52 protein-coding genes, 3 tRNA genes, 1 other RNA gene and 3 pseudogenes (1 of these 59 only partly in view) are annotated in these 57,671 nt (G+C 40.5%); 52 read left to right on the plus strand and 7 right to left on the minus strand.

Translation table 11 applies throughout. From position 1 onward, the window contains the following. Positions 1-108: 108 nt before the first annotated feature. The 5 genes and pseudogenes from HT715_RS05355 (at position 109) to deoD (ending at position 4,328) form a co-directional block, all read left to right on the plus strand. Positions 109-513 (plus strand): YSIRK-type signal peptide-containing protein, encoded by a 405-nt coding sequence (locus HT715_RS05355; protein ID WP_172922852.1) that lies wholly within the window; start codon positions 109-111, stop codon positions 511-513. Between the two features lie 498 nt (positions 514-1,011). Then, a pseudogene (locus tag HT715_RS12265) lies at positions 1,012-1,281 on the plus strand (topology modulation protein); the annotation flags it as partial. A gap of 99 nt (positions 1,282-1,380) precedes the next feature. Further along, a pseudogene (locus tag HT715_RS12415) lies at positions 1,381-2,037 on the plus strand (discoidin domain-containing protein); the annotation flags it as partial. Positions 2,038-2,046: 9 nt separating this feature from the next. Next, the gene (locus tag HT715_RS11880) at positions 2,047-2,856 is read left to right on the plus strand and encodes a thiol-activated cytolysin C-terminal domain-containing protein (protein WP_345789786.1); all 810 of its coding nucleotides are present in this window, start codon (positions 2,047-2,049) and stop codon (positions 2,854-2,856) included. A 761-nt stretch (positions 2,857-3,617) separates the two neighbouring features. Continuing rightward, positions 3,618-4,328, plus strand: coding sequence for a purine-nucleoside phosphorylase (deoD, locus tag HT715_RS05365; RefSeq protein WP_000022090.1), 711 nt, complete (start codon positions 3,618-3,620; stop codon positions 4,326-4,328). Between the two features lie 94 nt (positions 4,329-4,422). Here deoD and HT715_RS05370 read toward each other — a convergent pair whose 3' ends face one another. The 3 genes from HT715_RS05370 to coaA form a co-directional block, all read right to left on the minus strand. After that, a complete protein-coding gene (locus HT715_RS05370; protein ID WP_138701231.1) occupies positions 4,423-4,935 on the minus strand; it encodes a DNA topology modulation protein in 513 nt (170 codons plus the stop codon). Between the two features lie 52 nt (positions 4,936-4,987). Next, a complete protein-coding gene (rpsT, locus tag HT715_RS05375; protein WP_001274000.1) occupies positions 4,988-5,224 on the minus strand; it encodes a 30S ribosomal protein S20 in 237 nt (78 codons plus the stop codon). 67 nt (positions 5,225-5,291) lie between these two features. Next, entirely contained in the window at positions 5,292-6,212 is a 921-nt protein-coding gene (coaA, locus tag HT715_RS05380; protein WP_138707228.1) for a type I pantothenate kinase, read from the minus strand. Positions 6,213-6,411: 199 nt separating this feature from the next. On the opposite strand from coaA, the pseudogene HT715_RS05385 reads away from it, so the two are divergent. From HT715_RS05385 to HT715_RS05425, 9 genes and pseudogenes are all read left to right on the plus strand, one after another. After that, positions 6,412-6,816: pseudogene (locus HT715_RS05385) on the plus strand (hypothetical protein). A 208-nt stretch (positions 6,817-7,024) separates the two neighbouring features. Further along, positions 7,025-7,615 (plus strand): class I SAM-dependent methyltransferase, encoded by a 591-nt coding sequence (locus HT715_RS05390; RefSeq protein ID WP_001038611.1) that lies wholly within the window; start codon positions 7,025-7,027, stop codon positions 7,613-7,615. Next, the gene (locus HT715_RS05395; protein WP_138707229.1) at positions 7,612-8,889 is read left to right on the plus strand and encodes a pyrimidine-nucleoside phosphorylase; all 1,278 of its coding nucleotides are present in this window, start codon (positions 7,612-7,614) and stop codon (positions 8,887-8,889) included. The genes HT715_RS05390 and HT715_RS05395 overlap by 4 nt, the downstream gene beginning before the upstream one ends. Before the next feature lie 19 nt (positions 8,890-8,908). Beyond that, positions 8,909-9,571, plus strand: coding sequence for a deoxyribose-phosphate aldolase (gene deoC, locus HT715_RS05400; protein WP_023936658.1), 663 nt, complete (start codon positions 8,909-8,911; stop codon positions 9,569-9,571). Beyond that, entirely contained in the window at positions 9,558-9,947 is a 390-nt protein-coding gene (locus HT715_RS05405; protein ID WP_000246089.1) for a cytidine deaminase, read from the plus strand. The genes deoC and HT715_RS05405 overlap by 14 nt, the downstream gene beginning before the upstream one ends. An 89-nt stretch (positions 9,948-10,036) precedes the next feature. Then, complete coding sequence (locus HT715_RS05410; protein WP_023936660.1) at positions 10,037-11,089, plus strand: BMP family protein; 1,053 nt, start codon at positions 10,037-10,039, stop codon at positions 11,087-11,089. A 142-nt stretch (positions 11,090-11,231) separates the two neighbouring features. Continuing rightward, on the plus strand, positions 11,232-12,767 hold the full coding sequence (locus HT715_RS05415) for an ABC transporter ATP-binding protein (RefSeq protein WP_023936662.1): 1,536 nt from the start codon (positions 11,232-11,234) through the stop codon (positions 12,765-12,767). Further along, complete coding sequence (locus tag HT715_RS05420; protein WP_054388252.1) at positions 12,760-13,818, plus strand: ABC transporter permease; 1,059 nt, start codon at positions 12,760-12,762, stop codon at positions 13,816-13,818. The genes HT715_RS05415 and HT715_RS05420 overlap by 8 nt, the downstream gene beginning before the upstream one ends. Before the next feature lie 2 nt (positions 13,819-13,820). Beyond that, positions 13,821-14,777: an ABC transporter permease gene (locus tag HT715_RS05425; RefSeq protein WP_054388253.1), complete on the plus strand. Its 957-nt coding sequence runs from the start codon at positions 13,821-13,823 to the stop codon at positions 14,775-14,777. Positions 14,778-14,815: 38 nt separating this feature from the next. On the opposite strand, the gene plsY is transcribed toward HT715_RS05425, so the two are convergent. Then, positions 14,816-15,457 carry a glycerol-3-phosphate 1-O-acyltransferase PlsY gene (gene plsY, locus HT715_RS05430; protein ID WP_138699558.1) on the minus strand — a complete coding sequence of 214 codons (642 nt, stop codon included), beginning with the start codon at positions 15,455-15,457 and terminating at the stop codon, positions 14,816-14,818. A 135-nt stretch (positions 15,458-15,592) separates the two neighbouring features. On the opposite strand from plsY, the gene parE reads away from it, so the two are divergent. The 25 genes from parE (at position 15,593) to sufB (ending at position 40,294) form a co-directional block, all read left to right on the plus strand. After that, positions 15,593-17,536 (plus strand): DNA topoisomerase IV subunit B, encoded by a 1,944-nt coding sequence (gene parE / locus HT715_RS05435; protein ID WP_138707230.1) that lies wholly within the window; start codon positions 15,593-15,595, stop codon positions 17,534-17,536. 14 nt (positions 17,537-17,550) lie between these two features. Beyond that, the gene (locus tag HT715_RS05440; protein WP_042758490.1) at positions 17,551-19,578 is read left to right on the plus strand and encodes an N-6 DNA methylase; all 2,028 of its coding nucleotides are present in this window, start codon (positions 17,551-17,553) and stop codon (positions 19,576-19,578) included. Between the two features lie 17 nt (positions 19,579-19,595). Continuing rightward, on the plus strand, positions 19,596-20,717 hold the full coding sequence (locus HT715_RS11885) for a restriction endonuclease subunit S (RefSeq protein ID WP_119919814.1): 1,122 nt from the start codon (positions 19,596-19,598) through the stop codon (positions 20,715-20,717). Between the two features lie 149 nt (positions 20,718-20,866). Beyond that, complete coding sequence (locus HT715_RS05450; protein ID WP_000428283.1) at positions 20,867-21,208, plus strand: hypothetical protein; 342 nt, start codon at positions 20,867-20,869, stop codon at positions 21,206-21,208. 12 nt (positions 21,209-21,220) lie between these two features. Further along, positions 21,221-21,823: a Fic family protein gene (locus HT715_RS05455; RefSeq protein ID WP_050261457.1), complete on the plus strand. Its 603-nt coding sequence runs from the start codon at positions 21,221-21,223 to the stop codon at positions 21,821-21,823. A gap of 64 nt (positions 21,824-21,887) precedes the next feature. Further along, positions 21,888-22,748, plus strand: coding sequence for an aminoglycoside 6-adenylyltransferase (locus HT715_RS05460; RefSeq protein WP_138707039.1), 861 nt, complete (start codon positions 21,888-21,890; stop codon positions 22,746-22,748). Beyond that, positions 22,745-23,305 carry a GTP pyrophosphokinase gene (locus tag HT715_RS05465; RefSeq protein ID WP_138704867.1) on the plus strand — a complete coding sequence of 187 codons (561 nt, stop codon included), beginning with the start codon at positions 22,745-22,747 and terminating at the stop codon, positions 23,303-23,305. Before HT715_RS05460 ends, HT715_RS05465 begins: the two co-directional genes overlap by 4 nt. A gap of 378 nt (positions 23,306-23,683) precedes the next feature. Further along, positions 23,684-26,155, plus strand: a complete 2,472-nt coding sequence (gene parC / locus HT715_RS05470) for a DNA topoisomerase IV subunit A (protein ID WP_138704866.1) — start codon at positions 23,684-23,686, stop codon at positions 26,153-26,155. 129 nt (positions 26,156-26,284) lie between these two features. Beyond that, on the plus strand, positions 26,285-27,307 hold the full coding sequence (locus tag HT715_RS05475) for a branched-chain amino acid aminotransferase (RefSeq protein ID WP_138707232.1): 1,023 nt from the start codon (positions 26,285-26,287) through the stop codon (positions 27,305-27,307). Between the two features lie 55 nt (positions 27,308-27,362). Then, positions 27,363-28,067, plus strand: a complete 705-nt coding sequence (locus HT715_RS05480; protein WP_050197944.1) for a peptide ABC transporter substrate-binding protein — start codon at positions 27,363-27,365, stop codon at positions 28,065-28,067. Between the two features lie 64 nt (positions 28,068-28,131). After that, positions 28,132-28,821 carry a DUF969 domain-containing protein gene (locus HT715_RS05485; protein WP_000454773.1) on the plus strand — a complete coding sequence of 230 codons (690 nt, stop codon included), beginning with the start codon at positions 28,132-28,134 and terminating at the stop codon, positions 28,819-28,821. Beyond that, a complete protein-coding gene (locus HT715_RS05490) occupies positions 28,818-29,741 on the plus strand; it encodes a DUF979 domain-containing protein (RefSeq protein ID WP_138702952.1) in 924 nt (307 codons plus the stop codon). The genes HT715_RS05485 and HT715_RS05490 overlap by 4 nt, the downstream gene beginning before the upstream one ends. Positions 29,742-29,755: 14 nt before the next feature. After that, positions 29,756-30,400, plus strand: coding sequence for a pyroglutamyl-peptidase I (gene pcp / locus HT715_RS05495; RefSeq protein WP_000699369.1), 645 nt, complete (start codon positions 29,756-29,758; stop codon positions 30,398-30,400). A gap of 167 nt (positions 30,401-30,567) precedes the next feature. After that, positions 30,568-30,798, plus strand: coding sequence for a DUF2969 domain-containing protein (locus tag HT715_RS05500; RefSeq protein WP_000037111.1), 231 nt, complete (start codon positions 30,568-30,570; stop codon positions 30,796-30,798). A 49-nt stretch (positions 30,799-30,847) separates the two neighbouring features. After that, a tRNA-Tyr gene (locus HT715_RS05505) sits at positions 30,848-30,928 on the plus strand. A 9-nt stretch (positions 30,929-30,937) separates the two neighbouring features. Continuing rightward, positions 30,938-31,009, plus strand: a tRNA-Gln gene (locus HT715_RS05510). A gap of 162 nt (positions 31,010-31,171) precedes the next feature. Then, on the plus strand, positions 31,172-32,374 hold the full coding sequence (gene rpsA, locus HT715_RS05515) for a 30S ribosomal protein S1 (RefSeq protein WP_001001629.1): 1,203 nt from the start codon (positions 31,172-31,174) through the stop codon (positions 32,372-32,374). Between the two features lie 86 nt (positions 32,375-32,460). After that, positions 32,461-32,958 carry a GAF domain-containing protein gene (locus HT715_RS05520; RefSeq protein WP_000920156.1) on the plus strand — a complete coding sequence of 166 codons (498 nt, stop codon included), beginning with the start codon at positions 32,461-32,463 and terminating at the stop codon, positions 32,956-32,958. Further along, the gene (dnaX, locus tag HT715_RS05525; protein WP_138707237.1) at positions 32,958-34,613 is read left to right on the plus strand and encodes a DNA polymerase III subunit gamma/tau; all 1,656 of its coding nucleotides are present in this window, start codon (positions 32,958-32,960) and stop codon (positions 34,611-34,613) included. Before HT715_RS05520 ends, dnaX begins: the two co-directional genes overlap by 1 nt. A 27-nt stretch (positions 34,614-34,640) precedes the next feature. Next, positions 34,641-34,835 (plus strand): DUF3272 domain-containing protein, encoded by a 195-nt coding sequence (locus HT715_RS05530; RefSeq protein ID WP_001041547.1) that lies wholly within the window; start codon positions 34,641-34,643, stop codon positions 34,833-34,835. A gap of 264 nt (positions 34,836-35,099) precedes the next feature. Continuing rightward, on the plus strand, positions 35,100-35,870 hold the full coding sequence (gene sufC, locus HT715_RS05535) for a Fe-S cluster assembly ATPase SufC (RefSeq protein WP_172922854.1): 771 nt from the start codon (positions 35,100-35,102) through the stop codon (positions 35,868-35,870). Positions 35,871-35,897: 27 nt separating this feature from the next. Continuing rightward, entirely contained in the window at positions 35,898-37,160 is a 1,263-nt protein-coding gene (sufD, locus tag HT715_RS05540; RefSeq protein ID WP_138707233.1) for a Fe-S cluster assembly protein SufD, read from the plus strand. A gap of 10 nt (positions 37,161-37,170) precedes the next feature. Then, positions 37,171-38,397: a cysteine desulfurase gene (locus tag HT715_RS05545; protein WP_138707047.1), complete on the plus strand. Its 1,227-nt coding sequence runs from the start codon at positions 37,171-37,173 to the stop codon at positions 38,395-38,397. After that, positions 38,384-38,824: a Fe-S cluster assembly sulfur transfer protein SufU gene (sufU, locus tag HT715_RS05550; protein WP_138704864.1), complete on the plus strand. Its 441-nt coding sequence runs from the start codon at positions 38,384-38,386 to the stop codon at positions 38,822-38,824. Before HT715_RS05545 ends, sufU begins: the two co-directional genes overlap by 14 nt. A 57-nt stretch (positions 38,825-38,881) precedes the next feature. After that, positions 38,882-40,294 (plus strand): Fe-S cluster assembly protein SufB, encoded by a 1,413-nt coding sequence (gene sufB, locus HT715_RS05555; RefSeq protein WP_000797052.1) that lies wholly within the window; start codon positions 38,882-38,884, stop codon positions 40,292-40,294. A gap of 226 nt (positions 40,295-40,520) precedes the next feature. On the opposite strand, the gene pbp3 is transcribed toward sufB, so the two are convergent. Further along, positions 40,521-41,762, minus strand: a complete 1,242-nt coding sequence (pbp3, locus tag HT715_RS05560; protein WP_138707048.1) for a D-alanyl-D-alanine carboxypeptidase PBP3 — start codon at positions 41,760-41,762, stop codon at positions 40,521-40,523. Between the two features lie 102 nt (positions 41,763-41,864). Between pbp3 and cozE the strand changes: the two genes are divergently transcribed. Both cozE and ssrA read left to right on the plus strand, forming a co-directional pair. Then, a complete protein-coding gene (gene cozE, locus HT715_RS05565) occupies positions 41,865-42,974 on the plus strand; it encodes a cell elongation protein CozE (protein ID WP_050276847.1) in 1,110 nt (369 codons plus the stop codon). A 645-nt stretch (positions 42,975-43,619) separates the two neighbouring features. Then, positions 43,620-43,967: a transfer-messenger RNA gene (ssrA, locus tag HT715_RS05570) on the plus strand. Positions 43,968-44,138: 171 nt separating this feature from the next. On the opposite strand, the gene HT715_RS05575 is transcribed toward ssrA, so the two are convergent. Next, positions 44,139-44,226 (minus strand) — tRNA-Ser (locus tag HT715_RS05575). A gap of 161 nt (positions 44,227-44,387) precedes the next feature. Here HT715_RS05575 and HT715_RS05580 point away from each other — a divergent pair. The 5 genes from HT715_RS05580 (at position 44,388) to HT715_RS05600 (ending at position 51,338) form a co-directional block, all read left to right on the plus strand. After that, the gene (locus HT715_RS05580) at positions 44,388-45,128 is read left to right on the plus strand and encodes a DeoR/GlpR family DNA-binding transcription regulator (protein WP_000920625.1); all 741 of its coding nucleotides are present in this window, start codon (positions 44,388-44,390) and stop codon (positions 45,126-45,128) included. After that, a complete protein-coding gene (gene pfkB, locus HT715_RS05585) occupies positions 45,125-46,036 on the plus strand; it encodes a 1-phosphofructokinase (protein WP_138704279.1) in 912 nt (303 codons plus the stop codon). Before HT715_RS05580 ends, pfkB begins: the two co-directional genes overlap by 4 nt. Then, a complete protein-coding gene (locus HT715_RS05590) occupies positions 46,033-47,985 on the plus strand; it encodes a fructose-specific PTS transporter subunit EIIC (RefSeq protein WP_138704278.1) in 1,953 nt (650 codons plus the stop codon). The genes pfkB and HT715_RS05590 overlap by 4 nt, the downstream gene beginning before the upstream one ends. A 131-nt stretch (positions 47,986-48,116) precedes the next feature. Continuing rightward, positions 48,117-48,896, plus strand: coding sequence for a hypothetical protein (locus HT715_RS05595; RefSeq protein ID WP_138707234.1), 780 nt, complete (start codon positions 48,117-48,119; stop codon positions 48,894-48,896). Between the two features lie 138 nt (positions 48,897-49,034). Next, positions 49,035-51,338: a DNA translocase FtsK gene (locus tag HT715_RS05600; RefSeq protein WP_138706747.1), complete on the plus strand. Its 2,304-nt coding sequence runs from the start codon at positions 49,035-49,037 to the stop codon at positions 51,336-51,338. Positions 51,339-51,535: 197 nt separating this feature from the next. On the opposite strand, the gene HT715_RS05605 is transcribed toward HT715_RS05600, so the two are convergent. Then, the gene (locus HT715_RS05605) at positions 51,536-51,961 is read right to left on the minus strand and encodes a DUF6556 family protein (RefSeq protein ID WP_031222983.1); all 426 of its coding nucleotides are present in this window, start codon (positions 51,959-51,961) and stop codon (positions 51,536-51,538) included. Positions 51,962-52,100: 139 nt separating this feature from the next. Between HT715_RS05605 and HT715_RS05610 the strand changes: the two genes are divergently transcribed. From HT715_RS05610 to HT715_RS05635, 6 genes are all read left to right on the plus strand, one after another. Next, positions 52,101-53,243 (plus strand): cysteine desulfurase family protein, encoded by a 1,143-nt coding sequence (locus HT715_RS05610; protein WP_119919827.1) that lies wholly within the window; start codon positions 52,101-52,103, stop codon positions 53,241-53,243. Positions 53,244-53,251: 8 nt separating this feature from the next. Next, positions 53,252-54,466 carry a tRNA uracil 4-sulfurtransferase ThiI gene (thiI, locus tag HT715_RS05615; protein WP_138706748.1) on the plus strand — a complete coding sequence of 405 codons (1,215 nt, stop codon included), beginning with the start codon at positions 53,252-53,254 and terminating at the stop codon, positions 54,464-54,466. Positions 54,467-54,602: 136 nt separating this feature from the next. Next, on the plus strand, positions 54,603-55,427 hold the full coding sequence (locus HT715_RS05620; RefSeq protein ID WP_172922855.1) for an alpha/beta hydrolase: 825 nt from the start codon (positions 54,603-54,605) through the stop codon (positions 55,425-55,427). 20 nt (positions 55,428-55,447) lie between these two features. Continuing rightward, positions 55,448-56,188, plus strand: coding sequence for an esterase family protein (locus HT715_RS05625; RefSeq protein WP_000546809.1), 741 nt, complete (start codon positions 55,448-55,450; stop codon positions 56,186-56,188). A gap of 12 nt (positions 56,189-56,200) precedes the next feature. Further along, positions 56,201-57,367: an ATP-grasp domain-containing protein gene (locus tag HT715_RS05630; RefSeq protein WP_001108623.1), complete on the plus strand. Its 1,167-nt coding sequence runs from the start codon at positions 56,201-56,203 to the stop codon at positions 57,365-57,367. Positions 57,368-57,627: 260 nt separating this feature from the next. Further along, positions 57,628-57,671: part of a hypothetical protein coding region (locus HT715_RS05635; RefSeq protein ID WP_345789785.1), annotated on the plus strand (this coding region is incomplete at its 3' end). The annotated region continues 151 nt past the right edge of the window; the window shows 44 of its 195 annotated nt.

Genomic DNA, 57,671 nt, shown 5'->3' on the forward strand with positions numbered 1-57,671 from the left:
TTTTCGAAGAGTATTACTTTCTGAATTTCTTAGCCCTGTCCTATATATAGCACAAGGAGATTTAGTTTGAGTCTGCTTATAAATAAACGAAAAGAAAGATAAGAAATAATGAAAATTGGTCAACGAATGATGCGTTTTGGCATAAAAAAATTAAGTATCGGAGTTGTATCTGTTGCAGTCGGCTTCGCATTTCTAGCTCCAGCTGGAATTTCAGCCAATGAACTAAAGCAAGATGTAACATCTGAAGTGGCAACAAGAGTGCTAGATTCTAAGGAGGAATTGAGAGAGCCAGAAAATGTTGCTCCAAAACTAGAAACTCCTCTTAGAGAGGAGTCAAGACTAGCTCCTCAAACGCTTCCGGAAGCAAGTGAAGTTCTTGAAAACAAAAGGGAAGAGTCAAAAGTAGAGATAACCGAGCCAGCTCAATACTTACCTATTCTTGCTCCTGTAGAAGAAACTAAAGAAGAAGCTGTGACAGAAAAACCAACAAATACTCGTTCTCTAACAGCATAAGATTTGGTGAAGATTTCCAAAGGGGAATTGCATTTAGAAAATGATTTGATTGATGAATCTCTCTACGGTGAAAAAGTTCTTGATTTGGAAGGGGATGATGACCAAGATGGCATCAAAAACAAAGATGAACTTTATGTTTACAACAAAGATGGTAAGGATTATCTAGGATATAACAGTCATCCCTTGCTAGCAGACAGTGATGGGGATGGTTTGGCAGATGGAGAAGATGACAATAAGAAAGAATGGTATGTCACAGACCGTGATTCTCTTCTCTTTATGGAGTTAGCCTATCGAGACGATGATTATATTGAGAAAATTTTAGATCATAAGAATCCTTTCCCTAGTCTCTATCTTGACCGTCAAGAATACAAACTCATGCACAATGAATTGGCTTCTTTCTGGAAGATGAAAAAAGCCTACCATACAGATAGTGGCTTGGATGCTTTCTTATTTGAGACCAAGAGCGACCTTCCTTATCTCAAAGATGGAACGGTGCACATGTTGGCTATACGTGGAACAAGACGGAATGATGCGAAAGATTTAAGTGCAGATTTTGTTTTGTTAGGAGGAAATAAACCAGCGCAAGCGGATGATATCCGCAAGGTTGTTGGGGAATTAGCCAAGGATACAAGTATTACCAAGTTGTATATGACAGGCCATTCTCTTGGAGGCTACCTAGCTCAGATTGCAGCGGTTGAAGCTTACCAAAAATATCCTGATTTTTATAACCATGTATTGCGAAAAGTGACGACTTTCAGTGCGCCTAAAGTGATTACTTCCAGAGCGGTTTGGAATGCTGAGAATGATTTCTGGGATGTTGGTTTGGAAAGCCGTAAATTAGCTGTTAGTGGAAAAATTAAGCATTATGTGGTTGATAATGATAATGTTGTGACTCCCTTGATTCATAACGATCGTGATATTGTTACATTTACAGGTAATTCACGCTTTAAACACCGTTCTCGTGGCTATTTTGAAAGTCGAATGAATGATATTCCTAACTTTAATATTGGTAAACGAACTACCTTGGATAAACATGGTTATCGTGATCCAAAATTGGATAAAGTGCGATTCTTTAAGAAACAGGCTCTGCCCCAATCTTCTAGTCAACCAAGCGCGGAACCAATGGAAAATATTACCTTAGGGAAACAGGTTACTCAAAGTTCGACAGCTTTCGGAGGAGATGCTAGAAGAGCTGTGGATGGCAAAGTTGATGGTAACTATGGTCACAATTCTGTCACTCATACCAACTTCCAATCTAAGCCTTGGTGGCAAGTAGATTTGGCTAAAGAAGAAACCATTCGCCAAATCAATATTTACAACCGCACAGACACTGCCCAGGATAGATTGGCAAACTTTGATGTCATTCTTTTAGACAGTTCTGGTAAAGAAATTGAGAGAAAACGCATAACATCTCTTAAAGATGTGTCAGCACAAATTGCGATTAACCATAAAAAAGCGCGCTATGTTCGAATTGAGCTAGAAGGCTATAATGCCCTCAGTCTTGCAGAAGTCCAAGTATATCGTGCTGAGAATATCGCTTGGAAAAAACAAGCTAAGCAAAGTTCTACTGATTTTGGTGGAGATGCTAGTCGTGCCTTGGATGGCAATACCAATAGTAGTTATAGCCAGCAATCAATTACCCATACAAAATTTGAAAACCAGCCTTGGTGGGAAGTTGATTTAGGTCGTACAGAACAGGTAGGACTTGTCCGACTTCATAACCGTGGGGATGGAGAACTTTCTAAACGTCTGTCAGACTTTGATGTGATTTTGTATGATGAAAAAGGAACAGAAGTTGCTAGACAGTATGTTTCTAAACTTGACGGAACGAGCTTGGATGTTCAATTAAATGGGAAATTGGGACGCCGTGTTCGTGTGCAACTACGTAAGAACAATCAAGCCCTCAGTCTTGCAGAAGTAGAAGTTTTCCGCTTTATCGCTACGAATGGTGAGACGGCGACACAAGTTTCTAAGCCAGTTCAACCAATCAGTCAGACTCCTGCCAAAGAAAAAACATTGACAATTCAACATAGTGGAGCTTACATTGCCCGCTACTCTATAACTTGGGAAGAAGTTACAGTAGATAAAGATGGAAACCAAGTTGTTCGTAGTCGTTCTTGGGAAGGAAACGGTCGCAACCAGACTGCAGGTTTTGTCCTCAACTTCCCAATCAAAGAAAATATGAGGAATCTGCGAATTAAGATTGAGAAAAAGACAGGTCTACTATGGAATAGATGGCAAACAATCTATGAAAATAGACCAATTTTAGCTCAACCCCACCGTAAAATTACCCATTGGGGAACAACATTAAATTCTAAGATTTCTGATGACGATGTCTTGTAAAAAATCCTACTATTCAAGAATGAGATGATTTAGTCTATAATAGAAGAACTACCTGAGCTTGAAGAGAACTCAGGTAGCTCTCTGTGAAAGAACAAAATTAAACAGAAAGGTATAGTGAGGTGTTCTAATTTGAACATGAGCGGAAAAACTTTTCTAAAAACTTAGAAAGGAAGGGGAGTTCGGGTTTGAATTGAATCCGATCTACTCTTCTCAATATTATCAAAATTAAGAAAGAAAGGAATTGAACCCATCATAAAAGCAGTGGGAAAAAGATAGTTGGTCTAGCGAGCATCGCTCACTGCGCCCCACTCCTATTTTCCCTTTGGCTTTTTAACGGGTTTGGTATCTTTCTCAATATAAAATATAAAAAAGAAAGGTAGAGCGCGTGTTTTGATTTGAACACGAGCGGAAAACTTTTCTAAAAACTCAGAAGAGAAGGGGAGTTCGGGTTTGAATTGAAGCCGTTCTAATCTTCTCAATATCATCAAAATTAAGAAAGGAATTGACCCCACCCTAAAAGCAGTGGGAAAAAGATAGTTGGTCTAGCGAGCATCGCTCACTGCGCCCAACTCCTATTTTCCCTTTGCTTTTTGACGGGTTTGGTATCTTTCTCAATATAAAATAAAGAAAGGTAGAGCGTGTGTTCTGATTTGAACACGAGCGGAAAACTTGGAAAATAGATAATCTGACTGAAAAATCAGGATTTCTCGTCAGATTCCTAATTTTCAGTCGTTTTCTTGTCGCTCTTTGTATCATAAATTATGTCTATCCATATTGCTGCTCAGCAGGGTGAAATTGCTGATAAAATTCTTCTTCCAGGGGATCCTCTTCGTGCGAAATTTATTGCGGAGAATTTCCTTGAAGATGCTGTTTGTTTTAACGAAGTGCGTAACATGTTTGGTTACACTGGTACTTACAAGGGTCACCGTGTATCTGTTATGGGAACTGGGATGGGAATGCCATCTATTTCGATTTATGCGCGTGAGTTAATTGTTGACTACGGAGTGAAAAAATTGATTCGTGTGGGAACTGCAGGATCTTTGAATGCAGATGTCCACGTACGTGAATTGGTTTTGGCGCAGGCAGCTGCAACCAACTCTAACATCATCCGCAATGACTGGCCACAGTACGATTTCCCACAAATCGCTAGCTTTGATTTGCTAGATAAGGCTTATCATATTGCCAAAAATCTCGGTATGACAACCCACGTTGGGAACGTTTTGTCATCTGATGTCTTTTATTCAAACTACTTTGAAAAGAACATCGAGCTTGGTAAATGGGGAGTCAAGGCTGTGGAAATGGAAGCAGCAGCACTTTACTATCTGGCAGCCCAACACCATGTTGACGCGCTAGCTATTATGACAATCTCTGATAGCTTGGTTAATCCAGATGAGGACACGACTGCAGAAGAACGTCAAAATACCTTCACCGATATGATGAAGGTTGGATTAGAAACCTTGATTGCTGAATAAAAGAGAACACAAAAGGAAGACTTTCTGGATGAAAATCTTCCTTTTTTAGTCATTCAGTCCATACTGTGACCTTAATGAAATGTTGCTCTACCGTCTATTTTTTAAGAGATTGCAAAAAACAATCAATCTCTGCTTGAGAATGGAGAATACGCATCTTTTCTGGGTAAGTATTGTTTAAATATTGGTATCTATCCTTAGCATTTTTTGTTCGACCATCCCAGAGAATCCAACGAATAAATTCCCAGTTGAATTGCTCGGGGCATCCCTTAGCCATACTTTCTCTGACTTTTCCCCGGTATTTAAGATAACGCTTAAAAGCTCGAAAGAGACAGGTAAATGGAGAAAAATTGAGAAAGATGATTTGGTCAGCTTCCTGCATTCTTTCCTCATAGAAACACCAAGAATAATTACCATCGATGACCCAAGCTTCATGCTTGGTGAGAAAGTTTTTCATCTCTGTCAACATCCATTCGCGATCACTGTCTTGCCAACCGGGTTGAAATTGGAGTGTGTCCATGTGTAGTTTTGGGATGGAGTAGCAGTGAGACAACTTTTCGGCTAGAGTTGACTTACCAGCACCAGAATATCCGATAATAGCGATTTTCATTTTCTACCTTTTCCTATTTGAGGACAAAAAAACAGCCTCTATGGACTGTTTCTTATTTAGCAAGTTTAGCTGAAAGACGAGCTTTGTCGCGGCTTGCTTTGTTTTTGTGAATCAAACCTTTAGTTTCTGCTTTATCGATAGCTGAGCTAGCAGCACGGAAAAGTTCTTCAGATGGGTTTGCTTCGAAAGCTTTGATAGCAGTACGCATAGCTGATTTTTGAGCTGAGTTCTTTTCGTTTTGTTTAACGTTCAATTCAGCGCGTTTGATAGCTGATTTAATGTTTGCCAATGTTCTTACCTCCATATTTACTAACTATACCATTATATCTGAAAACTTACGTTTTGACAAGGGAAAATTATTTTTTTAAGTAAATTTCATCGATTTCATGGTTCTTTGTTTTATGAAGAATCACTTCCGCACGATTTCTAGTTGGTTCAATATAATTTTGTAGATTTGTGAGATTGATACTGGTCCAGACCTGATGGGCAAAGGACTCCACTTCCCCAATCGGCATTTGTGTAAAACGATAATAGTAGCTATCAGGGTCGTTTCGGGCTAGGCTCAGCATTTTCAAGAAACGGTCTAGATACCAACTCTCAATGTCATCGACTGCAGCATCAACATAGATGGAAAAGTCAAAGAAGTCAGTGATATAGAGACGATTGTTTTGTGGATTTTGAAAGACATTGATTCCCTCAACAATTACAAAATCAGCAGCTTTGACACTTTGCTTTTCCTCAGGTACGATGTCGTAGACTTCATGAGAATAGACAGGAATATCCACATCTTGTCCATTTTTGATGCAGTCTAAGAAGTTGAGAAGAGCTTCCATATCATAGCTTTCAGGAAATCCCTTACGATTTAAAATCCCTTGTTCAATCAAGGTCTGGTTGGGATAGAGAAAGCCGTCAGTTGTTACCAACTCAACCGTAGCATCTGTAAGTGTACGGGACAGTAGGATTTGAAGTAGGCGACTGGTTGTGGATTTTCCAACGGCAACACTCCCAGAAACCCCAATGATAAAAGGCTGGGATTTGCTTTCACGTTGAAGGAAAATCCCTTTTGAAAAGGCCAAATCATCCTTGGTACGCTTGTAAATCTGGATGAGATGGGCTAGGGGGAGATAGACATCGGTAACATCCTGCAAGCTAATCTGGTCATTAAAACTCTTGATGGATTCTAATTCCTCTTCTGTCAAAGGAGGTGTCGTCTTTCGATGTAAAGATTGCCAAGTCTGGCGACTGATTTTTTCAAAATGTAAAAATTCGTTGGTCATTTGTTTTCCCCTAGATATTTTGTCTATCATACCATAAAAAGTTAAAAAAATAAAGCGGTTTCTTGAATGTGGTAAGTCAATAGTATATAATATAAGTAGATAGAGGATGAATAATTTATTGATGAAGTAGGAGCTGCTTTCTACTGACTTATCAGCTATAAAGGGGGCTTTGGGGTTTATAACTTATAGGAGGTGTACTATGAAAATCTTGAAACGTTACCTATTGGAACTCTGTTTTATTTTAAGTTTTGCCTTACCTTTTATAAAAGGAGTCAATGCGGATAATGGTAGACGCTTTGTGGAAATCTATTACGGTTTTACTTTTTTGATGGAACATGCCATTGTAACAGCTGTCTTTATCTGTTCGCTTTTGATTGCTTTCTTCCTAAAAAAACGGTGAACGAAATGGCTTGCTGCTGGTAGTTATTTCTTTTTAGTTCTATGGATTGCGACAGAGGGTTATTTCTTCCGCATGTCACTAGAAGATTTGATACGACTTTGGACAAGTTTGGAAATCCTGACACAAACTTATCAATTGGGCTTTTATCTAAATATTTTGTTGGGAATTTTGTTGATAATTAAGTATCTGAAGGTTAAGCAATAGTAATAAAAATGCGCTTGATTATAGACAATAAATTTGTTGTTTTATCATGGCAATGATAGCTGTAGTCCTAGATGAAATACAAGTTGCTTATAAAAGTTGAAAGAGATTGAAGGGGAGTTATTGTAACGCAACTTCCTTCAATCTTTTTGTCTCATTCTGGATATGTAAACGATTTACAATTCGATCCAAAATATGATAGAATAGGGTTATGAATAAAATGTACTATGCAGAAAATCCTGACGCTGCTCACGACATACATGAGTTGCGAGTAGAATTGTTGGGAGAAAAAATGACCTTTCTGACGGATGCAGGTGTTTTTAGCAAGAAGATGGTTGACTTTGGAAGTCAACTCTTGCTCAAGTGTCTGGAGGTCAACCAAGGAGAAACTGTCCTTGATGTAGGCTGTGGTTACGGACCTTTGGGCTTGTCTTTAGCTAAGGCTTATGGCGTTCAGGCTACCATGGTCGATATCAATAATCGTGCCTTGGATTTGGCGCGACAAAATGCTGAAAAAAATAATGTAAAAGCGACGATATTTCAATCTAATATTTATGCAAGAGTTCAAGGGCGATTTGACCATGTCATTTCCAATCCTCCTATCCGTGCGGGCAAGCAAGTCGTTCATGAAATCATCGAGAAAAGTAAAGATTTCTTGGAAACTGGTGGGGATTTGACCATCGTCATCCAGAAAAAACAAGGGGCTCCAAGTGCTAAGTCCAAGATGGAGGATGTGTTTGGTAATTGTGAAATCGTCAAAAAAGATAAGGGATACTATATCCTTAGAAGTGTGAAAGAATGAGAGTAGTTGATTTAATCCAAAAGAAACGAGATGGTCAAGAATTGACTTCAAGTGAAATTGAATGGCTGGTAGAAGGCTATGTGTCAGGAACTGTCCCTGATTATCAAATGTCTGCCTTTGCTATGGCTGTCTATTTCAAAGGAATGACGACACGAGAAATCTCAGATTTGACTATGAAGATGGTCAAGACTGGGCAAGAGTTTGACCTGTCTGCCATTGATGGTGTGAAAGTTGACAAGCATTCTACTGGTGGTGTCGGCGATAAGGTAACCTTGATTTTAGCTCCTCTTGTTGCTAGCTTTGGTGTGCCTGTGGCAAAAATGAGTGGTCGTGGTCTCGGCCATACTGGTGGGACAATTGATAAATTGGAATCCATTAAGGGCTATCAAGTCGAGCGCAGTCAAGAAGATTTCATTCGTCAGGTTCAGGATATTGGTGTATCTGTCATTGGGCAATCAGACCAGCTGGTTAAAGCAGATAAACTTCTCTACGCCCTCCGTGATGTGACCGCAACTGTCGACACGATTCCTTTGATTGCGAGTTCGGTGATGAGCAAGAAAATCGCGGCAGGAGCGGATGCTATTTTGCTAGACGTAACTGTCGGTGAGGGCGCCTTCATGAAGACGGTTGATGAGGCGCGTGAGTTGGCTCAAACCATGGTGGAACTTGGTAAGGCTGTTGGCCGGAAGACAGTAGCGGTGATTACGGATATGAGCCAGCCTTTAGGGCGTGCGATTGGAAATCGTCTGGAAATCCTTGAAGCATTGGAGATTTTACAAGGTCAAGGCCGTCAGGATATTACCCACTTCATATGTGAGTTGGCTCAAATTATGCTTGGTTTGGCAAATGTTAACAAGACAGTTGAAGAAGTTCGCCAACATCTTGAGAATGGTCAAGCACTGACTAAGTTTGAGGAGATGGTCCAAGCCCAAGGTGGAGACTTGGAAGACCTCTATCGTCCTGTAAATGTAGCCCATGTGGTGGAAATCCCTGCTCAGGAAACGGGTGTCATTTCAGCTCTTCCAGCAATGGAATTTGGACTTTATGCTATGAGACTGGGTGCTGGTCGTGCAGTTAAGTCTGATGCCTTGGACTATGAAACAGGAATTGTTTTTGAAAAGAAAGTTGGAGATTCCGTTCAAAAGGGAGAAATTGTTGCAAAAGTATACACAAATGGAAAAATTTCTCCTCAGCTAGTTACAGATTTTCAAAAATATGTTAAAATAAATGATAGGGTGCAAAGTTTACGAGAAATTATAGAAATCATCTCATAAACCGCAGGAGAATCCGAATATGAAATTAAATAAATATATCGATCATACGCTTTTAAAACAAGATGCAACAGAAAATCAAATTGATTGTTTGTTGTCTGAGGCTAGGGAGTATGATTTTGCCAGTGTTTGCGTCAATCCGACCTGGGTTGAACATGCTAAAAAAGGGCTTGAAGACTCAAATGTCAAGGTCTGTACAGTAGTAGGTTTCCCTTTGGGAGCAACAACTTCAGCTGTGAAAGCTTTTGAAACCAAAGAAGCTATTCAAAATGGTGCAGACGAGATTGATATGGTGATCAATGTTGGGGCTCTCAAAACAGGTAATCTTGATTTGGTTGAGTCAGATATTCGCGCAGTCGTGGAAGCAAGTGGTGACAAGTTAGTGAAAGTCATTATTGAAGCTTGCCTGCTGACCGACCAAGAAAAAGTTGTGGCTTGCCAATTAGCTCAAAAAGCTGGAGCTGATTTTGTTAAAACATCTACTGGCTTTTCAACTGGTGGTGCGACGGTGGCAGATGTTCAATTAATGCGTGAAACAGTTGGTCCTGAAATGGGGGTCAAGGCCGCTGGTGGAGCTCGTTCTTATGCAGATGCTCTTGCCTTTGTGGAAGCAGGGGCGACCCGTATCGGAACGTCAGCTGGGGTAGCCATTTTAAAAGGAGAATTGGCAGATGGCGACTACTGAGTTGATTGAACTGGCAATTGAAACCAGCAAACATGCCTATGTCCCCTATTCTCACTTTCCTATCGGAGCAGTTTTAGTAGCCAAAGACGGAAGTGTTTACACGGGAGTGAATATCGAAAATGCTAGCTATCCTTTGACCAATTGCGGTGAGAGAACAGCCATTTTTAAGGCTGTATCTGAAGGGCAAAGAGAATTTTCAGAATTGATTGTCTATGGTCAAACTGAAAAACCGATTTCACCATGTGGTGCTTGTCGCCAAGTAATGGTCGAATTTTTTGAACAAGATCTAAAAGTGACCTTAGTCGCAAAAGATAAATCGACGGTCGAGATGACGGTCGGGGAGTTACTTCCATATTCTTTTACAGACTTAAACTAGTCTGAGTCGCTCTCTGAGTGGCACGGTCCTTGTGGCCAACCAATCCATACTTGCAACATCGTTGCACATCTTATTTAGGAGGTTCAGTAATGAACAAGAAACAATGGCTAGGCCTTGGTCTAGTTGCAGTGGCAGCAGTTGGACTTGCTGCATGTGGTAACCGCTCTTCTCGTAAGGCAGCTTCATCTTCTGATGTGAAGACAAAAGCAGCAATCGTCACTGATACTGGTGGTGTTGATGATAAATCATTCAACCAATCAGCTTGGGAAGGTTTGCAGGCTTGGGGTAAAGAACACAATCTTGCAAAAGATAAAGGTTTCACTTACTTCCAATCAACAAGTGAAGCTGACTATGCTAACAACTTGCAACAAGCTGCTGGAAGCTACAACCTAATCTTCGGTGTTGGTTTTGCCCTTCACAATGCAGTTAAAGATGCAGCAGAAGAGCACACTGATTTGAACTATGTTTTGATTGATGATGTGATTAAAGATAAAAAGAATGTTGCTAGTGTAACATTTGCTGATAATGAGTCAGGTTACCTCGCTGGTGTGGCCGCAGCCAAAACAACTAAAACAAAACAAGTTGGTTTTGTAGGTGGTATGGAATCAGAAGTTATCTCTCGTTTTGAAGCAGGATTCAAGGCTGGTGTTGCGTCAGTAGACCCATCTATCAAAGTACAAGTTGACTATGCTGGTTCATTTGGTGATGCCGCTAAAGGTAAAACAATTGCAGCGGCACAATACGCAGCTGGTGCAGATATTGTTTACCAAGTAGCTGGTGGTACAGGTGCAGGTGTCTTTGCAGAAGCAAAATCACTCAACGAAAGCCGTCCTGAAAATGAAAAAGTTTGGGTTATCGGTGTTGACCGTGACCAAGAAGCAGAAGGTAAATACACTTCTAAAGATGGCAAAGAATCAAACTTTGTTCTTGTATCTACTTTGAAACAAGTTGGTACAACTGTAAAAGATATTGCTAACAAGGCAGAAAAAGGTGAATTCCCTGGCGGTCAAGTGATCGTTTACTCATTGAAAGATAAAGGGGTTGACTTGGCAGTAACAAACCTTTCAGAAGAAGGTAAAAAAGCTGTCGAAGATGCTAAAGCTAAAATCCTTGATGGAAGCGTAAAAGTTCCTGAAAAATAATGGATGGAAGTTATTTCTTAGGAAGCGGCTATCGGCCGCTTTTTAAGAGTTGAGACAAAGTCATTTTGTCTCAGTAAAGCTTGCTACTATACAAACTAGCAAGTTTTATTGAAATAAAATAAGACTCTGAAAGGAAGAGCACATGGCACACGAAAATGTCATTGAGATGCGTGATATTACCAAGGTGTTTGGTGAATTTGTTGCCAACGACAAAATCAACCTGAACCTACGAAAAGGTGAAATTCATGCACTTTTAGGAGAAAATGGGGCTGGTAAGTCCACGCTCATGAACATGTTAGCAGGGCTTCTTGAACCAACTAGTGGTGAAATCGCGGTCAACGGTCAAGTTGTCAACCTCGACTCCCCATCTAAAGCAGCTGGCTTGGGAATCGGAATGGTTCACCAGCACTTTATGTTGGTAGAGGCTTTCACGGTGGCTGAAAACATCATTTTAGGTAGTGAATTGACTAAAAATGGTGTGCTAGATATCGCTGGAGCTAGCAAAGAAATCAAGGCTCTTTCTGAACGTTATGGCTTAGCTGTGGACCCTTCTGCCAAGGTGGCGGACATCTCGGTTGGAGCCCAACAACGTGTAGAAATTTTAAAAACCCTTTATCGGGGAGCTGATATTCTTATTTTTGACGAACCAACGGCTGTTTTGACTCCATCAGAAATTGAGGAGTTGATGGCTATTATGAAAAATCTTGTCAAAGAAGGAAAATCAATTATCTTGATCACCCACAAGTTGGACGAGATTCGCGCAGTTTCTGACCGCGTTACAGTTATCCGTCGTGGGAAATCAATTGAAACCGTCGAAATTGCAGGGGCTACCAATGCTGATTTGGCAGAAATGATGGTGGGACGTTCTGTTTCCTTTAAAACGGAGAAACAAGCCTCTCAACCAAAAGAAGTGGTCTTGTCTATTACAGACTTGGTGGTCAATGAAAACCGCGGTGTCCCAGCTGTGAAAAATCTGTCCTTGGATGTTCGTGCTGGAGAGATTGTTGGAATTGCGGGGATTGATGGAAATGGTCAGTCTGAACTGATTCAAGCCATCACAGGTCTTCGCAAGGTTGAATCTGGTAGCATTGAGCTAAAAGGAGATTCAATTGTAGGCTTGCATCCACGACAAATTACAGAGCTAAGTGTTGGGCACGTTCCAGAAGACCGTCACCGTGATGGTTTGATTTTAGAGATGATGATTTCTGAAAATATTGCCCTTCAAACCTACTACAAAGAACCACATAGTAAAAATGGAATTTTGAACTATTCAAATATTACTTCTTATGCTAAAAAGCTAATGGAAGAATTTGATGTTCGTGCTGCCAGTGAATTTGTTCCTGCAGCTGCACTTTCAGGAGGAAATCAACAAAAAGCAATTATTGCTCGTGAAATTGATCGTGATCCTGATCTCCTTATCGTCAGCCAGCCAACTCGTGGGTTGGATGTCGGTGCCATTGAATATATCCACAAGCGCTTGATTGAAGAGCGTGATAATGGTAAGGCTGTTCTAGTTGTCAGCTTTGAATTGGATGAGATTTTAAACGTCTCAGACCGTATTGCCGTTATTCATGATGGTAAGATTCAAGGTATTGTGTCACCAGAAACAACCAATAAACAAGAACTTGGTGTCTTGATGGCTGGTGGAAACTTGGGAAAGGAGAAGAGTGATGTCTAAAAAATTACAACAAATTTCGGTTCCCTTGATCTCTGTCTTCCTTGGAATTTTACTTGGAGCCATTGTCATGTGGATCTTCGGCTATGATGCTATTTGGGGCTACGAAGAATTGTTCTATACAGCCTTTGGTAGCCTGCGTGGGATTGGAGAAATCTTCCGTGCAATGGGGCCTTTGGTCTTGATTGGTCTTGGATTTGCTGTTGCCAGTCGTGCAGGTTTCTTTAACGTTGGGCTTCCTGGTCAGGCTTTGGCAGGTTGGATTTTAAGTGGTTGGTTTGCCCTGTCGCATCCAGATATGCCCCGTCCCTTGATGATTCTAGCAACCATCGTGATTGCCTTGATTGCTGGTGGGATTGTCGGAGCGATTCCGGGTATTCTGAGAGCTTATCTAGGGACGTCAGAGGTTATCGTCACCATCATGATGAACTACATTGTCTTGTATGTAGGGAATGCCTTTATCCATGCCTTTCCTAAAGAATTCATGCAAAGTACAGATTCGACCATTCGTGTCGGGGCTAATGCAACCTATCAGACACCTTGGTTATCTGAATTGACTGGTAACTCACGGATGAATATTGGTATTTTCTTTGCTCTCATTGCCGTTGCAGTCATTTGGTTTATGCTCAAGAAAACAACCCTTGGTTTTGAAATTCGTGCGGTTGGTCTTAATCCACATGCTTCAGAATATGCTGGTATTTCTGCAAAAAGAACGATTATCCTCTCAATGATTATTTCAGGTGCCTTGGCTGGTCTTGGTGGAGCTGTTGAAGGACTTGGAACCTTCCAGAATGTCTATGTTCAGGGGGCGTCATTGGCTGTTGGATTTAACGGGATGGCGGTTAGTCTGCTTGCGGCCAACTCACCAATTGGTATTCTCTTTGCAGCCTTTCTATTTGGTGTTCTCCAAGTTGGAGCTCCTGGTATGAATGCGGCACAGGTACCATCTGAGCTTGTCAGCATTGTAACAGCGTCTATTATCTTCTTTGTCAGTGTTCATTACCTTATCGAACGCTTTGTCAAACCAAAAAAACAAGTTAAAGGAGGTAAGTAAAGATGTCTATTACAACCTTGCTCACCCTCTTGGTGTCTTCTATGCTGATTTACTCAGCACCCCTCATCTTTACAAGTATTGGCGGTGTTTTCTCTGAACGTGGTGGTGTGGTAAACGTCGGCCTTGAAGGAATTATGGTTATGGGTGCCTTTTCTGGAGTTGTCTTTAACCTTGAATTTGCAGAACAATTTGGAGCAGCAACTCCATGGCTATCTTTGCTAGTTGCAGGATTGGTTGGAGGCCTTTTCTCTATCATCCACGCAGCAGCGACGGTTCATTTCCGTGCAGACCATGTTGTCAGCGGTACGGTATTGAACTTGATGGCGCCTGCCTTGGCTGTTTTCTTGGTGAAAGTTCTTTATAACAAAGGACAAACCGACAACCTAAGTCAGACTTTTGGACGCTTTGATTTCCCAGTCTTGGCAAATATCCCAGTGATTGGTGATATCTTCTTCAAGTCAACTAGTCTTCTTGGTTATCTGGCCATTGCCTTCTCATTCCTTGCTTGGTTTATCCTCTTCAAGACTCGATTTGGTCTTCGTCTCCGCTCTGTCGGTGAACATCCTCAAGCATCGGATACCTTGGGAATCAATGTCTACAAGATGAGATATTTAGGGGTTATTATTTCAGGTTTCCTAGGTGGAATTGGCGGAGCGATTTATGCTCAATCAATCTCAGTTAACTTCTCAGTGACAACTATTGTTGGACCTGGATTTATCGCCCTTGCTGCGATGATTTTCGGAAAATGGAATCCAATCGGAGCCATGCTTTCTAGTCTTTTCTTTGGACTTTCACAAAGTTTGGCTGTTATCGGTTCTCAATTGCCATTCCTACAAGGAGTGCCTGCGGTTTACCTTCAAATCGCACCTTATGTTTTGACCATTCTTGTCTTGGCAGCCTTCTTTGGAAAAGCAGTTGCACCAAAAGCAGATGGTATCAACTATATCAAATCAAAGTAAGCATACAAAAAAACGTCAGTTCTGTTTAAACTGGCGTTTTATTTTTTAGGATGTTGATGGGTTAAGTTTAATCCCCAAGGAACAAGATTTTCAGTCTTATTCTGGATACGTGTGATATTATCCTTATGCCGAATGATAATCAAACTAGCCAGTGCTAGGATAATAGTGATGAATAGAGGATCATAATTGCTCAGGATAAAACCAAAAAGTGGAAAGAGTAGAACTCCGATGACAGCCGCGATAGATGCTGTGACACTAGATAGCGAAATCATACTACCAAGATAGAGGGTTCCAAAGAAAACAACTGCAAGGTAGAGACAGAAGACAGGTGCAAATCCGAAAATCACACCAGCACTGGTTGCAACAGCCTTGCCACCCTTAAATCCTGCAAAGATAGGAAAGGTATGGCCAATAACAGCCAAAAGTCCAAAGATGAGAGGCGAAACCCCTTGTAGATGAAACATAATCGGAAGAAGTGTTGCTAGTGTTCCTTTGAAAAAGTCAATGACAAAGGTCGCCATACCAGCTTTCTTACCTAAAATGCGGAAAGTATTGGTCGTTCCAGTGTTACCAGAACCATGCTCGCGCAGATTGATTTGAAAGAATACTTGTCCAATCCAGAGACCAGACGGAATCGAACCCAGCAGATAGGCTAGGATTAATAAAACTATTGTAATCATACTCCTATTATATCATGAAATGAAGAAGAAAGGCAGAGAATCTCTTCTGAAATTGTTACATCGGAGAAAGAAAAATTTTGCAAAATCCTTGGAAAACCTGTAGAATAGTAAAGATGAACGAATAGGAGGTTCCTTGTGTCAAAAAAGGAAATCAATATTAACAATTATAATGATGATGCCATTCAGGTGCTAGAAGGGTTGGATGCGGTCCGTAAACGTCCAGGGATGTATATCGGATCGACCGATGGCGCTGGGCTCCACCACCTAGTTTGGGAAATCGTCGATAATGCTGTCGATGAAGCCTTGTCTGGATTTGGTGACCGTATTGATGTGACCATCAATAAAGATGGCAGTTTAACGGTTCAAGACCATGGTCGTGGGATGCCGACGGGTATGCACGCTATGGGAATCCCAACGGTTGAAGTAATCTTTACCATTCTCCACGCCGGAGGGAAATTTGGTCAAGGTGGTTATAAGACATCCGGTGGACTTCACGGGGTGGGTTCTTCTGTTGTTAATGCCCTATCTAGTTGGCTGGAGGTTGAAATCACCCGTGATGGTGCAATCTACAAGCAACGTTTTGAAAATGGTGGCAAACCTGTCACGACCTTGAAGAAAATTGGTACAGCACCAAAGTCTAAGACAGGTACCAAGGTTACCTTCATGCCAGATGCCGGTATCTTTTCTACGACAGATTTCAAGTACAATACCATTTCAGAACGTCTCAATGAGTCAGCCTTTCTCTTGAAAAATGTGACCTTGTCCTTGACGGACAAGCGAACAGATGAGTCTGTTGAGTTTCACTATGAAAATGGGGTACAGGACTTTGTTTCTTATCTAAACGAAGACAAGGAAACCTTGACACCGGTTCTGTACTTTGAGGGGGAAGATAATGGTTTCCAAGTGGAAGTAGCTCTTCAGTACAATGATGGATTTTCAGATAACATCTTGTCCTTTGTTAATAACGTTCGCACCAAAGATGGTGGTACGCACGAGACAGGACTCAAGTCCGCTATTACCAAGGTTATGAACGACTACGCGCGTAAGACAGGTCTTCTCAAGGAAAAAGATAAAAACCTTGAAGGTTCAGACTATCGTGAGGGACTAGCGGCTGTCCTCTCTATTCTAGTCCCTGAAGAACATTTGCAGTTTGAGGGACAGACCAAAGACAAATTGGGAAGCCCACTGGCTCGTCCCGTTGTGGATGGAATTGTGGCGGATAAGTTGACCTTCTTCCTTATGGAAAATGGTGAATTGGCTTCTAACCTCATCCGCAAGGCTATCAAGGCGCGTGATGCTCGCGAAGCGGCACGAAAAGCACGTGATGAGAGCCGAAATGGCAAGAAAAATAAAAAAGACAAGGGCTTGTTGTCTGGGAAATTGACCCCAGCTCAGTCCAAGAATCCTGCTAAGAATGAACTCTATCTAGTCGAGGGGGACTCTGCCGGAGGTTCTGCCAAACAAGGCCGTGACCGCAAGTTCCAGGCTATTCTACCTCTTCGTGGTAAGGTTATCAATACAGCCAAGGCCAAGATGGCAGATATCCTCAAAAATGAAGAGATCAATACCATGATTTATACCATCGGTGCGGGTGTCGGAGCAGACTTCTCCCTTGAAGATGCCAACTATGACAAGATCATTATCATGACCGATGCGGATACTGACGGTGCCCATATCCAGACCTTGCTCTTGACATTTTTCTACCGTTACATGCGTCCGCTAGTCGAGGCAGGACATGTCTATATCGCCCTTCCGCCTCTTTACAAGATGTCAAAAGGTAAAGGCAAGAAAGAAGAAGTGGCCTACGCTTGGACGGACGGAGAGCTAGAAGAACTCCGCAAGCAGTTCGGTAAAGGAGCAACACTCCAACGCTACAAGGGGCTTGGAGAGATGAATGCCGACCAGCTCTGGGAAACAACCATGAACCCAGAAACTCGTACCCTCATCCGTGTCACAATCGAAGACCTAGCCCGCGCCGAACGCCGCGTCAATGTCCTCATGGGCGATAAAGTCGAACCACGCCGTAAATGGATTGAGGATAATGTCAAGTTTACGTTGGAAGAAGCGACAGTGTTTTAATGAAAGAAAATAATATGTTAGTAAACTGGAAATTAGAGTCGGATGTGAATGACTATGTGAAAAAGCAGTTTGAAAATCTTGGTTTGAAAAAATTGCAGGATTATAATGAAGAATCTGCTATGAGTGCTTATCTCAAAGAGGCGCTTAAGGGAGCGGCTAAGACGCAAACTAAGACTAATTTTGGAAAACCAGATTTTCATATTGAAAAATACAAACAAGTTCCTATCTTGATTGAAAACAAACTCAAATTATCTAAGCTAGTTGCTCAAACAAAGGACGGTATTAAGTTTGATGATAAATCAATTAGTGATTTTGCGGTGAATGGGGTTTTGCATTATGCGAGGGCAGTTATTGATAGTGGTAAATATCATGAAGCCGTCGCAGTTGGTGTTGCAGGTGATAACGAAGAAAATGTGACTATCAAAGTTTATTATGTCTTTGGTTCTGCTCCTAATGCCTATAAAGAGCTATCAAAGGTAACGACTTTTGATTTTTTGGAAAATGAGTCCACCTTTGAGATATTCTACAAAGATGCTGTTTTGAGCGAAGAAGAAAAACACCAAATTCTGATTGATAGTCAAGCGACCTTGCAAGGCTATGCTAAAAAGCTCAATAAATTGATGCACAACCATAATATCACAGCTCCTCAACGGGTGCTTTATGTGTCTGGTATGCTATTATCTATGCAGGATATCGTAGATTGTAAGGGCAAAAAGGTTGATGAGGGCTTAATACCTGACGATTTAAAAGGTGTGCAGTCTGAAACCAAGCGTGATGGTAAGAAAGTTGTTGATCAAATCAAGGCTTTCCTAGATGAACGTGAAATCAATGAAGATAAGAAAACTCTCATGTTGGCTTCTTTTGGAGAAATTTCCAAAGATAGCCAGCGTGACGAGTTGATTACCAATGACAAAGAAGTAGCACAACTTCTCCCTCAAAAGGAAAATTCTGTTACCAAGCAAATCTTCACTTTTATCTATGAGAATATTTTCAAGTCCATTGATGGTTTGGGTGGACATATCGATATTATGGGGGAGATGTACTCCGAATTTCTAAAGTATGCTTTGGGAGATGGAAAAGAAATTGGTATTGTTCTGACCCCTCCTTATGTTACCAAAATGATGGCGCAAATTCTGGGGATAACAAGTGAGAGCAAGGTTATGGATTTGGCGACTGGTTCAGCTGGTTTCCTCATTTCAGCGATGGAGTTGATGATAGATCATGCAAATATCAGTTTTGGGAAGGGGACTTCTCGAGCCAACGAGGAGATTGCGAAGCTCAAGAAAGATAACCTGCTAGGAATAGAACTTAATGCAGAGATGTATACCTTAGCGACAACCAATATGATTCTTCGTGGAGATGGATCTAGTCGAATTGAAAAAGGTTCTGCATTCAATCGTCCTGAGAGTCTGTTTACGGATTTTAAAGCTAATCGTGTCTTGCTGAATCCCCCTTTCTCTTATGAAGAAAATGGTCTTCCTTTTATAGCCTATGGTTTGGATAAGATGGAGCGTGGTGGCCTAGGTGCCATTATCATTCAAGATAGTGCTGGTTCTGGTAAGGCAACAAAGACAGCTAAAGCTATTTTGAAAAAGCATACCCTACTTGCTTCTATCAAAATGCCTGTTGACCTTTTTGTTCCCATGGCAGGAGTCCAGACTTCTATCTACATTTTTAAGGCTCATGAGGCACACGATTACGACCAGACGGTTAAATTTATTGACTTTAGAAATGACGGTTTTAAACGTGCTAAGCGAGGTATTTCAGAGGTTGATAATCCTATCCAGCGTTACCAAGATGTGATTAAAATTTATAAGGCTGGAAAGAGAGCGGAAGTGAGTAAAGAACTTTGGGATTTAGATGCTATCTTTATTGAGGACTTTATCACTGACAAGGGTAATGATTGGAATTTCGAACAGCACCAGATCATTGATACAAAACCAACCTTGGATGATTTTAAAAAGACTGTTACTGACTACTTAGCTTGGGAAGTGGAACAACTCCTGAAAAACAAGGGGGAAGATAGCTCAAAAAAAGCCTAAGCCCTCGCCTTCAAAAATTGGAAGAGGAATTTGAAGCAAGTGGGGGCGAGTGGAGAGAGTATCGGATAGGAGATTTATTTGGTAATATTGTTCAGGGTTCCCGTCTAACGAAAGCAGATCAGATAGATGGCCTTTTACCATTTGTGATGGCAGGAGTGACTAATACGGGTGTCGTTAGACATATTGGGAATAAGATGACTATTTTTCCAAAAAATTCTCTGACTATTGATATTTTTGGAAATGTTTTTTATCGAAATTATGAATTTAGCGCATCAGATGATGTGGGTGTCTACTGGAATGACGAAGAGTATAGTGAACACTCCATGTTATTTTTAGCATCTTCAATTCAAAAATCTTTAGTTGGTAAATTTGATTTTGGAAATAAGCTACGCTCTTCTAAATCTCATGACCTCCTAGTTAAACTTCCAACTCTCAATAACAAATTAGCATTTTCATACATGGAAAGCTACATCAAAGCGCTCGAGTCTGAACGCATCGAGACGCTCGAGTCTTATCTAACTGTAACAAATCTTAGGGATTATCATCTTACAAAAAATGATGAAAAAGTACTTGACAAGTTTGCAAAACTTTCCGATACTAAGAGTAGAGTAGAGGAGTCGGAGGTATTCCAACTTTCTCAGGTCTTTAACTTATCCAGTAGTAAAAAGAAATTCAATGCAAATATGATTGAGTTTGGAGGAAAGTTTCCTTATGTAGCTCGTGGAGATAGTAACAATGGGATTCGAGGTTATATTACAGAGAGTGAAGAATTTCTCAATCCTGCCAACACAATTAGTTTTGGTCAAGATACGGCAACGATGTTTTATCAAAAAGAACCCTATTTCACAGGAGATAAAATTAAGGTATTGCGCACTAAAGAAGTAGAATTGGATAGGTATAAAGCTCTTTATTTAATTACTTCATTAAGAAAGAGTTTCTCTACATTTAGTTGGGGAAGTAGCTCTTTTAATGAAAAAGTATTAAAAGAGACAGATGTTAAGCTTCCTATCAAAAATAATCAAATCGACTATACATTTATGTCTGACTTTGTTCGAGCAGTGGAGAAATTAGTTATCAAGGATTTAGTCATCTGGGCTGACAAAAAAATTGCTGCGACTAAGGAAGTAGTAGCAAGATAGTTCAGTATATCTGTCCTTTTTAGGGAGTAGCTGTCCTAATTTTTAGGCAGTTTTTCCCTAAAAAGGACAAGTTGAGTTTTGATAATAGCTATTTATTTACACCTTACAAAAAGTTTACATTGAAAAAAGTAAGAAGGAGGATCCAGTAAATGGAGAATAAGAAACCTAAAGGAGCTGCAAAGATTAGATTGTTCAAAATAAGTCATGCAGAGTATGGGAAAGTACTTGATGTGTTGGATGCGAAAACATCTATTTTGGATGTAAGAAATATGATTTGTAATAGAGAGCCTGATTATGAGTATTTTATTCCAAAAGTGATATTTTCATTGGACAAAGAGGCTAAGGAAAATGGTTTCTATTTTAGCGGACTCAACGGAGATTTTGCTTACTTACCAAGGGTTACTACAGACATTGTAGAGTTTAAGTTGCCAGATGAACTGAAAGAACATATTGCTAAAGGGCACCCTGTTTTCTATACAAAATGGCGTTAATAAGGGGAAGATATGGTATTGGAAAATAAACTAGGCATTACAAACTCAGCCCAGCTGGCAGATGCAGAAGAAAAACTGACAAAAAAACAAGCCGCCCTGCTTTTTCAGACAGGAGACTTGTTCAAGATGGAAGTTGGGACATTTGCAGGGCTGTCAGCTATTCACCACTATCTTTTTTCAGGTATCTATGATTTCGCTGGAAAAATCCGTGATGTCAATATTGCAAAGGATAACTTTCAATTTGCCCCCCGTATTTTTTTAGAGCAATCCTTGCAGTATATTGACAAACTTCCTCATGATAATTTTGATCAAGTAGTTGATAAGTATGCGGATATGAATATTGCCCATCCTTTCCGTGAGGGGAATGGACGCGCAATGCGGATTTGGCTAGATTGTATGCTTCGTCAGAAACTGGGCAAAGTGGTAGACTGGAATGCTATAGATAAGGATGAATACCTGAATGCCATGAAGCGTAGTGCAGTATCGACTGGAGAACTCAAGTATTTGCTCCTCAATAACTTGACGGATGACCTTACTCAGACCAGTTTCTTTAAGAGAGTAGATGCTTCATACTACTACGAAGGATACAGTCTTTACAAGACAGGGGAATTATAGTATAAAAACTATCCAGTAAGAAGAATCAGACGCTTGGTAACCTATAAAATGAGAAGGTGCTGACATGAGAATTGAAACAGAAATGCTAGATCTGATTTTACAAACTGCCAAAACTTTACAAGTTAAAGCTATCGCCATGTCTGGTTCACGGACAAACCAAAAGGTTCAAACAGATGAATTTCAAGACTATGACGTGGTCTATATCGTGGATGATTTAGATAATCTGACGAGTGACCTTTCTTGGCTAGATCAGTTTGGCAAACGCCTGATTGAACAGCATGTCCAGCTTGACCATCGTCGTCTCTACCTCATGCTCTTTGAAGATGGCAATCGTATCGATTTGACTCTTTGTCCTAAAGAACACATTCAAGAATGGGTGGACAGTGAAGCAGGATTCACTGTTTTAGAAGATAAGAAGGGCTTGTTTGAGTCCTATTCTCCCAGTCCAAAGCGTTTCTGGGTACATCCAGCTACTGAGACAGATTTTAAAAATTCCTGCAATGAATTTTGGTGGGTGTCATCTTACGTGGTTAAAGGGATTTGTCGGAATCAGCTCATCTACGCGATTGACCATCTTTACGGCATTTGTCAGCAAGAATTCTTGAAAATTTTGGCTTGGCAGGTAGCAAGTGATAGGGGGAAAGTAGACGTCGGCAAGAATTATAAGCATCTTTTTAACTATTTACCTGCTGAGCAAAAGAAGGAATTCTCAGATTTGCTTGATTTTTCAAGTATAGATAAAATCACTCAGTCTTTATTGACTACGATGCAACTTTTCCATAGAGAAGCTCAAAGACTTGCTCAAAAGCTGGGCTTTGACTACGATAAAGAAGTGGCTGAGAAGATGATTGAGTATGCTGAGGAAAGAGTGAAGAAGTTTGGGAATAACTGGAAAAATGAAAAAGCGAGAGGAGAAGACTCATGATTGAAAAAGTGGAACGCCTCATTACAGAGATTAATCGTATTCATCGAGAATATTCTAAAGATTATTTTGAAACGGGTAAGGTGGAAAAAATAAATCTCAAGCATACCTTTTCAAAAGTTCCGACTAAAGCGATTTTGTCCTACCGTCTGAATTTACATGAGTCAATTAATGATTATCTGATGAAAGCGGATGTCCAAGATATTGCCTATGTTTATCGTGTCAAAACTTCTGAGTCTATTTTAGATAAAATTACACGTTTTTCAGAGCGTCAAGAGGGCTATCCTGTGAATTCAATTCTTAATGATATTTTTGGTGCTCGTATGATTTTAAGTTCCAAAGAGATAGCTCAAGTCATGGATAAATTAGATGATTGGCAAGAGATTTACGGACTAAAAAACTGGTATTTACGTGATAAAGATGGCTATGTCGGTATTCATATCTATTTTAAAAATAAAAGTAATTTTTACTATCCATGGGAACTTCAACTTTGGGATAGGAAAGATGTAGATAGCAATATCGCCAGTCATATCAAGTATAAACGAGGATTTGTGAAGTAGACATTTTAAGTGGAAATGACGATACAGGAATTGGATGGAAGTGACTTACTCTATATTTTTTCTTTTTCCATAGTATTTACTCTACATTCTTCGAAAGGAGTTAAACGCGCCCTGAATGCTATGTGAAATTTCTTATTAACTGAAGCAACGCATTTTAAACACATTAAACTACAGAAAGGGTCGTTTGGTTATTTGTAGTAACTGAACACGGGACTAATTTCCGTAAAATATCCTTTATTCTACAAAACCTACTCTACATTCTTTGAAAGGAGTTGAACACGCCCTAGATACTGTGTGAAAAAGATAAATTCTCTTGTGAGCATCGCTAACTGCAAGAATTTTCTATTTTCAATTGGTATTTTACGGGCTTTATATCCTATGTCTAACATTCAAAACATGTCCCTGGAGGACATCATGGGAGAGCGCTTTGGTCGCTACTCCAAGTATATTATTCAAGACCGGGCTTTGCCAGATATTCGTGATGGGTTGAAGCCGGTTCAGCGCCGTATTCTTTATTCTATGAATAAGGATAGCAATACTTTTGACAAGAGCTACCGTAAGTCGGCCAAGTCAGTCGGGAACATCATGGGGAATTTCCACCCACACGGGGATTCTTCTATCTATGATGCCATGGTTCGTATGTCACAGAACTGGAAAAATCGTGAGATTCTAGTTGAAATGCACGGTAATAACGGTTCTATGGACGGAGATCCTCCTGCGGCTATGCGTTATACTGAGGCACGTTTGTCTGAAATTGCAGGCTACCTTCTTCAGGATATCGAGAAAAAGACAGTTCCTTTTGCATGGAACTTTGACGATACGGAGAAAGAACCAACGGTCTTGCCAGCAGCCTTTCCAAACCTCTTGGTCAATGGTTCGACTGGGATTTCGGCTGGTTATGCCACAGACATTCCTCCCCATAATTTAGCTGAGGTCATAGATGTTGCAGTTTACATGATTGACCACCCAACTGCAAAGATTGATAAACTCATGGAATTCTTGCCTGGACCAGACTTCCCTACAGGGGCTATTATTCAGGGTCGTGATGAAATCAAGAAAGCTTATGAGACTGGGAAAGGGCGCGTGGTTGTTCGTTCCAAGACTGAAATTGAAAAGCTAAAAGGTGGTAAGGAACAAATCGTTATTACTGAGATTCCTTATGAAATCAATAAGGCCAATCTAGTCAAGAAAATCGATGATGTTCGTGTTAATAACAAGGTAGCTGGGATTGCTGAGGTTCGTGATGAGTCTGACCGTGATGGTCTTCGTATCGCTATCGAACTTAAGAAAGACGCTAATACTGAGCTTGTTCTCAACTACTTATTTAAGTACACCGACCTACAAATCAACTACAACTTTAATATGGTGGCGATTGACAATTTCACACCTCGTCAGGTTGGGATTGTTCCAATCTTGTCTAGCTACATCGCCCACCGTCGTGAAGTGATTTTGGCGCGTTCACGCTTTGACAAAGAAAAGGCTGAGAAACGTCTCCATATCGTCGAAGGTTTGATTCGTGTGATTTCGATTTTGGATGAAGTCATTGCTCTTATCCGTGCTTCTGAGAATAAGGCGGACGCCAAGGAAAACCTCAAAGTTAGCTATGATTTTACGGAAGAACAGGCTGAGGCTATCGTAACTTTGCAACTGTACCGTTTGACCAATACCGATGTGGTTGTCTTGCAGGAAGAAGAAGCAGAGCTTCGTGAGAAGATTGCTATGCTGGCGGCTATTATCGGTGATGAAAGGACTATGTACAATCTCATGAAGAAAGAACTTCGTGAGGTCAAGAAGAAATTTGCAACTCCTCGTTTGAGTTCTTTAGAAGATACTGCGAAAGCAATTGAGATTGATACAGCTAGTCTTATCGCTGAGGAAGATACCTACGTCAGCGTGACCAAGGCAGGTTACATCAAGCGTACCAGTCCACGTTCCTTTGCGGCTTCCACCTTGGAAGAAATTGGCAAGCGTGATGATGACCGTTTGATTTTTGTTCAATCTGCCAAGACAACCCAGCACCTCTTGATGTTCACAAGTCTTGGAAATGTCATCTACAGACCAATCCATGAGTTGGCAGATATTCGTTGGAAGGACATCGGAGAGCATCTGAGCCAAACCATCACAAACTTTGAAACGAATGAAGAAATACTTTATGTGGAAGTACTGGATCAGTTTGACGATGCGACAACCTACTTTGCAGCGACTCGCCTTGGTCAAATCAAACGGGTAGAGCGAAAAGAATTTACTCCATGGCGGACCTATAGATCTAAGTCTGTCAAGTATGCTAAGCTCAAAGACGATACAGATCAGATTGTAGCAGTGGCTCCGATTAAACTAGATGATGTTGTCTTGGTTAGTCAAAATGGTTATGCACTGCGTTTCAATATTGAAGAGGTTCCGGTTGTTGGTGCCAAGGCAGCAGGTGTCAAGGCTATGAACCTGAAAGAAGATGATGTCCTCCAATCGGCCTTTATCTGTAATACCTCGTCCTTCTACCTCTTGACCCAGCGTGGAAGTTTGAAACGTGTTTCCATTGAGGAAATTCCAGCAACCAGCCGTGCCAAACGAGGATTACAAGTCTTGCGTGAATTGAAAAACAAACCGCATCGTGTCTTCTTGGCTGGTGCAGTTGCAGAGCAAGAATTTGTAGGTGATCTCTTCAGTACAGAGGTAGAAGAGAACGACCAAACTCTGCTTGTTCAATCCAACAAAGGAACAATCTATGAAATCCGATTGCAAGACTTGAATCTGTCAGAACGAACCAGCAACGGTAGCTTCATATCCGATACCATTTCAGATGAAGAAGTTTTTGACGCTTATCTTCAGGAAGTAGTTACTGAAGATAAATAAGTGAAATGAAGAATCAGTTCTAAGATGGTTTTTATTGGAGGAATTTTCTGAAAATTACAAAATATACTTGCTATTTTAGAAAAATAGTGTAGAATATAAGAAATAGGTTTTTAGAATAAGGAGTGGAATATGACAGTAACGATTGATTGGGAAAACCTCGGTTTTTCCTATATGAAATTACCTTATCGCTATCTTGCTCATTTCAAAAATGGACAATGGGATCAAGGAGAGCTTACAGAGGATGCAACTTTGCATATTTCAGAGTCTTCTCCAAGTCTTCACTATGGACAACAAGCATTTGAAGGTTTGAAAGCTTATCGTACTAAGGATGGCAGTGTTCAACTGTTCCGTCCTGATGAAAATGCTAAACGCCTGCAACGGACATGTGACCGTCTCTTGATGCCACAAGTTCCGACAGACATGTTTGTAGAAGCTTGTAAAGCAGTTGTCCGTGCGAATGAAGAATACGTACCACCATACGGAATAGGTGGAACCTTATATCTTCGCCCTCTTTTGATTGGTGTCGGAGATATTATCGGGGTAAAACCGGCAGAAGAGTACATTTTCACCATCTTTGCTATGCCAGTTGGAAATTACTTTAAAGGTGGTTTGGTCCCAACCAACTTCTTGATTCAGGATGAGTACGACCGTGCAGCACCAAATGGTACAGGTGCGGCTAAGGTTGGTGGAAACTATGCTGCAAGTCTCTTACCAGGAAAAATGGCCAAGTCACGCCATTTCTCAGATGTTATCTATCTGGACCCATCAACTCATACAAAGATTGAAGAAGTCGGATCAGCTAATTTCTTTGGAATTACAGCTGATAATGAATTTGTAACACCATTGAGTCCATCTATCTTGCCATCTATTACCAAGTATTCCTTGCTTTATTTGGCAGAACATCGCTTGGGATTAACTCCTATTGAGGGTGATGTTCCAATTGATAATCTTGACCGTTTTGTAGAGGCAGGTGCCTGTGGTACAGCAGCGGTTATTTCTCCAATTGGAGGTATTCAACATGGTGATGATTTCCATGTATTCTATAGTGAAACAGAAGTAGGTCCTGTGACGCGTAAATTATATAATGAATTGACGGGTATTCAGTTTGGCTATATTGAAGCGCCAGAAGGTTGGATTGTAAAAGTAGATTAAAATAAACCAAAGGAGATTTTTTATGAAATAGAAAAAGTGGCTCTTAACAGCAGGAGTGGTCCTGAGCACGTCAGCTATTTTAGTGGCTTGTGGAAAAACTGATAAAGAAGCAGATGCACCGACAACATTTTCTTATGTATATGCAGTGGATCCAGCATCATTGGGCTACAGTATAGCGACTCGAACATCGAGGACAGACGTTATTGGAAATGTTATTGATGGTTTGATGGAAAATGATAAATACGGCAATGTTGCTCCTTCTCAAAAAGACTATGATTTGAACAGTACAGGATGGGCTCCAAGCTATCAAGATCCAGCGTCTTACTTGAATATTATGGATCCAAAATCTGGTTCTGCCATGAAACACCTTGGTATTACGAAAGGAAAAGATAAGGATGTTGTCGCTAAACTTGGTTTGGATCAATATAAGAAATTGTTAGAAGATGCTGTTTCTGAGACCACTGACCTAGAGAAGAGATATGAAAAATATGCCAAAGCTCAAGCTTGGTTGACAGATAGTTCATTATTGATGCCAACAGCTTCATCTGGTGGTTCTCCAGTTGTAAGTAACGTAGTACCATTCTCAAAACCATACTCACAAGTTGGTATTAAGGGGGATCCATATATCTTTAAAGGAATGAAATTGCAAAAAGATATTGTTACAACAAAAGAATATGACGAAGCTCTTAAAAAATGGCAAAAAGAAAAATTGGAATCCAATAGCAAATACCAAAAAGAACTAGAAAAGCATATTAAATAAGGAATGGTATTGCTCTTGATAAAATTTAAAAAATACTGTCATTTTGAATATAAAGGAGTTTGATATGGAGTGGATTAAGCTAATAGGAATAGCAATCATTGTTGTGGGTTTTATTTTAAAGTTTGATACAATTGCAACAGTAGTCTTAGCTGGTTTGGTTACAGCTTTAGTTTCAGGTGTTTCTCTTGTTGAATTTTTGGAGATTTTGGGAAAAGAATTTAGCAATCAGCGAGTGCTCACGATTTTTATGGTTACCTTGCCTCTTGTGGGGCTGTCAGAAACCTTTGGACTCAAGCAACGATCAATTGATTTGATTCGAAAGATTAAAGGTCTGACAGTTGGAAACTTCTATACAGTTTATTTCTTTATTCGAGAGTTAGCTGGTTTCTTTTCAATTCGTCTAGGAGGACACCCTCAGTTTGTCAGACCTTTGGTTCAACCTATGGGAGAAGCAGCAGCAGAGTCTCAATTAGGTAGAAAGTTAACAGAGGTTGAAGATGAGACAATAAAAGCGCGTGCAGCTGCGAATGAAAATTTTGGAAATTTCTTTGCTCAAAATACGTTTGTAGGTGCTGGGGGAGTCCTCTTGATAGGGGGAACATTAGATCAGTTAGGCTATGAAAGCAATTATGCAGGGATTGCTTCTGCATCTATTATTGTTGCTGTTATAACACTTATTGTAGTGGGGATTTATAATTATTTATTTGATAAAAAATTGACATCAGAAAAGACTAGGGGAGGAGAACAAAAATGACAGAGTTGGCAAAGCAACTATTAGAGTTGACCTATATTGTGATTGGTTGTCAATTTCTCCATACAGCCTATTGTAGTTATAAAGATAAAACAAACCCAGTTAGACTTGGGACATCTGGATTTTGGACTCTATTGGCTATTACGTTTATAGGTGGTTCCTATATGCCAAATATGAGTATTGGTATTATTGTAATCCTATTATCGCTGTTAACATTGTTTAAGCAAGTCCGTATCGGAACCTTGCCATCCTTAGATGAAATGAAAGCCAATATTGAATCTAACAGGTTGAAAAATAAAATTTTTATTCCAGTTATGCTGATGGCAATACTTGCGTTGGTCTTAGCGCAAATGATTCCAGAATTTAGCAAGATTTCGATTAGCCTTGCCGCCTTGTTTGCTACAATTTCTGTTCTTGTGATTACCAATAGTCACCCTAAGAGTCTGTTATCAGAAAATAATCGAATGACTCAGCAAGTTTCAACAAGTGGGATTGTTCCTCAATTATTAGGGGCTTTGGGGGCTATTTTTACTGTAGCAGGTGTTGGTGATGTTATCTCTCATCTGATTAGCGGTATTGTTCCTTCAGATAGTCGCTTTATAGGAGTTTTGGCCTATGTTCTTGGAATGGTTCTATTCACAATGATTATGGGAAATGCTTTTGCAGCATTCACCGTTATTACAGCAGGTGTTGGAGTTCCCTTTGTATTTACTCTAGGAGCTAATCCAATTGTGGCTGGTGCTCTTGCCATGACAGCAGGTTATTGTGGGACCTTATTGACCCCAATGGCTGCTAATTTTAACGCTCTACCAGCAGCATTGATGGATATGAAAGATCAGAATGGCGTTATAAAGGCTCAAGCAGGTGTTGCTCTAGTAATGATTGTTATTCACATATTCTTAATGTACTTTCTCGCATTTTAGTAAAGGAAAATAAAATGAAAATATTGGTTACAGGTTTTAATCCTTTTGGAGGTGAAAAGATTAATCCAGCTTTGGAGGCTGTAAAATTATTACCATCTGAGATTAATGGGGCCGAAGTTCGCTGGGTAGAAATTCCAACGGTTTTTTATAAGTCGTCAGAAGTTTTAGAGGCAGAAATATTACGATATCAACCAGATGCTGTACTTTGTATTGGACAAGCAGGCGGCAGGACCGGCTTAACACCTGAACGAGTGGCTATTAATCAAGATGATGCTCGCATACCTGATAACGAAGGCAATCAACCAATTGATACACCGATTCGTATTGATGGAGCATCGGCCTATTTTAGTAGTTTACCTATCAAAGCGATGGTACAAGCTATTAAAAAACAGGGACTTCCAGCAGTTGTGTCCAATAGTGCAGGAACCTTTGTTTGCAATCATTTGATGTACCAAGCTCTTTATTTAGTGGATAAAAAATTCCCTAATATGAGAGCAGGTTTCATGCATATTCCATATATGATGGAACAAGTAGTAAATAAGCCGAATACTGCAGGAATGAGTCTATGCGATATTGTAAGAGGCATAGAGGTAGCTATTGAAGCTATTGTAGACTACAAAGATAAGGATTTGCAGTTAGTAGGTGGTGAGACTCACTGATAACCTAAAAAGGATAGTCAATTATGCTTGTTTACTAACTATTAGCTATGCTAAATCGATTGAGGTTGTTTACATAAAACTCTATATCAGACAAGCCTGATATAGAGTTTTTTCTTGCTAGTTTTAGGATTTTCTTGTACAATAGAAAAAGTGAAGAGAGGTATGAAATGAGTAAGAAAGATAAAAAAATCGAAATTCAAGTAGCAGATGCCAAAGTTAATGTAGGAAAAGACAGTTTTGAAGGCTATACCTTGATCATTGGTAAAAAAGTTATCGGAGAAATTGCCGAATTAGAGGGACAATTTGCCATCATAAAGAATGGGAATGTCGATAGTTTTTATAAAAAATTGGAAAAAGCTGTGGAAATTTTGATTGAAAATTATAATTTAGCAAAATAAGTCTTGTTTTTTTGAAATTTTCATGATATAATAGTCCATGTTGATTGTAGGAGAGATAGCGAAGAGGCTAAACGCGGCGGACTGTAAATCCGCTCCTTCGGGTTCGGGGGTTCGAATCCCTCTCTCTCCATTTCATCAATGGGGTATAGCCAAGCGGTAAGGCAAGGGACTTTGACTCCCTCATGCGTTGGTTCGAATCCAGCTACCCCAGTTCTTAGGTAATAATCAAGATAAAAAGCAAAATATCTTAGGGTATTTTATTTTTATAATTGAAAGACGTGAACGATATGAACATGTCCTTGCGAGTGCTTAGGAAAAAAATTATAAGTATGTCAAGTTTAAGAAAAAACTTGATTGTTGGAGGATTTTTTAGATGAACGAATTTGAAGATTTGCTAAATAGCGTTAGCCAAGTTGAGACTGGTGATGTTGTTAGTGCTGAAGTATTGACAGTTGATGCGACTCAAGCTAACGTTGCAATCTCTGGAACTGGTGTTGAAGGTGTCTTGACTCTTCGCGAATTGACAAACGATCGCGATGCAGATATCAATGACTTTGTTAAAGTAGGAGAAGTATTGGATGTTCTTGTACTTCGTCAAGTAGTTGGTAAAGATACTGATACAGTTACATACCTTGTATCTAAAAAACGCCTTGAAGCTCGCAAAGCATGGGACAAACTTGTTGGTCGCGAAGAAGAAGTTGTTACTGTTAAAGGAACTCGTGCCGTTAAAGGTGGACTTTCAGTAGAATTTGAAGGTGTTCGTGGATTTATCCCAGCTTCAATGTTGGATACTCGTTTCGTACGTAACACTGAGCGTTTTGTAGGTCAAGAATTTGACGCTAAAATCAAAGAAGTTGATGCTAAAGAAAACCGCTTCATCCTTTCACGTCGTGAAGTTGTTGAAGCAGCTACAGCAGCAGCTCGCGCTGAAGTATTTGGTAAATTTGCTGTTGGTGATGTTGTAACTGGTAAAGTTGCTCGTATCACAAGTTTCGGTGCTTTCATCGACCTTGGTGGTGTTGACGGATTGGTTCACTTGACTGAATTGTCACATGAACGTAACGTTTCACCAAAATCAGTTGTAACTGTTGGTGAAGAAATTGAAGTGAAAATCCTTGATCTTAACGAAGAAGAAGGACGTGTATCACTTTCACTTAAAGCAACAGTACCAGGACCATGGGATGGTGTTGAGCAAAAATTGGCTAAAGGTGATGTAGTAGAAGGAACAGTTAAACGTTTGACTGACTTCGGTGCATTTGTTGAAGTATTGCCAGGTATCGATGGACTTGTTCACGTATCACAAATTTCACACAAACGTATTGAAAATCCAAAAGAAGCTCTTAAAGTTGGTCAAGAAGTTCAAGTTAAAGTTCTTGAAGTTAACGCAGATGCAGAGCGTGTATCACTTTCTATTAAAGCTCTTGAAGAACGTCCAGCTCAAGAAGAAGGACAAAAAGAAGAAAAACGTGCTGCTCGTCCACGTCGTCCAAGACGTCAAGAGAAGCGTGATTTCGAACTTCCAGAAACACAAACAGGATTTTCAATGGCTGATTTGTTTGGTGATATCGAACTTTAATCAAATTGAAAATTCACAAAATCCTTTGTTTACTAAACAAGGGATTTTTTCTTTTGTCTCTGCTCCTTTTTTGATATAATAGTTCTATGTTAAAATCAGAAAAACAATCACGTTATCAAATGTTAAATGAAGAATTGTCCTTCCTATTGGAAGGCGAAACCAATGTTTTGGCTAATCTTTCCAACGCCAGTGCTCTCATAAAATCACGTTTTCCTAATACCGTATTTGCAGGTTTTTATTTGTTCGATGGAAAGGAATTGGTTTTAGGTCCCTTCCAAGGAGGTGTTTCCTGTATCCGTATTGCACTAGGCAAGGGCGTATGTGGTGAAGCTGCTGAGTTGCAGGAAACAGTCCTGGTTGGTGATGTAAGGACCTATCCCAACTATATTTCTTGTGATAGTCTAGCTAAAAGTGAAATTGTGGTGCCGATGATAAAGAATGGCCAACTACTTGGAGTTCTGGATCTGGATTCTTCAGAGATTGAGGATTACGATGCAATGGATCGAGATTATTTGGAACAATTTGTCGCTATTTTGCTTGAAAAGACAGCATGGGACTTTACAATGTTTGGGGAAAAATCTTAATGTATCAAGCACTTTATCGAAAATATAGAAGTCAAAACTTCTCCCAGTTGGTTGGTCAAGAAGTTGTGGCTAAGACTCTTAAACAAGCAGTAGAACAAGAGAAAATAAGTCATGCCTATCTTTTTTCTGGTCCACGTGGAACGGGAAAAACCAGTGTAGCTAAGATTTTTGCCAAAGCTATGAACTGTCCCAATCAAGTGGGTGGTGAACCTTGTAATAACTGCTATATTTGTCAGGCAGTGACGGACGGTAGTTTAGAAGATGTCATTGAAATGGATGCAGCCTCTAATAATGGGGTGGATGAAATTCGCGAAATTCGTGATAAATCTACCTATGCGCCTAGCCTTGCTCGTTATAAGGTTTACATCATAGATGAGGTTCACATGCTGTCTACAGGGGCTTTTAATGCCCTTCTAAAGACGTTGGAAGAGCCAACACAGAATGTGGTCTTTATTTTGGCTACTACTGAATTGCACAAGATTCCTGCCACTATTCTATCCCGTGTCCAACGTTTTGAATTTAAATCGATTAAAACACAGGATATTAAGGAACATATCCGCTATATCTTAGAAAAAGAAAATATCAGTTCTGAGCCAGAGGCTGTGGAAATCATTGCCAGACGGGCTGAAGGTGGAATGCGAGACGCCTTGTCTATTTTGGATCAAGCCCTGAGTTTGACACAGGGAAATGAGCTGACGACTGCCATCTCTGAAGAAATTACTGGCACTATTAGCCTATCAGCCTTAGATGATTATGTGGCTGCCTTGTCCCAGCAGGATGTTCCCAAAGCATTAGCTTGCTTAAATCTTCTCTTTGACAATGGTAAGAGCATGACTCGTTTTGTGACCGATCTTTTGCACTATTTAAGAGACTTGTTAATTGTTCAAACAGGGGGAGAAAATACTCATCATAGTCCAGTCTTTGTAGAAAATTTGGCACTTCCTCAAGAAAATCTGTTTGAAATGATTCGCTTAGCGACAGTGAGTTTAGCAGATATTAAGTCTAGTTTGCAGCCCAAGATTTATGCTGAAATGATGACCATCCGTTTGGCGGAAATCAAGCCCGAACCAGCTCTTTCTGGTGCAGTTGAACATGAAATTTCTGCACTGAGACAGGAAGTGACACGTCTCAAACAAGAACTCGCCAATGTGGGAACTGTGCCCAAGCCAACTAGTCCAACTCCTAGTCGCCCAGCAACAGGCAAGACAGTCTATCGTGTGGATCGCAATAAAGTTCAATCTATCTTACAAGAGGCTGTCGAAAATCCTGATTTAGCACGTCAAAATCTGATTCGCTTGCAGAATGCCTGGGGAGAGGTGATTGAAAGTCTTGGAGGTCCTGATAAGGCTCTACTAGTTGGTTCTCAACCGGTTGCAGCCAATGAACACCATGCCATTCTTGCTTTTGAATCTAACTTCAATGCTGGTCAAACCATGAAACGAGACAATCTCAACACTATGTTTGGCAACATTCTCAGTCAGGCAGCAGGTTTTTCACCTGAGATTTTAGCCATTTCCATGGAGGAATGGAAAGAAGTTCGCGCAGCCTTTTCAGCTAAAGCCAAATCTTCTCAAACTGAAAAAGAAGCAGAAGAAAGTCTGATTCCAGAAGGATTTGAATTTTTGGCTGATAAAGTGAAGGTAGAGGAAGACTAAAGAAAGATTTCATGATACAATAAGTTTATGAATAAACAACAATTTATTATTATGGCGCTGTTTACAGCTGCTGAGACCTATTTTTTCAATGAAGCTTGGATGACTGGTCGCTATATTATGGCAGCCTTTTGGGCAATTTTACTCTTCAGAAATTTCCGAGTCAGTTATGTGATGGGCAAAATCGTTGATGTCATCGATCAGCATTTTAATAGGAAAGACTAGCCCTCAGCTTCCAGACAAAATCAAAGCCTTTTAGGCTTTTTTTTGTTATACTATAAAAGTATATTTATAGACCTTTTATACTCTTCGAAAATCTCTTCAAACCACGTCAGCTTTATCTGCAACCTCAAAGCGGTGCTTTGAGCAACCTGCGGCTAGCCTCCTAGTTTGCTCTTTGATTTTCATTGAGTATTACCGTACTTTCTAGGGAAATCAAGTATGTTTCTAGTAAGCACTGTAAAGGTCTTGAAAAAGAAAGGAACTATCATGTCAGTATTAGAGATCAAAGATCTTCACGTTGAGATTGAAGGAAAAGAAATTTTAAAAGGGGTTAACCTGACCCTGAAAACAGGAGAAATTGCCGCTATCATGGGACCAAATGGTACAGGTAAATCGACTCTTTCTGCCGCTATCATGGGAAATCCAAACTATGAAGTAACTAAAGGTGAAGTTTTGTTTGATGGCGTAAACATCCTTGAGTTGGAAGTGGATGAGCGTGCGCGTATGGGACTTTTCCTTGCTATGCAATACCCATCAGAAATTCCTGGTATTACTAACGCTGAGTTTCTTCGTGCCGCTATGAATGCTGGTAAAGAAGATGATGAGAAGATTTCAGTTCGTGAGTTTATTACTAAGCTAGATGAAAAAATGGAATTGCTCAACATGAAAGAAGAAATGGCAGAGCGTTACCTCAACGAAGGTTTCTCTGGTGGTGAGAAAAAACGTAATGAAATTCTTCAACTCTTGATGCTGGAACCAACTTTTGTTCTTTTGGATGAGATTGACTCAGGTCTTGATATTGATGCCCTTAAAGTTGTTTCTAAAGGTGTGAATGCTATGCGTGGTGAAGGCTTTGGTGCTATGATCATCACTCACTACCAACGTCTTTTGAACTACATCACACCTGATGTGGTACACGTCATGATGGAAGGGCGTGTTGTCCTTTCAGGTGGTCCAGAATTGGCTGCACGTTTGGAACGTGAAGGATACGCAAAACTAGCTGAAGAACTTGGCTACGACTACAAGGAAGAATTGTAATTCCCTCGTATCTTTTAGGAGAAGTAAATGACTAAAGAAAATATTAAACTTTTTTCAGAAATGCACGCTGAACCAAGCTGGTTGGCTGACCTCCGTCAAAAAGCTTTTGATAAGATTGAGAGTTTAGAATTACCAGTTATTGAGCGTGTCAAATTCCACCGTTGGAATCTGGGTGATGGAACGATTACAGAAAGCGAGCCATCAGTAAATGTTCCAGATTTCACAACTTTAGATAACCACTTGAAGTTGGTGCAAGTAGGAACGCAAACTGTTTTTGAGCAAATTCCAGTTGAGTTGTCTCAACAGGGTGTCGTCTTTACAGACTTCCATTCAGCTTTAGAAGAAATTCCAGAGCTGATCGAAGAATTCTTCATGTCATCTGTTAAGTATGATGATGATAAGTTGGCAGCCTACCATACAGCTTATTTCAATAGTGGTGCTGTTCTCTATATTCCTGATAATGTTGAGATTAAAGAACCAATCGAGGGTATTTTCTACCAAGATAGCGATAGCGATGTGCCGTTTAACAAACATATTATGATTATCGCTGGTAAAAATTCTAAGATTAGTTATCTGGAGCGTTTAGAGTCACGCGGTGAAGGAAGTGCCAAAGCAACTGCTAATATCACAGTAGAAGTCATTGCACGTTCTGGTGCTCAAGTCAAGTTTGCGGCTATCGACCGTCTAGGTGAAAACGTTACTGCCTATATTAGCCGTCGTGGTAAGTTAGGCAACGATGCAAGTATTGACTGGGCAATCGGTGTCATGAACGAAGGAAACGTCGTTGCTGACTTTGATAGCGATTTGATTGGTAACGGTAGCCATGCTGACCTGAAAGTTGTAGCTCTTTCAAGTGGCCGTCAGGTGCAAGGAATTGACACTCGCGTAACAAACTATGGCTGCAACTCAATCGGAAATATCCTCCAACATGGGGTTATTCTTGAAAAAGCAACTTTGACCTTCAATGGTATCGGTCACATCATCAAGGGTGCTAAGGGAGCAGATGCCCAACAAGAGAGCCGTGTGCTCATGCTTTCAGACCAAGCGCGTTCAGATGCTAACCCAATTCTTTTGATTGATGAAAATGACGTAACTGCAGGACACGCGGCTTCTATCGGTCAGGTAGATCCAGAAGATATGTACTACCTCATGAGCCGTGGCTTGGACAAAGCAACTGCAGAACGTTTGGTTGTCCGTGGTTTCCTTGGCTCCGTTATCGTTGAGATTCCAGTCAAGGAAGTTCGTGATGAAATGATTGCGACTATCGAAGAAAAATTGTCAAAACGCTAAGGGGAAGCCGATGTTAGATGTAGAAGCAATTCGCAAGGATTTTCCAATTTTAGACCAGATTGTCAACGATGAACCTCTGGTCTATCTGGACAATGCTGCGACGACACAAAAACCACTAGCAGTTCTGGAAACAATCAACCGCTACTACGAGCAGGACAATGCCAATGTTCATCGCGGTGTTCATACTTTGGCAGAACGGGCGACAGCTTCCTATGAAGCTGCTCGTGAAACTATTCGTAAGTTTATCAATGCAGGCTCTACAAAGGAAGTTCTCTTTACCAGAGGAACGACAACCAGTCTTAATTGGGTAGCGCGTTATGCTGAGGAAGTCTTGACTGAGGGAGACCAGGTTTTGATTTCCGTCATGGAACACCATTCCAATATCATTCCTTGGCAGGAAGCCTGCCGTAAGACTGGAGCGGAGCTTGTCTATGTCTATCTCAAGGATGGAGCTCTGGATATGGATGATTTGCGAGCTAAATTGACTGATAGAGTCAAGTTTGTCTCCCTAGCTCATGCATCAAATGTCCTTGGTGTGGTCAATCCGATCAAAGAAATCACTAAAATGGCCCACCAAGTTGGAGCTATCATGGTGGTGGATGGTGCTCAATCTACGCCTCATATGAAGATTGATGTTCAGGACTTGGATGTGGACTTCTTTGCCTTTTCAGGTCACAAGATGGCTGGTCCGACTGGGATAGGTGTCCTTTACGGCAAAGAAAAGTATCTGGAGCAAATGTCTCCAATAGAATTTGGCGGCGAGATGATTGATTTCGTCTACGAACAATCGGCTAGTTGGAAGGAATTGCCTTGGAAATTCGAGGCTGGAACTCCTAACATGGCAGGTGCTATCGGACTGGCAGCAGCAGTGGATTATCTGGAAAAGATTGGTATGGATGCCATCGAAGCCCATGAACAGGAACTGATTGCATATGTCTATCCAAAATTACAGGCGATTGAAGGATTGACCATTTACGGTTCGCAGGACTTGGCTCAACGTTCAGGTGTCATTGCCTTTAACCTAGGCGACCTTCATCCGCACGACATCGCGACGGCTCTGGATTATGAAGGAGTTGCTGTTCGAGCAGGTCACCATTGTGCGCAACCCTTGCTCCAGTATTTGGAAGTTTCAGCAACAGCTCGTGCAAGTTTTTATATCTACAATACCAAGGCAGATTGCGACAAGCTAGTCGATTCCTTACAAAAGACAAAGGAGTTTTTCAATGGCACTTTCTAAACTAGATAGCCTTTATATGGCAGTGGTAGCGGACCATTCGAAAAATCCACATCACCAAGGGAATTTGGAAGATGCTGAGCAAATCAGTCTCAACAATCCAACCTGTGGGGATGTTATCAATCTCTCTGTCAAGTTTGATGCAGAGGACCGTTTGGAAGATATCGCTTTTCTAAACTCAGGTTGTACCATCTCAACTGCCTCTGCCAGCATGATGACAGATGCAGTTTTAGGAAAAACCAAACAAGAAATTTTAGAACTTGCGACCATTTTTTCTGAAATGGTTCAAGGGCAAAAAGATGACAGACAAGATAGTCTTGGAGACGCAGCCTTCTTGTCAGGTGTTGCTAAATTCCCTCAACGAATCAAGTGTGCAACCCTAGCTTGGAATGCCCTTAAGAAAACAATTGAAAATCAAGATAACAAATAAGACGATCTTCTTTTGTCTTATGAATCAGTAGAAATGAAGAATGAAAGAAAGGATATTATGGCTGAAGAAAGAGTAGAACCAAAACCAATTGATCTTGGTGAATATAAATTTGGTTTCCATGATGATGTAGAGCCTGTCCTATCGACAGGAAAAGGATTGAATGAGGATGTCATTCGTGAACTATCAGCTGCCAAGGGAGAACCTGAGTGGATGTTAGAATTCCGTTTGAAGTCTTATGAAACCTTCAAAAAAATGCCCATGCAAACTTGGGGAGCAGACTTATCAGAGATTGATTTTGATGACTTAATCTACTACCAAAAACCATCTGATAAACCAGCTCGTTCCTGGGATGAGGTTCCTGAAAAAATTAAAGAAACCTTTGAACGTATTGGGATTCCAGAAGCTGAACGTGCTTATCTTGCTGGAGCTTCTGCCCAGTATGAGTCCGAAGTAGTTTACCATAACATGAAGGAAGAATTTGAGAAGTTAGGTATTATCTTTACAGATACGGATTCTGCTCTCAAGGAATACCCAGATTTGTTTAAACAATACTTTGCTAAGTTGGTACCACCAACAGATAATAAGTTGGCTGCCCTCAATTCGGCAGTATGGTCAGGTGGAACCTTTATCTATGTACCAAAAGGGGTCAAAGTGGATATTCCACTTCAAACTTACTTCCGTATCAACAACGAAAATACAGGTCAGTTTGAACGTACCTTGATTATCGTTGATGAGGGAGCAAGTGTCCACTACGTTGAAGGTTGTACAGCGCCAACATATTCAAGTAACAGCTTGCATGCTGCCATTGTAGAAATCTTTTCCTTAAAAGGAGCTTATATGCGTTATACAACCATTCAAAACTGGTCTGACAACGTCTATAACTTGGTAACGAAACGTGCCAAAGCCTTGAAAGATGCGACTGTTGAGTGGATTGATGGAAACTTGGGTGCCAAAACAACCATGAAATACCCATCTGTTTGCCTAGATGGAGAAGGGGCGCGTGGTACTATGCTTTCTATTGCCTTTGCTAATGCAGGGCAACACCAGGACACTGGTGCCAAGATGATTCACAATGCTCCACATACCAGTTCGTCTATCGTGTCTAAATCCATCGCTAAAGGCGGAGGAAAGGTTGACTACCGTGGTCAAGTAACCTTTAACAAGAACTCTAAGAAATCTGTTTCTCACATTGAATGTGATACCATTATCATGGATGACTTGTCGGCATCAGATACTATTCCATTTAATGAAATCCACAACTCGCAAGTTGCTTTGGAACACGAAGCTAAGGTTTCTAAGATTTCAGAAGAACAATTGTATTACCTCATGAGTCGTGGATTGTCAGAATCAGAAGCGACAGAAATGATTGTTATGGGATTTGTGGAGCCCTTCACAAAAGAGCTTCCAATGGAGTATGCTGTTGAGCTGAACCGTTTGATTAGCTATGAGATGGAAGGGTCAGTTGGGTAAAATTTGATTTTAGATATACTCAAAATCAAGGACTTTGATACTATTCGAAAATCAAAGTGTAAACCACGTCAGCTTTATCTACAACCTCAAAGCGGTGCTTTGAGCAACCTACGGCTAGCTTCCTAGTTTACTCTTTGATTTTCATTGAGCATTAGATCTACTCAAAATCAAGAACTTTGAAGATGAATTTGTAATAAAAAAAATCGCGGTTTAAATCGCGATTTTTTTATAATTTCTCGTTAACAAAGCGGACAAACTGATTCCACCAAACTTTTAAGAAGAAGGCTTTTTCAATTTTCTTGTCTGCAACCATTTCGAAACTAGGGCGCTCTGTGGTGATGTAACCTTGACCGATCAAGTCCTTGTCTTCGTAAGTTAAATGGCCAACCACTGTTCCAGCTTCAAGTGGTGCTGGGATTGCTTTGGAATCAGGTGTGAATTGAACAGATTGGGAAGATTGATTCCCAACACGTTCAATTAGATAGATATCCTCTGGGGCCACTGCAGTGACCGTATCTTCTTTTCCATCTTGTACAGGGGTTTTGCTATCTTGATAGGCATCGCCTTGCTGAACGATTTTGCGAAGTGTAAATGTAGAAGAAATATAATCCATTAGTGAAGATGTAGCTGTAAACCGAGCGTAAGGATTATTGTCTTGATGGTCTGCATTTAAAACAACTGTGATGACTCTCATGCCTTTTTCGACAGTAGTACCAACAAAAGACTCTCCAGCCTTATCTGTTGTTCCTGTTTTCAGTCCATCAAAACCACCACGGTAAGCAGGCATACCTTCTAACATGTAGTTGGTTGAAGTGATTGTTATCCCATCAAAAGTAGAAGAAGGTTTTTTGGTGATTTCCAAAACTTGTGGGTATTTTTTGATGAGGTTGCGGGCAACGATAGCGACATCATAAGCACTGAGCTTGTTTTCATCATCTTTTTTTGAGCCCAGGTAAATATTATCTCCTAGAGTCTCGTTGTTCAGACCAGTTGTATTGACAACAGTGGCATCTTTGATTCCCCATTCCAAGAGTTTTGCTCGCATCATATCAACGAAGTTTTTTTCAGAGCCAGCAATTTTCTCAGCTAGGGCAATAGCGGCGCTGTTGGCACTAGATACCAGAGTTGCTTCAAGCAACTCTTCGACAGTATAATTACGGGCCTCCATAGGAACATTACTGGCTTCAGAATTTGTCGTCAATTGATAAGGATAATCAGAAATATCTACTGGGGTGGATAGTGTGATACTTCCATTTTCCAGAGCTTCATAGACTAGATAAACAGTAATCAATTTTGTTATGGAAGCAATTTCGACAGGTTGCGTTGCATCCTTCTCATAGAGAATTTTACCAGTATTTGCCTCAACAGCAATCGCATGTTTAGCGGCAATGGTAAAATCTTGAGCAACAGCAGTAGAAGCACCTCCTAAAAGGGAGACAGTTAATAAAGTTAAAAATATTTTTTTCATAGTAGTCTTATTCTATCATAAAGAAAAAAAATATTCTTGCTTTAATAATTCATCCGTTAAGCTTTTTGAAAATATGGTAAAATAGAGTGAGGGAGGTAACTCATGTTTCGTAGAAATAAATTATTTTTTTGGACCACAGAAATTTTACTCTTAACAATCATATTTTACCTATGGAGACAGATGGGGTCTTTGATTAACCCTTTTGTTAGCGTGCTTAATACAATTATGATTCCATTTTTATTAGGGGGGTTTCTTTATTATTTGACAAACCCTATTGTTACTTTCTTAAATAAAGTCTGTAAACTCAATCGTTTGCTTGGTATTTTAATTACCTTGTGTGCTTTGGTCTGGGGAATGGTCGTAGGTGTTGTCTATCTTTTACCTATTTTGATTAATCAGTTATCTAGTTTGATTATATCTAGTCAAACTATTTATAGTCGAGTACAAGACTTAATCATAGACTTATCTAATTATCCTGCGCTCCAGAATTTGGATGTAGAAGCTACAATTCAGCAGTTAAACTTATCCTATGTTGATATTCTTCAAAATATCCTAAATAGCGTATCAAATAGTGTGGGGAGCGTCTTGTCAGCTCTTATCAGTACTGTTTTGATTTTGATTATGACTCCAGTTTTTTTGGTTTATTTCTTACTAGATGGACATAAATTCTTGCCCATGCTTGAAAGAACGATTCTAAAGAGGGATCGCTTGCATATTGCAGGCTTATTAAAGAATTTGAATGCGACGATTGCTCGCTATATTAGTGGAGTTTCGATTGACGCAATCATTATAGGTTGTTTGGCTTATATTGGCTATAGTATTATTGGTTTAAAATATGCTTTAGTTTTTGCTATTTTTTCTGGTGTAGCCAATTTAATTCCTTATGTGGGGCCAAGTATTGGTTTGATTCCTATGATTATTGCAAATATATTCACTGATCCCCATAGAATGCTGATTGCAGTGATTTATATGCTTGTTGTTCAGCAGGTAGATGGCAATATCTTATATCCTCGAATCGTAGGAAGTGTTATGAAGGTTCATCCAATCACGATTTTAGTTTTACTTTTGTTGTCAAGCAATATCTATGGTGTAGTTGGAATGATTGTCGCAGTGCCAACCTATTCTATCTTAAAAGAAATTTCTAAGTTCTTATCCCGTTTGTATGAAAATCATAAAATAATGAAAGAACGAGAAAGAGAATTAGCTAAGTAAAAGTCAGGAGAACCCTGATTTTTCTTTACTAGAAGTGGCCTTTAGATTAGAAGATTGAAAATAAGTTAAAGTCCTAAACTAATTTTCACAGCTAAAAATAGTAGAAGTTAATCTGGTAAAAATCGAAAAAACCAGTGGAATTCCGTGTCAGGGTAAGTTCCACTGGTTTTCATAGTCTATTAAAGTTCGAATGAAACCTATTTATAGTAGATTGAAACTAGAATAGTACACCTCTAATTCTAAAACATTGTTAGAAATCGATTTGACTGTCCTGATCTATTCGTCCTATTCTTATTTCATTTTACTATATTTTGGTGCAATAAGTGAAAAGTAGTCCGAATAATATAAGGATTGATTTTATTGTTTTTAAACTCAAATGAATTGAAACAAAGAGAGTAGGAAAATTCTCATCTGAAAGTATTTTAGAATAATTCTCTTCGTGAATTTCTTCAAAACAGATAGCTTCATCTTAGGTATGTGTTAATTGGATTTCGTAAGTTCTATTCATAATCGTAAAGTTATGCACTGAGAAAATTGTAGTTAGTCTCCCAGTTTGCTAAATTTCTCGAATAGTATCTTTTTTAGGTATGTGATTTCTTTTTGCATTTTTGTGTTAGATAAGGTATAATAGTTTTATTGTCTTTTGGGGTCGTTACGGATTCGACAGGCATTATGAGGCATATTTTGCGACTCGTGTGGCGACGTAAACGCTCAGTTAAATATAACTGCAAAAAATAACACTTCTTACGCTCTAGCTGCCTAAAAACCAGCAGGCGTGACCCGATTTGGATTGCTCGTGTTCAATGACAGGTCTTATTATTAGCGAGATACGATTAAGCCTTGTCTAGCGGCTTGATAAGAGATTGATAGACTCGCAGTTTCTAGACTTGAGTTATGTGTCGAGGGGCTGTTAAAATAATACATAACCTATGGTTGTAGACAAATATGTTGGCAGGTGTTTGGACGTGGGTTCGACTCCCACCGGCTCCATTATTCCTTTGCATTCCTTGGTAAAACGTTGTTAAATCAACGTTTTTTATTTTTATCTTTGGTATTCCTTTGCATTCTTTTGCTAAAAAGGGAGTCACAAACAGACCCTATTTTAAAAAAGGATAGAAAAAAGGATACAACATTTGTCGCATCCTAAAAATAATCTTTTTTCCACGGAAGACATGGGATTCGAACCCACGCACGCTATTACACGCCTACCGCGTTTCCAACACGGCCTCTTAAGCCTCTTGAGTAATCTTCCAATACTTACTTAAATAGTCTACCATAAAGGTCCTTATCTTGCAATAAAAATTCTGTAAATAAGAAAAATGACAGAATTTGAAGGAAAATGATAAAAAGTGCTTGACTTTGAAAAAAAGTATGATAGAATGAATGGTGTAAACGATAACAGGAGGTGATTCAGTGTTAAAAACAGAGCGTAAGCAACTGATTTTAGAGGAGTTAAATCAACATCATGTAGTTGCTCTTGAAAAATTAGTTAGTTTGCTAGAAACGTCAGAATCAACGGTTCGAAGAGACTTGGATGAGTTGGAAGCGGAAAACAAGCTTCGTCGTGTGCATGGTGGAGCAGAACTCCCCCACTCCTTACAGGAAGAAGAAACCATTCAAGAAAAATCTGTCAAAAACCTTCAAGAAAAGAAGTTGCTGGCTCAGAAAGCAGCCTCTCTCATTAAAGAAAAAGATGTCATCTTTATCGATGCTGGAACAACAACTGCTTTTTTGATTCATGAATTGGTCAATAAGAATGTTACAGTTGTGACCAACTCCATTCACCATGCCGCTCAGTTGGTTGAAAAGCAGATTCCAATTGTCATGGTTGGAGGAAACGTCAAGACGGCGACAGATGCTAGTATCGGGGGCGTTGCTCTTAACCAGATTAACCAATTGCACTTTGACCGTGCCTTTATCGGAATGAATGGTGTTGACGATGGCTATTATACGACTCCTGATATGGAGGAGGGAGCTGTGAAAAGAGCTATTTTGGAGAATGCCAAGCAGACCTACGTCTTGGTGGATTCGTCAAAAATTGGACAAACTTGCTTTGCCAAGGTAGCACCGCTCAAACGAGCTATCGTTATCACAAGTCAAGGGCATGAGCTTTTGCAGGCTATTAAGGAAAAAACGGAGGTAATAGAAGTATGATTTATACAGTCACACTCAATCCATCTATTGACTATATTGTGCGTTTGGACCAAGTTCAAGTCGGTAGTGTCAATCGTATGGACAGTGATGATAAGTTTGCTGGTGGGAAAGGAATCAATGTTAGCCGTGTCTTGAAACGCTTGGATATTCCCAATACTGCGACTGGATTTATCGGTGGCTTTACTGGTAAATTTATCACAGATACTTTGGCAGAGGAAAAAATTGAGACACGTTTTGTCCAAGTGGCAGAAGATACTCGTATCAATGTTAAGATAAAAGCAGACCAGGAAACAGAAATCAACGGAAGGGGTCCAACTGTTGAACCAGCTCAGCTAGAAGAATTGAAAGCTATTTTATCTAGCTTGACTGCAGATGATACAGTTGTCTTTGCTGGTTCAAGTGCTAAAAATCTAGGCAATGTTATCTATAAGGATTTGATTTCCTTGACCCGTCAGACTGGTGCGCAGGTGGTTTGCGATTTTGAAGGACAGACCTTGATTGATAGTTTGGACTATCAGCCACTTTTGGTTAAACCAAACAATCATGAACTTGGAGCGATTTTTGGGGTTAAACTCGAAAGTTTGGACCAAATTGAGAAATATGCTCGTGAGTTACTGGCTAAAGGTGCTCAAAACGTCATTATCTCTATGGCTGGTGATGGTGCCCTTCTGGTAACATCTGGGGGAGCTTACTTTGCCAAACCTATCAAGGGAACAGTTAAAAATTCAGTTGGAGCTGGTGATTCAATGGTTGCCGGATTCACAGGTGAATTTGTCAAATCCAAAGACGCAGTAGAAGCCTTCAAATGGGGAGTGGCTTGCGGAACGGCAACCACCTTCTCAGATGATTTGGCAACAGCAGAATTTATTAAAGAAACATATGAAAAAGTTGAGGTAGAAAAACGATGAAAATTCAAGACTTATTGAGAAAAGATGTCATGTTGCTGGATTTGCAGGCAACTGAAAAAACAGCTGTCATCGACGAGATGATTAAAAATTTGACAGACCACGGTTATGTAACAGATTTTGAAACTTTTAAAGAAGGCATTTTGGCGCGTGAAGCCTTGACTTCTACTGGTTTGGGTGACGGTATCGCAATGCCTCACAGCAAAAACGCTGCTGTCAAAGAAGCGACAGTTCTATTTGCTAAGTCAAATAAGGGTGTTGATTATGAGAGCTTGGACGGACAACCAACAGACCTCTTCTTCATGATTGCGGCTCCAGAAGGTGCCAATGACACTCACTTGGCAGCCTTGGCAGAATTGTCTCAATACTTGATGAAAGACGGTTTTGCTGACAAACTTCGTCAAGCAACATCAGCTGATCAAGTCATCGAACTTTTTGACAAAGCTTCAGAAAAAACTGAGGAACCTGTTCAAGTACCTGCCAATAACTCTGGTGACTTTATCGTGGCTGTTACAGCTTGTACGACAGGTATTGCCCACACTTACATGGCCCAAGAAGCCCTTCAAAAAGTGGCTGCTGAAATGGGGGTTGGTATCAAGGTCGAAACCAACGGTGCCAGCGGTGTTGGGAACCAACTAACATCAGAGGACATCCGTAAGGCTAAAGCTGTTATCATCGCAGCAGACAAGGCAGTTGAAATGGATCGTTTCGATGGCAAACCATTGATCAATCGTCCAGTTGCTGACGGTATCCGTAAAACAGAAGAGCTGATTAACTTGGCTCTTTCTGGGGATGCTGAAATCTACCGTGCCGCTAATGGTGCCAAAGCCGCAACAGCCTCTAACGAAAAACAAAGCCTTGGTGGTGCCTTCTACAAACACTTGATGAGTGGTGTATCTCAAATGTTGCCATTCGTTATTGGTGGTGGTATCATGATTGCCCTTGCCTTCTTGATTGACGGTGCTTTGGGCGTTCCAAATGAAAACCTTGGTAATCTTGGTTCCTACCATGAACTAGCTTCTATGTTCATGAAAATTGGTGGAGCTGCCTTTGGTTTGATGCTTCCAGTCTTTGCAGGTTATGTTGCCTATTCTATTGCTGAAAAACCAGGTTTGGTAGCTGGTTTCGTGGCTGGTGCTATTGCCAAAGAAGGGTTTGCCTTTGGTAAGATCCCTTATGCCGCAGGTGGTGAAGCAACTTCAACTCTTGCAGGTGTATCATCTGGTTTCCTAGGTGCCCTTGTGGGAGGATTTATCGCAGGTGCATTGGTTCTTGCTATCAAGAAATACGTTAAAGTTCCTCGTTCACTTGAAGGTGCTAAATCAATCCTTCTCTTGCCACTTCTTGGAACGATCTTGACTGGATTTGTCATGCTAGCTGTGAATATCCCGATGGCGGCAATCAACACTGCTATGAATGACTTCCTAGGCGGTCTTGGAGGCGGTTCAGCTGTCCTTCTTGGTATCGTCCTTGGTGGAATGATGGCTGTTGACATGGGTGGACCAGTTAACAAAGCGGCTTATGTCTTTGGTACAGGTACGCTTGCAGCGACTGTTTCTTCAGGTGGTTCTGTAGCCATGGCAGCAGTTATGGCTGGAGGAATGGTGCCACCACTTGCAATCTTTGTCGCAACGCTTCTTTTCAAAGATAAATTTACCAAGGAAGAACGCAACTCTGGTTTGACGAATATCATCATGGGCTTGTCATTTATCACTGAGGGAGCGATTCCGTTTGGTGCAGCTGACCCAGCTCGTGCGATTCCAAGTTTCATTCTTGGTTCAGCAGTAGCAGGAGGTCTCGTTGGTCTTACTGGTATCAAACTCATGGCGCCACACGGAGGAATCTTCGTTATTGCCCTTACTTCAAATGCCCTCCTTTACCTCGTTGCTGTCTTGGTAGGAGCAATCGTAAGTGGTGTGGTTTATGGTTACCTACGCAAACCACAAGCATAAAAATTAGATAGAAAATAAAAAGATTGGACCGTTTGGTGCAGTCTTTTTTAAAGAATTTGACAAACAAGTTTTTGAATGATATTCTAAAATAAAACTCATAGAAATGAAAAAACATAATGAGAGTATTTTAAATGAATATAATTGAATTTATTCTGGATTTGGATTGGAAGAAGATAGTAGAATCAATTTTATCAGCTCTATTAGCTTCTGGAATAATCGGTGGTTTTGGTTACTTAGTGACGAAAAAAATTACAAGAGATTTTCGTATTGCAGAAGAAATGAAATCGTATGGATTTAAAGGTGTAGTGGCAAAGAAAAAGCATTCGACTAGAGAGATTAAAAAGTTATGTAAAAATACTAAAAGATTGGATTTACTTTTTATATCAGGTATTGATTTTTTTTCGGAAAATAGAACTGTATTAGAGAATGCTATGAATAATGGAATGAAAATTCGTTTTTTGTGTTCTCAGATCTATACCAATTTTTTATCAGATTTAGAGAAACTTGAGGATAAAGAAGGGTTGCGAAAGTCTGACACAAATATTAGTATCGAAATTGAAGATGTGACTAAAAAATATAGTAAATATGTAGAAAGTGGACAAATGGAAATTCGCTATTATTCAACACAATATCGTTTGCCGTTTATGTTGGTTTATAAAAAAAAGAAAAATATGAAGATGACAAAGGCTTTTTTAAGAGTTACTCTGCCTCCATATAATTGGGAGACCAATTTTGTGTTGATAGGTGAACGTAAAACTACTAAAAAAGATGACTTTTTTAAAACTAATCATGATGAAATAGATTTCATTTCTATGATGGAAAAACATTTCGATTGTGTTTGGGAAGTTGCGGATAGGGAAATAGATAGAAAACAAGAAATAAAAAATACAAATTTCGAAGTGAAATCTTAAAAATCTAAACTTTGAGACTTTGCTTATTTAAATATAATAACAATTACTTTGAATATAATCATGATAAAGAAGATTGGACCGTTTGGTGCAGTCTTTTTCTCTTTTCGAAATGCCTGTGAAATATGGTATAATAGAAAAATGGCAAACAAGAATACAAGTAAAACAAGACGGAGACCGTCTAAAGCAGAACTCGAGAGAAAAGAAGCGATCCAACGAATGTTGATTTCGTTGGGAATCGCGATTTTATTGATTTTCGCAGCCTTCAAATTAGGGGCTGCAGGTATAACCCTTTACAATTTAATTCGCTTGCTGGTGGGGAGCCTAGCTTATCTAGCAATATTTGGCCTCTTGTTCTATCTCTTCTTTTTCAAGTGGATACGAAAACAGGAAGGACTCTTATCTGGCTTTTTCATCATATTTGCAGGCTTGCTCCTGATTTTTGAGGCCTACTTGGTTTGGAAATACGGTTTGGATAAGTCCGTTCTAAAAGGAACCATGGCTCAGGTTGTGACGGATTTGACTGGTTTTCGAACGACCAGTTTTGCTGGTGGAGGCTTGATTGGTGTCGCTCTTTATATTCCAACCGCCTTTCTCTTTTCAAATATCGGCACTTACTTTATTGGTTCTATCTTGATTTTAGTGGGTGCCCTCCTAGTCAGCCCTTGGTCTGTTTATGATATTGCTGAATTTTTCAGTCGAGGATTTGCCAAATGGTGGGAAGGGCATGAGCGTCGAAAAGAGGAACGCTTTGTCAAACAAGAAGAAAAAGCTCGCCAAAAGGATGAGAAAGAGGCTAGATTAGAACAAGAAGAGACCGAAAAAGCCTTACTCGATTTGCCTCCTGTTGATATGGAAACGGGTGAAATTCTGACAGCAGATGTTGTACTTGACGTTCCACCTATACCTGAAGAAGACTGGGTGGAACCAGAAATCATCCTGCCTCAAGCCGAACTTGAATTCCCTGAGCAGGAAGATGGCTCTGATGACGAAGATGTTCAGGTCGATTTTTCAGCCAGGGAGGCTCTTGAATACAAACTTCCAAGCTTACAACTCTTTGCCCCAGATAAACCAAGGGACCAGTCTAAAGAGAAGAAAATCGTCCGAGAAAACATCAAAATCCTAGAAGAAACCTTTGCTAGCTTTGGTATCAAGGTAACAGTTGAACGGGCCGAAATTGGACCATCGGTGACTAAATATGAAGTTAAGCCAGCAGTGGGTGTACGGGTCAACCGCATTTCCAATCTAGCAGATGACCTCGCTCTAGCCTTGGCTGCTAAGGATGTCCGAATCGAAGCACCTATCCCGGGGAAATCCTTAGTTGGAATCGAAGTACCCAACTCTGAGATTGCGACTGTATCCTTCCGCGAACTATGGGAACAATCTCAAACGAAAGCAGAAAATCTCTTGGAAATTCCTCTAGGAAAGGCGGTTAATGGCACCGCAAGAGCTTTTGACCTTTCCAAAATGCCCCACTTGCTCGTCGCAGGTTCAACAGGTTCAGGGAAGTCAGTAGCTGTTAATGGCATCATTGCTAGCATTCTGATGAAAGCAAGACCCGACCAGGTCAAGTTTATGATGGTGGATCCCAAGATGGTTGAGTTGTCTGTTTACAATGACATTCCCCACCTCTTGATTCCAGTTGTGACCAATCCACGCAAGGCCAGCAAGGCCCTGCAAAAGGTTGTGGATGAGATGGAAAACCGCTATGAACTCTTTGCCAAGGTGGGAGTTCGTAATATTGCAGGCTTTAATGCCAAGGTAGAAGAGTTTAATGCTCAGTCTGAGTACAAGCAGATTCCACTACCACTTATTGTTGTGATTGTGGATGAGTTGGCTGACCTCATGATGGTAGCAAGCAAGGAAGTGGAAGATGCTATCATCCGTCTAGGACAGAAGGCGCGGGCTGCAGGTATCCACATGATTCTTGCAACCCAGCGTCCATCCGTTGATGTCATCTCTGGTCTGATCAAGGCCAATGTCCCATCTCGAGTGGCTTTTGCGGTATCATCAGGGACAGACTCCCGTACGATCTTGGATGAAAATGGAGCAGAAAAACTTCTTGGTCGAGGAGACATGCTCTTTAAACCGATTGATGAAAATCATCCAGTTCGTCTCCAAGGCTCCTTTATCTCGGATGACGATGTTGAGCGCATTGTGAACTTCATCAAGGCTCAGGCAGATGCGGACTACGATGATAGTTTTGATCCAGGTGAGGTTTCTGAAAACGACGGTGAATTTTCAGATGGTGAATCTGGTGGTGATCCGCTTTTTGAAGAAGCCAAGGCTTTGGTAATCGAAACCCAGAAAGCCAGCGCATCTATGATTCAGCGTCGCTTATCAGTTGGATTTAACCGTGCGACCCGCCTCATGGAAGAACTGGAGATGGCAGGTGTCATCGGTCCAGCTGAAGGTACCAAACCAAGAAAAGTATTGGAACAATAAAAAAATAGCTTCTTTCCAAGTTTGGAGGGAGCTATTTTATTGGCTATTGATTACTTTTATACTCTTCGAAAATCTCTTCAAACCACGTCAGCTTCGCCTTACCGTATATATGTGACTGACTTCGTCAGTCTTATCTACAACCTCAAAACAGTGTTTTGAGCAGCTTACGGCTAGCTTCCTAGTTTGTTCTTTGATTTTCATTGAGTATTATTTTCTGAAGTTGGAGTATTGGGCTGTTTTTCATTTTCAGTGGCAGGTTTACTTGTAGCAGGTGTAGTAGAGTCCTGAGTTGCTGTTTTCTGATCTTCTTTTTTCTCTTCCTTGACGCTAGATTTTGGCGTTTCCTCTTGTTGTGTTTTTTCTTGACTAGTATTATTTTCCTTATTGGGACTAGTATTTTCCTGAGGGGATTCCTTTTGAATTTCTTTGACAATGGTTGTCGTCGGTGTTGTCGTAGGTTCTTTTTTGGTATTTTTATTATTATCCAAGGCATTCATAATCGTGATAGTCGCAGTAATCAAGCCGAGGATACTACCGATAGTAGTAATGGTTTTTTGAAAAACAGTAAAGCCTTTTTTGATATGTTCTGTTTTCGGTTTTGAAGTTCTACGATAGTTAGACATACATTTTCTCCTTTGATTAAAATTTATTATACCGCATTTCTTTAAAAAAAATCTTAAAAAAAGAGGAATTGCCCTTTCTTGTCGCAGGCTCCGTTTCATGATACAATAGAAGGAGTGATTTTAGAAAGCGTGAGAAAACATGATTTACTTTGATAATTCGGCGACGACCAAGCCTTATCCTGAAGCCCTTGAAACCTATATGCAGGTCGCTTCAAAAATTTTAGGAAATCCATCTAGTCTCCATCGTTTGGGGGACCAGGCAACACGAATCTTAGACGCTTCTCGCCAACAGATTGCAGATTTAATCGGTAAGAAAAGCGATGAAATCTTCTTTACTTCTGGTGGGACAGAAGGGGATAACTGGGTCATCAAGGGTGTGGCCTTTGAAAAAGCCCAGTTTGGCAAGCACATCATTGTTTCAGCCATTGAACATCCAGCAGTCAAAGAATCAGCACTTTGGTTGAAAAATCAAGGTTTTGAAGTGGATTTTGCTCCAGTAGATGAGAAAGGATTTGTGGATGTTGAGGCTCTAGGAGCTTTGATAAGACCTGATACGACCCTCATCTCTATCATGGCAGTAAACAATGAAATTGGCTCTGTTCAGCCCATTGAGGCTATTTCAAAACTATTGGCAGATAAGCCGACTATTTCCTTCCATGTTGATGCGGTTCAAGCACTTGCTAAGATTCCAACTGAAAAATATCTGACTGATAGAGTGGATTTTGCGACTTTCTCTAGTCACAAGTTCCATGGAGTTCGTGGTGTAGGTTTTGTCTATATCAAGTCTGGTAAGAAAATTACGCCACTGTTGACTGGTGGAGGTCAGGAGCGTGATTACCGTTCGACAACTGAAAATGTGGCAGGGATTGCAGCGACAGCCAAGGCTCTCCGTTTATCTATGGAAAAGCTAGATACCTTTAGGAGCAAGACTGGGCAGATGAAGGCAGTGATTCGTCAAGCCCTTCTGGACTATCCAGATATTTTTGTCTTTTCAGATGAGGAAGACTTTGCCCCTCATATCCTGACTTTTGGAATCAAGGGTGTTCGTGGTGAAGTCATCGTTCACGCTTTTGAAGACTATGATATTTTCATCTCAACGACCTCTGCTTGTTCGTCCAAGGCTGGGAAACCTGCAGGAACTCTGATTGCCATGGGAGTAGATAAAGATAAGGCCCAGTCAGCTGTGCGTCTTAGCCTAGACCTTGAAAATGATATGAGTCAGGTCGAGCAGTTTTTGACCAAGCTAAAATTAATTTACAACCAAACTAGAAAAGTAAGATAGGAGCATTTATGCAGTATTCAGAAATTATGATTCGCTACGGTGAGCTGTCAACCAAAGGCAAAAACCGTATGCGTTTCATCAATAAACTTCGCAATAATATTTCAGACGTTTTGTCTATCTATCCCCAAGTTAAGGTAAGGGCAGATCGTGACCGTGCCCATGCTTACCTCAATGGAGCTGATTACACAGCAGTAGCAGAATCACTCAAGCAAGTCTTCGGGATTCAAAATTTTTCTCCAGTATATAAGGTTGAAAAATCTGTAGAAGTTCTGAAGTCTTCTGTGCAAGAGATTATGCAGGACATCTACAAGGAAGGCATGACCTTTAAGATTTCTAGCAAGCGTAGCGACCACAACTTTGAACTCGACAGTCGTGAACTCAACCAAACGCTTGGAGGAGCTATTTTTGAAGCCATTCCAAATGTGCAAGCTCAAATGAAAAGTCCTGACATCAATCTCCAAGTGGAGATTCGAGAAGAGGCAGCCTACCTTTCTTATGAAACTATTCGTGGGGCTGGTGGTTTGCCAGTTGGAACTTCAGGTAAGGGCATGCTCATGCTGTCAGGAGGGATTGATTCACCTGTAGCTGGTTATCTAGCTTTGAAACGTGGAGTGGATATTGAGGCTGTTCACTTTGCCAGTCCACCATATACTAGTCCTGGTGCCCTCAAGAAAGTGCAGGACTTGACCCGTAAATTGACCAAGTTTGGCGGAAATATCCAGTTTATCGAGGTGCCTTTCACAGAGATTCAAGAGGAAATCAAAGCCAAAGCGCCAGAAGCTTATTTGATGACTCTAACTCGTCGCTTTATGATGCGGATTACTGACCGTATTCGTGAGGTACGAAATGGTTTGGTTATCATCAATGGGGAAAGTCTAGGTCAAGTAGCCAGCCAAACCCTTGAAAGTATGAAGGCTATCAATGCTGTTACCAACACTCCCATCATTCGTCCTGTGGTTACCATGGACAAGTTGGAAATCATTGACATCGCCCAGGAAATCGATACCTTTGACATTTCAATCCAACCGTTTGAAGACTGTTGTACCATTTTTGCACCAGATCGTCCAAAAACAAATCCTAAAATTAAGAATGCGGAGCAGTACGAAGCGCGTATGGATGTTGAAGGCTTGGTTGAGCGAGCAGTGGCTGGAATCATGATCACTGAAATCACACCTCAAGCCGAAAAAGATGAAGTCGATGACTTGATTGACAATCTGCTCTAATCAGAAAACGCAAAAGAATAGCGAAAATCAGGAAATAAAGTTAGTTTTTTCTCTAAAAAATAGGTAAAAAACTAACTTTTTTTCTATTTTTATGATATAATGAGATAAAATTTTGAATATAGAGAGTTTTCTGACAATGAATCAATCCTATTTTTATCTAAAAATGAAAGAACACAAACTCAAGGTTCCTTATACAGGTAAGGAGCGCCGTGTGCGTGTTCTTCTGCCTAAAGATTATGAGAAAGACACGAATCGTTCCTATCCTGTTGTTTACTTTCATGACGGGCAAAATGTTTTTTATAGCAAGGAGTCTTTCATTGGTCATTCATGGAAGATTATCCCAGCTATCAAACGAAATCCCGATATCAGTCGCATGATTGTCGTTGCTATTGACAATGATGGTATGGGGCGGATGAATGAGTATGCGGCTTGGAAGTTCCAAGAATCTCCCATCCCAGGGCAGCAGTTTGGTGGTAAGGGTGTGGAGTATGCTGAGTTTGTCATGGAGGTGGTCAAGCCTTTTATCGATGAGACCTATCGTACAAAAGCAGACCGCCAGCATACGGCTATGATTGGTTCCTCACTAGGAGGCAATATTACCCAGTTTATCGGTTTGGAATACCAAGACCAAATTGGTTGCTTGGGCGTCTTTTCATCTGCCAACTGGCTCCACCAAGAAGCCTTTAACCGCTATATCGAGCGTCAGCAACTATCGCCTGACCAGCGCATCTTCATCTATGTGGGAACGGAAGAAGCGGATGATACAGACAAGACCTTGATGGCTGGCAATATCAAACAAGCCTATATCGACTCGTCGCTTCGGTATTACCATGATTTGATAGCAGGTGGGGTACACTTAGATAATCTGGTCTTAAAAGTTCAGTCTGGTGCCATCCATAGTGAAATCCCTTGGTCGGAGAATTTACCAGACTCTCTGAGATTTTTTGCAGAGAAATGGTAAGTTAGAAAAGGAGAAAGCCAATGCATATTGAAAACCTTAGCCACTGGAGTGGTCACCTTAACCGTGAAATGTACCTCAATCGTTATGGATATGCTGGAATTCCAGTTGTGGTCTTTGCTTCATCAGGTGGCAGTCACAATGAATACTATGATTTTGGCATGATTGACGCCTGTGCTTCCTTTATCGAGGAAGGCCGTGTCCAGTTCTTTACCCTATCCAGTGTGGACAGTGAGAGCTGGTTGGCTACTTGGAAAAATGGTCACGACCAAGCGGAAATGCACCGTGCCTACGAACGTTATGTGATTGAGGAGGCCATTCCTTTTATCAAGCATAAGACAGGTTGGTTTGATGGCATGATGACGACAGGTTGCTCTATGGGAGCCTATCATGCACTCAATTTCTTCCTCCAGCATCCAGATGTCTTTACCAAAGTGATTGCTCTCAGTGGTGTTTACGATGCACGTTTCTTTGTCGGCGATTACTACAACGATGATGCTATTTACCAAAACTCGCCAGTAGATTATATCTGGAACCAGAACGACGGCTGGTTTATTGACCGTTATCGTCAGGCAGAGATTGTGTTGTGTACGGGTCTTGGTGCCTGGGAACAAGATGGCTTGCCATCCTTTTACAAGCTCAAAGAAGCCTTTGACCAGAAACAAATTCCAGCCTGGTTTGCTGAATGGGGACACGATGTCGCCCACGACTGGGAATGGTGGCGCAAACAAATGCCTTATTTCCTCGGTCATCTCTATTTATAAAAGGAGTTACCTATGAATTACCTTGTTATTTCTCCCTATTATCCACAAAACTTTCAACAGTTTACCATTGAACTAGCTAATAAAGGCATCACTGTCTTGGGAATTGGCCAAGAACCATACGAGCAATTGGATGAGCCTTTACGCAATAGCCTGACCGAATATTTCCGTGTTGACAATCTTGAGAACATAGACGAAGTCAAACGAGCAGTTGCTTTTCTCTTTTATAAACATGGCCCGCTTGATCGCATCGAGTCTCATAATGAATACTGGCTTGAGCTGGACGCAGCACTCAGAGAGCAATTTAATGTTTTTGGTGCCAAACCAGAGGATATTAAAAAGACGAAATTTAAGTCTGAAATGAAGAAGCTTTTCAAAAAAGCAGGTGTCCCAGTGGTCCCTGGAGCAGTTATCAAGACGGAAGCAGATGTGGATCAAGCTGTGAAAGAAATTGGTCTTCCAATGATTGCCAAACCTGACAATGGAGTGGGAGCGGCCGCCACCTTTAAGCTTGAGACAGAAGACGATATCAATCACTTCAAGTCTGAGTGGGATCATTCAACTGTTTATTTCTTTGAGAAATTTGTCACCTCTAGCGAAATTTGTACCTTTGATGGTCTTGTGGACAAGGATGGTAAAATTGTCTTCTCAACAACCTTTGATTACGCCTATACACCGCTTGATCTCATGATTTACAAGATGGACAATTCTTATTACGTTCTCAAGGATATGGATCCTAAATTACGTAAATATGGTGAGGCAATTGTCAAGGAATTTGGCATGAAAGAACGGTTCTTCCATATTGAGTTCTTCCGTGAAGGGGATGATTACATCGCCATTGAGTACAATAACCGCCCTGCAGGTGGTTTCACTATTGATGTTTATAACTTTGCTCATTCCTTGGACCTCTACCGAGGCTATGCGGCGATTGTAGCAGGAGAAGAGTTCCCAGCGTCAGAATTTGAACCGCAGTATTGTTTGGCTACTTCTCGCCGTGCAAATGCTCACTATGTTTATTCTGAGGAGGACTTGCTTGCCAAATACAGTCAGCAGTTCAAGGTTAAAAAAATCATGCCAGCGGCCTTTGCGGAACTTCAAGGAGATTACCTGTATATGTTGACAACTCCTAGCCGACAAGAAATGGAGCAGATGATTAAGGACTTTGGTCAGCGTCAGGCTTAAGAGACTATCGGATTAAGGAAATTCACTCCCTTAATCCTTTTGTTTTGTCTGATAAAAAATAAGAGCATCCTAACAAGGTAGCTATCATAAAACTTGTTCGATAACTATTTGAAGCAGGATTAGGTGGTCAGAAATTGAATTTTAATATTTCAATTGAGTCATAGTATTATGTTTTTGTATCCTTAAATCAGCTAAAAGGATTCATGACGACACCTATATGATATAGTTTTCAAGATACCAAACAAGTCTATTAATACTCAATGAAAATCAAAGAGCAAACTAGGAAGCTAGCCGCAGGTTGCTC

The sequence above is a fragment of the Streptococcus sp. 4155 genome, assembly GCF_013276695.1.
In the GTDB taxonomy this organism is placed as follows: Bacteria; Bacillota; Bacilli; order Lactobacillales; family Streptococcaceae; genus Streptococcus; species Streptococcus pseudopneumoniae.

What these genes read in the sequence shown, in the direction of transcription:
- HT715_RS05390 (WP_001038611.1), top strand. Translation starts at nt 7,025, where the DNA reads ATGAATAAAATGTACTATGCAGAAAATCCTGACGCTGCTCACGACATA.
- sufD (WP_138707233.1), top strand. Translation starts at nt 35,898, where the DNA reads ATGACTAAAGAAAATATTAAACTTTTTTCAGAAATGCACGCTGAACCA.
- HT715_RS05610 (WP_119919827.1), top strand. Translation starts at nt 52,101, where the DNA reads ATGATTTACTTTGATAATTCGGCGACGACCAAGCCTTATCCTGAAGCC.
- HT715_RS05490 (WP_138702952.1), top strand. Translation starts at nt 28,818, where the DNA reads ATGACAGAGTTGGCAAAGCAACTATTAGAGTTGACCTATATTGTGATT.
- dnaX (WP_138707237.1), top strand. Translation starts at nt 32,958, where the DNA reads ATGTATCAAGCACTTTATCGAAAATATAGAAGTCAAAACTTCTCCCAG.
- HT715_RS05440 (WP_042758490.1), top strand. Translation starts at nt 17,551, where the DNA reads ATGTTAGTAAACTGGAAATTAGAGTCGGATGTGAATGACTATGTGAAA.
- HT715_RS05530 (WP_001041547.1), top strand. Translation starts at nt 34,641, where the DNA reads ATGAATAAACAACAATTTATTATTATGGCGCTGTTTACAGCTGCTGAG.
- HT715_RS05545 (WP_138707047.1), top strand. Translation starts at nt 37,171, where the DNA reads ATGTTAGATGTAGAAGCAATTCGCAAGGATTTTCCAATTTTAGACCAG.
- cozE (WP_050276847.1), top strand. Translation starts at nt 41,865, where the DNA reads ATGTTTCGTAGAAATAAATTATTTTTTTGGACCACAGAAATTTTACTC.
- HT715_RS05460 (WP_138707039.1), top strand. Translation starts at nt 21,888, where the DNA reads ATGAGAATTGAAACAGAAATGCTAGATCTGATTTTACAAACTGCCAAA.
- HT715_RS05595 (WP_138707234.1), top strand. Translation starts at nt 48,117, where the DNA reads ATGAATATAATTGAATTTATTCTGGATTTGGATTGGAAGAAGATAGTA.
- HT715_RS05450 (WP_000428283.1), top strand. Translation starts at nt 20,867, where the DNA reads ATGGAGAATAAGAAACCTAAAGGAGCTGCAAAGATTAGATTGTTCAAA.
- HT715_RS05520 (WP_000920156.1), top strand. Translation starts at nt 32,461, where the DNA reads ATGTTAAAATCAGAAAAACAATCACGTTATCAAATGTTAAATGAAGAA.
- deoC (WP_023936658.1), top strand. Translation starts at nt 8,909, where the DNA reads ATGAAATTAAATAAATATATCGATCATACGCTTTTAAAACAAGATGCA.
- thiI (WP_138706748.1), top strand. Translation starts at nt 53,252, where the DNA reads ATGCAGTATTCAGAAATTATGATTCGCTACGGTGAGCTGTCAACCAAA.
- sufC (WP_172922854.1), top strand. Translation starts at nt 35,100, where the DNA reads ATGTCAGTATTAGAGATCAAAGATCTTCACGTTGAGATTGAAGGAAAA.
- HT715_RS05605 (WP_031222983.1), bottom strand. Translation starts at nt 51,961, where the DNA reads ATGTCTAACTATCGTAGAACTTCAAAACCGAAAACAGAACATATCAAA.
- HT715_RS05590 (WP_138704278.1), top strand. Translation starts at nt 46,033, where the DNA reads ATGAAAATTCAAGACTTATTGAGAAAAGATGTCATGTTGCTGGATTTG.
- HT715_RS05500 (WP_000037111.1), top strand. Translation starts at nt 30,568, where the DNA reads ATGAGTAAGAAAGATAAAAAAATCGAAATTCAAGTAGCAGATGCCAAA.
- HT715_RS05625 (WP_000546809.1), top strand. Translation starts at nt 55,448, where the DNA reads ATGCATATTGAAAACCTTAGCCACTGGAGTGGTCACCTTAACCGTGAA.
- HT715_RS05370 (WP_138701231.1), bottom strand. Translation starts at nt 4,935, where the DNA reads ATGAAAATCGCTATTATCGGATATTCTGGTGCTGGTAAGTCAACTCTA.
- pcp (WP_000699369.1), top strand. Translation starts at nt 29,756, where the DNA reads ATGAAAATATTGGTTACAGGTTTTAATCCTTTTGGAGGTGAAAAGATT.
- HT715_RS05465 (WP_138704867.1), top strand. Translation starts at nt 22,745, where the DNA reads ATGATTGAAAAAGTGGAACGCCTCATTACAGAGATTAATCGTATTCAT.
- pbp3 (WP_138707048.1), bottom strand. Translation starts at nt 41,762, where the DNA reads ATGAAAAAAATATTTTTAACTTTATTAACTGTCTCCCTTTTAGGAGGT.
- HT715_RS05410 (WP_023936660.1), top strand. Translation starts at nt 10,037, where the DNA reads ATGAACAAGAAACAATGGCTAGGCCTTGGTCTAGTTGCAGTGGCAGCA.
- deoD (WP_000022090.1), top strand. Translation starts at nt 3,618, where the DNA reads ATGTCTATCCATATTGCTGCTCAGCAGGGTGAAATTGCTGATAAAATT.
- sufB (WP_000797052.1), top strand. Translation starts at nt 38,882, where the DNA reads ATGGCTGAAGAAAGAGTAGAACCAAAACCAATTGATCTTGGTGAATAT.
- sufU (WP_138704864.1), top strand. Translation starts at nt 38,384, where the DNA reads ATGGCACTTTCTAAACTAGATAGCCTTTATATGGCAGTGGTAGCGGAC.
- HT715_RS05630 (WP_001108623.1), top strand. Translation starts at nt 56,201, where the DNA reads ATGAATTACCTTGTTATTTCTCCCTATTATCCACAAAACTTTCAACAG.
- pfkB (WP_138704279.1), top strand. Translation starts at nt 45,125, where the DNA reads ATGATTTATACAGTCACACTCAATCCATCTATTGACTATATTGTGCGT.
- HT715_RS05475 (WP_138707232.1), top strand. Translation starts at nt 26,285, where the DNA reads ATGACAGTAACGATTGATTGGGAAAACCTCGGTTTTTCCTATATGAAA.
- HT715_RS05420 (WP_054388252.1), top strand. Translation starts at nt 12,760, where the DNA reads ATGTCTAAAAAATTACAACAAATTTCGGTTCCCTTGATCTCTGTCTTC.
- plsY (WP_138699558.1), bottom strand. Translation starts at nt 15,457, where the DNA reads ATGATTACAATAGTTTTATTAATCCTAGCCTATCTGCTGGGTTCGATT.
- rpsA (WP_001001629.1), top strand. Translation starts at nt 31,172, where the DNA reads ATGAACGAATTTGAAGATTTGCTAAATAGCGTTAGCCAAGTTGAGACT.
- HT715_RS05395 (WP_138707229.1), top strand. Translation starts at nt 7,612, where the DNA reads ATGAGAGTAGTTGATTTAATCCAAAAGAAACGAGATGGTCAAGAATTG.
- HT715_RS05600 (WP_138706747.1), top strand. Translation starts at nt 49,035, where the DNA reads ATGGCAAACAAGAATACAAGTAAAACAAGACGGAGACCGTCTAAAGCA.
- coaA (WP_138707228.1), bottom strand. Translation starts at nt 6,212, where the DNA reads ATGACCAACGAATTTTTACATTTTGAAAAAATCAGTCGCCAGACTTGG.
- parC (WP_138704866.1), top strand. Translation starts at nt 23,684, where the DNA reads ATGTCTAACATTCAAAACATGTCCCTGGAGGACATCATGGGAGAGCGC.
- HT715_RS05355 (WP_172922852.1), top strand. Translation starts at nt 109, where the DNA reads ATGAAAATTGGTCAACGAATGATGCGTTTTGGCATAAAAAAATTAAGT.
- HT715_RS05485 (WP_000454773.1), top strand. Translation starts at nt 28,132, where the DNA reads ATGGAGTGGATTAAGCTAATAGGAATAGCAATCATTGTTGTGGGTTTT.
- HT715_RS05425 (WP_054388253.1), top strand. Translation starts at nt 13,821, where the DNA reads ATGTCTATTACAACCTTGCTCACCCTCTTGGTGTCTTCTATGCTGATT.
- HT715_RS05620 (WP_172922855.1), top strand. Translation starts at nt 54,603, where the DNA reads ATGAATCAATCCTATTTTTATCTAAAAATGAAAGAACACAAACTCAAG.
- HT715_RS05415 (WP_023936662.1), top strand. Translation starts at nt 11,232, where the DNA reads ATGGCACACGAAAATGTCATTGAGATGCGTGATATTACCAAGGTGTTT.
- HT715_RS05455 (WP_050261457.1), top strand. Translation starts at nt 21,221, where the DNA reads ATGGTATTGGAAAATAAACTAGGCATTACAAACTCAGCCCAGCTGGCA.
- HT715_RS05405 (WP_000246089.1), top strand. Translation starts at nt 9,558, where the DNA reads ATGGCGACTACTGAGTTGATTGAACTGGCAATTGAAACCAGCAAACAT.